Here is a 57,671-nt window from a genome sequence, read left to right as displayed (position 1 = left end):
GCTCCGCGGATACGGATATTGGCGCGGCCGCCCGGACGTCCCGAGTTGGAAGAAACATTCACGCCTGTGATCCGGCCGGAAAGCCCCTGATTCAGCGAAGAAGCGGGACGTTCCTGCAGTACATCGCCTTTAATGGTACCAACGGCTCCTGTAAGGTCCGATTTCCGTACCGAACCATAACCAACAACGACAATCTCGTCCAGTGCATTTTCGTCCTGTACAAGGCTGACCGAAATAGTGGACTCATTCCCGATTGTTATTTCCTGGGACTTATAACCTACAAAGCTGAATACAAGCGTATTCTGGCCGGTTTCAGGAATATCAATATTAAAATCCCCGTCTGCACCCGTTGAAGTTCCGCGCTGTGTTCCCTTCAATACTACGCTTACACCTGGCAATCCTGTGCCCGACTCGTCAGAAACCTTGCCTTTGATCGTTTTATCAACAATTACCGGCATGGTTTTTACCGGAGCAGTATTATTCATTGCAAGCGCCTGTTCGGTCAACAGCACAGCCGATTCTTTATTTTCTGCCTTGTTGGCTCTGCTACTTTCTTCTTTATTTTCAACAATGACGAATGTATTTTTTCTTGTCTGCTTGTATTTCAGCCCGCTTTTCAGAAGAACAAGGTTCAGATTTTTCTCGAAAGGCTTGTTCAGATCAAGCATTCCGGAAGTTACCTGAATGGATCCCACAAGACGGTCTTCAAAAATAATTTCCACACCATAATGCTTCTGCATGTCCAGCAGAACGCTTTTCAGTTTCATTTCCTGCCGCACAGACGTATGCTGACTTGCCGGCAAAGTAGCAAATGCAATAGTTTGAGAGCGGACGGGCTGACATAACGGAGTCATCAACACAATTCCGATTCCCACCCATTGCCTGGCTGATAATGTTAGATTCATAATAAAAAGATTTAGGATTACTTGTTGGTTAAAATAATAGTGGGCCCGTCCTGCTCCATTCTGATGTTGAGCACTTCTGAAACCGTTCTCAAAAGCTCATATGCATTTTTTGTCTTGAAATTTCCGGTTATGGTACGGTTTGTAATTTCTGCATCAGCCAGTTTTACTTTTTGCCCGAAATTTTCTTCAATCATTGAAACGATGTCGCTGACGGCAGTAGAATTGAAGACATACCGCTGTTCTTTCCAGGAAGCAAACGTTTTTGTATCCTGCTTTTTTGCAAGCTGGACGCCACCGGCACGATCGAGCGTTGCCATGTCGCCCGGTTCCATCATCATTTCCTTATGTTGTTCATTCTGTGAATAATCCAGCCTGATACTGCCGCATTTAAGAGCGACCTTTGTACCGCGGGGACGTGCAAAGACGGAGAATGTCGTTCCCAGTACTTCTACCTGAAAACGATCCGAAGTTTTGACAATAAACCGTTTGCTGTCCATGGTATGGCTGACCGAAAATTCTGCTTCGCCTTCCAGCGTCACTTCCCTGACATCCTGATCAAAGCCAAAGCGCGGAACTTTCAGTTTGGAATTGGAATTTAAAGCAACCCGGCTGCCGTCTTCAAGATATACGTTTGTAATCTGCCCGAAAGAAGTCTGGTAAGTTTTGTACTGAAGTGATTCCCTGAACAGCCAGCAGCAGCTCAGCAAAAATGTAACAGAAGCCGCAATCAGCCATGATCTGTTAATTTTATCTAAGAGTAATGACGAATGGCAGCCTGTCATAACCGTTCTTGGTCTGTTTGTCTCTGCATAACTGTCCGAATCCATGCGTTGAAGAAGCGATTTTACAGCAGCTTCCTGATCGGGTATAAATTGCGGGCATTGGATTTCATAATCCAGCAGCCATTCGTAAAAAGTTTCCGTGTTTTCATTGGCTGAGATCCAGTCTTCAATCAATTGTTTTTCAAGTGGATTTGCTCTGCCCGATAAATATTCAAAAAGAGTATATTTAGATATAGGTGTTTTCATTGTTGATTCAGTTCGGCGTACAATACCGCTCTCAAAGTGCGGTACTCAATCAGATTTCAATTACACTCAGGACGGAAAGCCCGAATGAAAGCATCCATTCCCCTTTCAATGCAGACCGAAGGTGTTTCAGCGCTTTGGAAATATGCACTTCCACCGTTTTGGGCGAAATGTGAAGCTCGTCGGCTATTTCATGATATTTCTTGTTTTCAAAACGGCTGAGCAGAAATACTTTCTGGCATTGCATGGGGAGTCTGGCAATTACTTCATTGACTTTGATAAAAAGATGATTGTAATGGATTTCAGCGTCAGGCTGCTGATGACAGGTAAAAAGAAAACTTTCTTCTTCAGTAATTTCCAGCGTATCTGTTTTACCAAACTCTCTACGCATATACGTATAGCATTCATTTCTTACCGACCGGAACAAATAGCTCGTGTAAGATGAATTGATATTTTCGTAAGCTTTTGTCCGGTAAAACTGAAAAAACACTTCACTGACCAGATCCTCAGCTATTTGCTTGGAATAAACAAACCGGACTGCATGGCTGCAAAGCGGGTTGTAAAAGCGCCGGAACAGCAATTCCAGTCCTTTTCCGGGATTTTGTTCAAAAGTAGTTTTCAGGAATAATGCGGAGTCAATTTCACGGGCATCTACTTTCCCTTCGTGCAAAGGTGTCACGAACGGATTGGTTCGCTTTATTTCCTGGTTCGGTAAAGGATCGTGCATTGAGTCTTTGTTTATGTAATAATTAGAAGACTTTCTTGTACTCGATTTCCCTTACTCTTGGTTAAAAAAAATAAAAACTTTTATTAATTATACTCCCAAACGTCCTTGCCGCATTATTCCTGCTTACAGGAGAAATACTTGTACATGTAGGATTATTGGCAATTGTATTGCTGAGAAGGCCATAAACAACAAAAGCCAGAGCAAACTAATGCTCCGGCTTTCACTGAATTTTATTTTCAGAAATCTGAAATGCTGCTTTTTACAAGCTCTTTGCTTTCATTTGTTTTACTGCATAATCCACTGCTCTGGCGGAAAATGCCATGTAAGTCAAAGACGGGTTCTGAGTGGAAGTAGAAGTCATGGAAGCACCGTCGGTTACAAACACGTTTTTGCAGGCATGCAGCTGATTCCATTTGTTAAGCATGGAAGTTTTGGGATCTTTACCCATACGCACGCCGCCCATTTCATGAATATCGTTGCCCGGCTTTCTGTGGCCGTCGCGTGCTTTGATGTTTTTAAACCCGGCGTTCGTGAACATTTCCGTAATCTGCTCAACGTAATCCTTGATCATTTTTTCATCGTTGTCATCATAATCCACCGAAATTTTCAGCTGAGGTATTCCGAATGGATCTTTCAGGTCTTTATCCAGCGCAACGTAGTTGCTTTCCTTTGGAATCGTTTCACCCATCATGTGCGAACCTACGCTCCAGTTACCATATTTGGTTTCATGCAGACTTGCCTTCAACGATTCTCCGATTCCATTCTGGTCCGAGTACGTTTCACGACTTGCACCAAATCCTGCAGCATATCCTCTCAGGAAATCCGTTTCCTGCTTGTACACGTTGCGGAACCTTGGAATATACCCGCCATTCGGGCGGCGGCCATCATCGGTAGAATCCAGAAACCCTTCATATTCAGCGGAAACGTGTGCACGGTAATTGTGAAAAGCTACATATTTGCCTAATACGCCACTGTCATTACCGAGTCCGTTCGGGAAACGGGATGAAATGGAATTCAGAAGGATCAGGTTTGTATTAAGCGCAGCAGCATTTACGAAGATGACATCGGCATAAAATTCCATCATTTGCTTCGTATTTGCATCAATTACGCGTACGCCTGTTGCCTTTTGCTTCTTATCGTCGTAGATTACGGAATGAACAACAGAATGCGGACGCAGCGTCATATTTCCTGTTTTCATTGCCCAGGGAATCGTAGAAGCATTGCTGCTGAAATAACCTCCGAACGGGCAGCCTCTTTCACATATGGTGCGGCTCTGGCATTTTGCACGCCCCTGATCGAGGTGTATCTGCTGCGGATCGGTAATATGTGCAGCACGCCCGATAATAAAATGACGGTCCTGATATTGCTTGGAAACCTGTTCTTTGAAATATTTCTCTACACAGTTCAGTTCGTGCGGCATCAGAAATTCTCCGTCCGGCAAGGTATCCAGGCCGTCTTTGTTTCCGGTAATGCCGGCAAATTTTTCAACATGGCTGTACCATGGAGCAATATCGTCATAGCCGATCGGCCATTCCACGGCAAACTTGTCACGTGCCGGTCCTTCAAAATCGTATTTGCTCCAGCGTTGCGTCTGGCGTGCCCAAAGCAATGATTTTCCACCAACCTGATAGCCGCGGATCCAGTCGAAAGGTTTTTCCTGAACGTACGGATGTTCATTGTCTCTTATAAAAAAGTGCGCGGACGATTCCTTGAAGTTATAACAACTGCTGGCAATCGGGTTTGCATCTGTTATTTCCTTCGGTAACTTTTCCCGATGTTCAAATTCCCACGGCATCATGTTTGTCGTAGGATAATCCTTTATATGCTGCACATCCCGTCCGCGTTCCAGAACGAGCGTTTTAAGACCTCTTTCAGTCAGCTCTTTTGCCGACCAGCCGCCGCTTATTCCCGAGCCAATTACAATGGCATCATACGTGCGGGCTTTTTTACTATCTATATTGAAATTTGCCATAGTTTGTTTGAGAAAAGGACAGGAAAAAAGAAAGTCATTTTACATTTCCTCGATCCGCTTCTTTCTTTATCCTTTTTTTACGGGTACACAGCCGTGATAACGTGCCGGGATCAATTCATAATGTGTAATATTGGTCATTACATACTCAGAAGACATATATCCCTGAATGGTAAGGTTCTTGACCATTCCGAAAAACGCCTTCAGATCAGCGTCGGAGCCGCTTTCCATTTCTTTCAGAAGCTGGGTTTGCTGAGGCCGGGCAATTTCCGTAAATGACTTGCCAAAGTTTTTTTTACTTGCAGATTCCAGCGCATCAAGGCCGTTTGACAACGTATCCTGCGCTTTTTTATCGTAACAGTCTTTAACCATTTTCTGCACAAAATTACCAACGCCAAGTTCTGCGGCTCCGGGCGTATCTGTTTTCGGAATAATTGCTTCAACCATTCCTGCCAGTATTTTCGATTGGTCTGCTGCAAGCAAGGTTCCGTTTTCCAGCGTTTTTTTGCTCCATCCCGATGCCCATGCCGGCAAATTCGCCATTGCGCCCATGGCAATCGCCATATTTTTAAGCGCTACGCGTCTTTCCATTTAATTTGTCAGTTGATAGTGAAAATATTATTAATTGTAAGTTTTGTCATATTTAATGCCATTAAGGCATCAGATAAACCAGTATGCAAATGTTGCAATCCTGAATGATCTTTTATTTAATTTAAAAAGCAAAGAAATTTACGCTGAACAAATCCAAGACTCATTTTATTCTTCCAGAAAATCCAGATCCCTGCCGTGTGTTTCCGGGATCGTTATAATGCAGAAAAGGCCAATGGCAAAACAGATTAGTCCGACCAGAGCTCCTGAGTTAATAACTGAAAATGAATCTTTAAAGGCAGCAAACAAAGTTGTCATTAATACCACTGTTCCTCTTACCATATTGGGAATCGTTGTAGCCGCCGTTGCTCTTAAATTGGTTCCGAATTGTTCTGCACCGATCGTTACGAACATGGCCCAGTAACCGATTCCAAACCCTAAAAGTCCTGCAACAGTATAAAGTTGCGAAACATTATTTATACCGGCGTACAGGAAAACGCCGCTAAATAATAACGTAAAAATCATCAGATATAGTACAGCTTTTTTGCGGGATTTTAGCCAGTGACTTAAAAAACCGCTGCATAAATCGCCAATGGAAAGTCCTACGTAGCACCACATAATGGAAAGTCCGGGTTTTACCGGTTCCGTTATGCCCAGCGCACTGCCGAATTCATTGCTGAAAGTGGAAAGAATACCGATTACAAACCAGGTAGGAAGACCGATTCCGATGCATTTAAGATACCTGCTCAGCCGGTTTTTATTGGTGAACAGCGAAAAGAAATTGCCTTTCTGAACGTGTTCCTGATTTTTCAGATCCTTGAAAATTCCGGATTCAAAAACACCGAGACGAAGCAGCAACAAGGAAATTCCCAGTCCGCCGCCAATGAAATAGGCATAGCGCCAGCTGAAATATTCCACCGTAAAGTAAGCGACGACTGCACCAAGCAATCCGATACCGGCCACAAGCGAAGTACCGATTGCACGAAGATGCTTTGGCAGAATTTCAGAGACCAGCGTTATTCCGGCGCCAAGCTCACCGGCAAGCCCTACTCCTGCAATAAAGCGCAGCACTTTGTACGTGTCGGCATCCTGCACAAACCCGCAGGCAATGTTTGCAAGGGAATAAGTAAGTATTGATCCGAACAAAACAGACAAACGGCCTTTTTTATCGCCCAAAACGCCCCATAAAATACCTCCGAGCAGCAAACCGGTCATTTGCCAGTTCAGAATACTTGCGCCGGTCAGGGAAATTTCCGTATCATTCAATCCAAGCGAAGCAAGGCTTGGCAGACGTACGATACCGAAAAGAAGCAGATCATAAATATCAACGAAATAACCGAGGGCAGCAACGATAACCGGGGCACTAAAAAGGTGAGAAGCATCTGAACGAGGTGCTGAAAGGGTTGTCATTTGTACTTAATATGGGTTTGAGCAGAATGAATGCAATATTATGCAAATAGCCGGACAAAAATCCGGCTATCTGATCGCAAATTTAAAAAATTTAATTAAGAATCTTCTGTCTGGAGCGTACTGAATTTTCCTGCGTATTATATTATGCTTTTTTGAATACAATCGTCAGTTTGTACGTAACGCCGTCCTCTACTTCCTGCGTTGTCCATTTCATCTCCGTTTTGCCTACTTCCAGGTCGTACTCACTTGTTTCTGAACCTTCTGTAATCCGGACTTTATTTCCTGCCACTTTCCAAGTTGCATTGTCTTCGATCACTCCGGAATCATCATCTGTACAGCCGACGGGCACCGTTCCGTCGATTTTACCATTGCCTTCAAATTTGAAGACTGTTTGTGAGATGCAATGATTTCCGGTCATGGATTCGATGTATTCAAGAATATCCGTGATTCCGTCCTGGGCAGGATCTATATTCATGGCGGATATTTTCCATGAACCTTGCACGGAGTTTTCCTTAACAGGCTCTTCGGGCTTCGGATCATTGGAATCCTTGTTACAGGACACAATGCCTGCCGCCATAAAGAGAAATAAAACAATGCTGCCTAAATTTTTACGATTTAAATTTTTCATGGATCTGTTTTTTTTGTAAATAATCCCGAAAGTACAAGCGTACAATTGACGTAAAAAAAATTAGCTAGCAAGCGGTCGAACTTTGATTGAACGGTAGCAGCATTTACCTTTTTACAAGCCTGTACTGAATTTCGGCTGTATTCCAATCATCTTGTCGGGATTTGACAACTTATCATTGAACCATTACTCTTACAGACTTTCTTTTCCTGTCCAAGCTTTCAAAAAACAGAAGATACATCCCGGAAGCGAGTGTTTTTGCAGGAAAAATCAGGAAATGATCAGCAGAAAGGGATTGTTTTCTGAAAGGAATTTCTTTGCCGTTCATGCTGACCAGTTTCAGGGAAGCCGAATCAATCCGGGCAGATTTCAGTCCTATCATTTTTCCGGATGACGGGTTTGGCGCAACAATTACTTCGGATGGATCCAGTTCCGAAACTGCTTCACGGATCAGTATGTCATGTATTCTGATTTTGCCGATTCCATTTCGGAACCGGATCTCAAAATTGGACAGTTTGGTTTCTGAAAAAAGTGAATTGCCCGGGTATGCTTTACTGTTGCGGTTTACGGGTTCGTTATTTACCCACAAATCGTAACTTCCCGGAATTGCCTCATATTCCGCAGCGTCTTTGGAAAACAGCTTGTATTTGAATGACTCAGCGGAATTATTGAGTACCCACGTTATAACGACCGGTGTTTTTGTCTTTACGGCTTTGCTGCTCAACTGGGTTTCAAGATCTTTTACAACAAAGGCCGAGCCGGTAAAATGGAGCGAGAATTTGCCGAACATCAATGCATTACCGGGAAATGAGTTGTTGCCCGGATTGAAATTTTCACCGGCATAAAAGTATACTGCATTGACGGCAGCGGACTGGATGCTTTCTGCACTCAGCCGGATTTGTATGAACAGTGTTTTCGGGTTTGGCTCGAAAGGACTTGCACGCATGGCCCTGATGATGCCGCCGGTTGCAGAATCCTGCAGGGTTCGGACAAGGTCCATAAATCCATGCTGGAACTTGCAATATGAAAGCGCAGGAACCGTCTGAACCACATGGCTGAACTGCCCTGTATCCGGAACCAGATTGACGTACGGTTTTACCTTTAAAAAATCCTGATGAAAATAGGTTGTCTGGGCAAAAAGGCTTTGTGAGAACAGAAACAACAGACCAATTGCCTGAACATGGAAAAACAAACGACTGTAAAGTAAGGGCATAGCAAATGACAGTTTTGGTTTAGACGTCATTTGTTTGTAGTCGTCACTTTGTATTTTCTGCTTTGGTATAAAATAAAACGGAGTTCTGCACAACTATGCAGGAACTCCGTTGTTTTACAGCCACAAATACCCGAATGAACACGAATCATAACTGCAAAAAGCAGTTTGTTGATTTACTTTGAAGCAGTCAGACTTTTGATCAGATCGGTTTCCTCCTTTTTGTAAGGCGTACCGTCTTTTCTGAAAATATCATGGAACCAAAGTTCGGGTTCGCTCGTGTACGTTTTTTTCCAGCTGTCCCACGGATAAATAGTCTGTGATTTTCCGCTTACCAAACCCCAGTTAATGGCGCCGACATTGTATTTTTTAGCAACGGGAAGCGAAGTTTTGAAGAAACTGCCGTTACCGCGCGACATATATTCAGTGCAAATAATAGGCCGGCCATATTGCTGTAACTGTTTGATTGATTTTTCAAAACTGGCGGCACCTTCATAATTGTGAAAAGAAATAATATCCGATTCATCAATCATTATTTTTTCGACCGGTTTAAGCGTTTCATGCGACGTCCAGTCACCGGCCCAGACGCCCGCAGTCAGCGGTTGTGAAGGATTCACCGATCTTGCCCATGCAAAAGCTTTGGACATCAGCGGCATTACATAATCCACTTTGTTGGGAAGTTCCACTTTTCCGTACGAGCTTGTATTCGGGTTGTCAGGTTCATTCCAGATATCCCATGCCAGTATACGAGCATCATTTGCGAAAGCAGCAATGGTTCCTTTCACGTATTTTTCAAGACGTCCGTACTGGGTACTGTCTTTCAACGCATTAAGTCCCGGACTTTGTACCCAGCCCGAGTTATGCACGCCGGGCTTTGGCGCACGCTGTTTTCCCAGTTTCGGAAACGGGTCCCAGCATGAATCGAACAATACGAGTACAGGCTTGATGCCATGCTTTTCAGAAATATCCAGAAAAACGTCGAGTCGTTTGATAAAACCTGCCGAATCCTGCTGAAACAACAGATCGTGCAAGTAAACACGCATGGTGTTCATTCCGATTTCTTCAGCCCAGCCCAGCTCCCGGTTTATGGTAGCCGTATCGAATGAATCCTGCTGAAACATTTCCAGCTGATTGATGGCGGTACTGGGCAGAAAATCAGCTCCTACCGGCCATTCCTGTTTTTTGTACCAGTCATTTGCCTGTTCTTTTGTCCAGATGTTTCGGCCGGAAGTACGTGTTGTATCACTAACTTCCTCTTTATTTTCAGTCTTTTTGGTGCAGTTCTGCAGTGAAAGACAAACTGCCAGAATACAAAGTGTCGTTTTTAGAAAATTCATTCAGCAAGATTTAAATGAGGACTGTATTTCAAAACTAAAAAAGCGCAGAATCGCTGATTCTACGCTAAAAAGACTTTCATTTTATATTTTTTTACAGATACGAAAACATCAAAAAAAGTATTTTGGCTATTCAGAGCATAAAACAATTACAGTTTCCCAAGCTCGGAAAGCAGTTTTTCAACCTGTTCGGTGGACGTTGCCGGAAAATTGGCAATCCGGAGCTGGGTTGCTTTGAAAGACCCGTAACCACTTCCGATCACCATTCCTTTTTCCTTGACTTTTTTGATAATATCCGCTGAATTAATTTCAGTATCGGTAACAATAACGGTTTGCGAACGATTTGGTTTCTCTTTTACAAAAGGAGAAAATCCGCTGGTTTTTTCAAGAAATTTGTAAATCAGAGCTGCTTTTTGCTCCGTTTCTTTCCGGATTGTTTTTACTCCGATTTTGTTAAAGTCCTCGGCAATTTTTCCTAAAAGATAAATTCCCATTACATTGGGCGTTGACGGCGTTTCATTGTTCAGCGCATTTTTCCAGAGCGTCGGCAAGTCGTTGTGTGCGCCAATGGAGTACTGATTACGGATATATTCCGCTTTGTGCAGGCATTTTTCACTCACGATCCAGACGCCCAGGCCCGCAGGCAAACCAAATGCCTTTTGCACGGAAAAAAATGCAGTATCAATCAGACTGTAATCTAGATCAGGATACGGAGCCGATGAAACGATATCCACGGCAATCAGCTTGTCCGGATTTTTCTGTTTAAGCTTGTGGATTTCGGAAACCGGCATTTGTACGCCGGAACTGGTTTCATTATGCGTTGTACAAATCAGCTCGGCATATTCCGGGACCGTAATTTCCGCTGCTGTAAAGCCGCTTCCCATCGGTTTTTCCATAGTATGCGCATACTTGTTCAATGCAGTGGTATACTCACAGAACTTCTTGGAAAAAGAGCCGTTCACCAGATGAAAGCTTTCCAGTTCCACGCAGCTGAATATAATGCGTTCCCAGGCTTCCGAAGCCGAACCCAGAAACATAATGGCGTGCGTATCAGGCACATTCAGCAAAATGCGCAGCTGATCGACTGTAAATTTATGTAAATCGCGATATTGCTGGCTCCGGTGTGAAATGGAGCCCAGCTGATTATTCACGAAAGTCTGCAGATGCGTTTCAAAAGTAGGATAAAGCTGGGCCGGACCCGGCGTAAAAAAAGTCATTGACATATAATGGATAAAGTTCAGGTTAAGAAAAAGATTTAATACAGCATTCTGAACCTGATCGTACCTTCTATTTCCTTTACTTCCTGAATAAATTCTTCCGTATAGCCTTTTGCTATATCCACGATCACATAACCGATGTGTTCGTTCGTTTTCAGGTATTGTCCTGTAATGTTGATATTGTTTTTACCAAATATCTGGTTCAGCTGAGCCAATACGCCCGGAATATTCGCATGAATATGCAGCAGACGGTGCGAACCTTTGAGTTTAGGCAGCTGAACTTCCGGAAAGTTCACACTTCCGTAAGAGCTTCCGTTGTTCATGAATTCAAGCAGCTTGGCAGGCACAAAATGTCCGATATTTTCCTGCGCTTCTTCCGTGCTTCCGCCGATATGCGGCGTCAGGATCACATTTGGCAGGCCCAGCAATTCACTTTCAAAAGGCTCGTCATTGGTTTTGGGTTCTTTCGGAAAAACGTCCACGCCGGCGCCGGCAACCTTGCCGCTTTTAACGGCTTCGGCCAGCGCGTGAATGTCCACAACATGCCCACGCGACAGGTTAAGAAAAATCACGCCGTCTTTCATCAGGTCAAATTCCCGTTTGCCGATCAGGTTTGTATTTTCCTTGCGGCCGTCCACATGCATGCTGATCACATCCGAAATGGCGAGCAGTTCTTCCAGTGAATTTACCTTTCTGGCATTTCCCAGCGATAGTTTTTCAACTGCATCATAAAAGTAAACTTCCATTCCCAACGCTTCCGCAACAACAGACAACTGCGTGCCGATGCTTCCGTAACCGACCATACCGAGTTTTTTGCCGCGTATTTCAAAACTGCCGTTTGCCGATTTGTCCCAGATTCCTTTATGCAGCTGATTGCTTTTTCCGACAATATTCCGGATCAGCAGAATCATTTCGCCTACGGCAAGTTCCACAACCGAACGCGTGTTGCTGTACGGCGCATTGAATACGGCAATACCGCGGTTTGCTGCTTCTTCCAGATCAATCTGATTGGTTCCGATGCAGAAAGCGCCGATGGCCATCAAACGGTTGGCATTTTCCAGCACGCGCTTTGTAATATTGGTTTTGGAACGGATTCCGATAATGGAAACGTCCTTGATCCTTTCGCAAAGTTCGTCTTCGTCCAGCGCGCCTTTGACAAATTCCACATTAAAACCTTCCTCTTCAAAAGCCCGCAAAGCGGCCGGATGCACATTTTCCAGCAACAAAACCTTTATACGGCTTTTCGGATAAGACTGGCTGCGACTCATTTTATTGTCGTACAGAAAGTCATCAAAAGAAGTCGCCACGTGGTCTGCAACGGCAATTACGCGTGGGCGTTCAATGTTTTCTGTAAATGCATAAAAACGACTGGCAAGCCCTGACGCTTTCAGTTCATAATCGGTATAGCCATCGCCGATTGCATACACGTCGCCTGTCAGGTTCAGCGCAGAAAGCATTTTGATTTTGCCGCCGTCCATGGAAAGGACATTTTCTTCATCAATCCCGATGATGTTTCCTTCTTCATCAAAAACAAACTCATTGGCATAAACATGATCCGGACGTATGCCCATTTCACTTGCAACCGGCACAATAAACTCTTTAAATCCGCTGGAAACGATAAATATCTGGTCGGTATTTTCGGTCAGAAACTGTTTGTTCCTCCGGAATGAATCCGAAATCTTGGTCCGTAAAAACGAAACCAGTTCTGCTATATGGGTACGATTGGCTTTCAGCAGTGCAATCCGCTGACGCAGCCCTTCGGCAAAAGACATTTCTCCGTTCATGCCCTTATTAGTCAGATCCACAATCTGGCTGACAATGAAATCACGTTCCGGATGACCTTTCAAAGCAATGGCTGCAAGCTCGTCAAGCCCTTCTACTTTGGTAAAAGTGCTGTCAAAATCAATAATAATGTACGGTGGCGGATTAAGCGTTAATGTGGACATGAAGCGGGATATAACTGAATAAAAATAGCGTAAAAGTTATTTTGTCTCTAAGGGTCCGTTTTTCTTAAACAAATGCAATTGCATTCCATCAACTCCACTGAAGCAATTTCACTGCCGCACTGGAATCAAGGCACAAAATTACAAATCTGTTTAGATATGACACTAACAAAAAATTGCGGATGTCAGTTTAATATTGATGAAGTTGATTGCCGAAATCCGGAAGCACTAGCTGAAACGAGCATACAAAGCCGGTTGTTCCTGCATGCAGATGCGTTTTCAGATTACAAATCGTCACGCATTCCGTTTTTCAGAAAAGTCAAGGCTCTGTGCTCCGACCAGTAAACGCCGTCACGCAAAACCGCAGGCCGAAAACCACAATGGCCGCCTTCACTCACAGCTTCCAGCCAGACTTTTGCATGATTACGGATGGCTTCAACCGGCAGACTTTCAAACGGAACAATCGGATCGTTCAGCGCATTGACGATCAGCGTCGGAATGGAAATCCCACCTACAAAATTCCTCGAACTGCATGCTTCGTAATAATGATCGGCATTTTCAAATCCGTGCAGCGGCGCAGTATACACATCATCAAAATCATAAAGCGTTCGTACATAACGGTTATGGCTCCTGTTGAACGCTTCCGGAAACAGCTTTGACTTTTTTGTGACCTTGGGTTTCAGCGTCTGTAAAAAGCGCTGCATATAAATGATGTTTTTCGGCAGGATCATGGCCCGGCTGCAAGCCAGCAAATCCATCGGGACGCTGAAAACAACGGCACTTTCAATTTTTATATCCAGATTGCTTCCCGATTCGCCCAGATATTTCAGGGTAAGGTTCCCGCCCAGACTAAATCCCATCATATGGATCCGGGTGTATCCTTTTGCCAATGCGTGTCTTACAATGGCGTCCAGATCTTCGGTGGCACCGCTGTGGTAAAAACGTGCCGTTTTGTTCATTTCACCGCCGCAGCCGCGGAAGTTCCAGGCCAGACAATCATATCCGTTGCGGTTCAGCAATTTCACCATTCCCAGGATATACTGTCCCGAACTGCTTCCTTCCAGCCCGTGGGAAAGAATGACAAGCGTCTCTGCCACTTTCATATTCTTCGCATAAGACCAGTCCAGATCCAGAAAATCCTGATCTTCCGTAACTATCTTTTCCCGGGAATATTGCACGCCGTACACCTTCCGGAACAATGCCGGGTAGATACTCTGTAAATGCCCATTAGGAAGCCAGTAAGGCGAAGTAAGCGAGTTATTATGAATGAAAGGCACGCAATTTTACTTGTTGGTTAAATAGAACTATTCTAAGTGATTTCAAATTTAATCTTGTTTATCCACTTATTTATATTTACATTTGGTTTTTAAAAATATAAGATCAATACTAATGGCAGAAGGTACAGTTAAGTTTTTCAATGATTCCAAAGGATTTGGATTCATCCAGCCGTCAACTGGTGAGAAGGACATTTTCGTTCACGTTTCAGGTCTTCAAGACGATATCCGTGAAAACGACAAAGTTTCTTACGACGTAGAAAATGGTAAAAAAGGTCTAAACGCAGTTAACGTAAGAGTTATCTAAGTTTATTCATAATAAGACATTTCGAAAGCATGCTGAACCGCATGCTTTTTTTGTTGCCTTTCCATTTCATTTTGCTTTATTCAGACTTTTATACGCTTTCTGCACTTCAGGACTGAAAGGTTCGGCTTTCATCGCAGCAAGACGTTTTGCCGGATCTGCAATCCATCTGTAAATCCAAGAAATCCCCGCATTGCCTTTGTAATGATCTTTCGATCTGTAAATCGGATCGCGCAACGTTTCTCTCAATTCTGTAAACTTGTAATTCTTTGCTTTCAGCTGCTGAATAATCTGCGGTAAATAATGGGTATTTAGCAAATTATCATGGCAAAGATAAATCTGCGCAACGGGCCGGCCATACAGTTCTGTAGAAAGGCTGTCAAAATAGTCAAAAATCTGTATCGTCATTTTCACATACAGCTTTCCGATGGAATCCGTAAGTTCCGGGCTGCCTTCCGACATTGCTTTTTCGTACAACTGCGTATAAAGCCAATCTTCACTCTCAACAGTAAACGGCGTATTGATATAGCCTTTACGGCTCAGAAAACCCTGCATTTTCGCATGTTCCAGACTGTCTTTTCCCATGCCGTTGAACGGAAACCGGAAATAATCCAGCTTTTTACCTGAACCTTTAAGCAGACTTTTTGTAACCACTTCGCCCTGCAATATATCTTTCGTAAATGCATCGTAGCCGGCATCGCCGTAATTGGAATGAGAAAAAGTGTGGTTTCCAACGGTAATATAATCTTTCAAAATCCAGCTTTTCAGCAATTCCTTGTTCTGAGCTGCTGCATTTGTTTGTTTCAGGTTCCCTTCATTGATAAAAATTGCAACCGGCACCCGAATGGAATCCAGCTTTTTCAACAGCCTGGATTGGTTTCCGTCCGCTTTGAACAAATGAACATTCGGCACATCGTCAATTGTAATGGAAACGTTGCGTTGCTGTGCCGGAGAAAGCCGGCTTATTAAAATAAAAACACTCAGGAACACCCATTTTTTCATTTTCCAGTCCGCTTTTATCGGGCAATTTCAATTTTGTATTTCTTGCCTTTCATCTTTTCCGCAGCCACAAGCGCCAGCATGGATTTTACGGCATTTCGTTTTACCGCCGCAAATGAAATGGTATCTTTCACTTCGATTAATCCCAGATCCTGTTTTTCAAGATTTCCTTTTTGCAGCAAAAAACCGACAATATCCATTTTATTGAGCTTGTTCTTCTTGCCTCCACTGATGTAAACGGTTACCCATTCCGAAGGAGCAGGTTTGGATAATTTCGCCGGAAGATTCAGGATTTTCGGCTCAGGCCTGATGTAATCCGGCAGTTTTTCTTCTTTTTCCGTCAGAATATAGGCTGTTCCTTCCGCGAGCATACGCGCTGTTCTTCCATTGCGGTGCGTAAATTCGTCGCCTTTCATCGGAAGTTCATAATGGATTACATGCTTCATATCCGGAATATCCAGTCCGCGCGCCGCAAGATCGGTCGCGGCAAGGTATAGCACCGAACCGTTCCGGAAGCGGATCAAAGTCCTTTCGCGATCTTCCTGTTCCAGTTTGCCATGAAAAAAAGCACAGTCAATGCCTTCTTCTTTCAGTATCGTACTGATCCGCTCGACCGAATCCCGCTGATTGCAAAAGATCATGGTAGATTCGGCACCTAAAAAGCTGATTAAACGAATTAAAGCATCCATTTTATCCTTTTTTTCGGAGATCACGCGTACAAGTGTCAGACTGCTTTTCTGATTTTTTTCCGTTATAAAATCAACGGTTATCGGCGCGCGGACGCCTGTAAATGAAGGCATTTTCGTGTTCGTTGCCGACACGAGTACTTTCTTTTTCAAGTTTCGCAGGTTCCGGATAATTTCGGTCATTTCTTCCTGAAACCCCATTTCAAGCGACTTGTCAAACTCGTCCAGAACCAGCGTTTCCACCTGTTTTCCGGAAAAGGAATTTCTATGCAAATGATCCAGAATACGGCCCGGAGTTCCTATCACAATGGCCGGTGCTTCCACAAGACTGCGAATTTCCGTCTGCATGTCGTGACCGCCGTAACAGCAAGTTACCTTGAAGCCGGTTGCCATTTTTCTCCAGACCTGTTCAATCTGCAGCGCCAGCTCTCTTGTCGGCACAATCACAAGGCATTGTACAAGATCAGCGTCCGGTTTCAGAACGGCAGCAACGGGCAGCAGAAAAGCAAGTGTCTTGCCCGAACCAGTTGGTGCCAGCAAAACAGTTTCATTATTCCGCAGAATAGCTTCATTTGCTTCCTCCTGCATTTCATTCAAAGCCGTAATGCCAAGTCCCTGAATAATGGCAGCAATATTTTCCTGATTTATCATGCTCAAAGATACGCTACATTAACAGACCGGGACAGAAGACCGGATAAAAAGAATGCACTACGCTGAAATAGTGCATTCTGATCAAATTGATTAGGAAACTTTACTCCGGGACCCGGTCTCTTCCCTGGCGTTCAAACATCCATTGCGGATATTCGGTTTTCAATGCGCTGCTTTCGTTCAATTTTGCAAGATCGTCTTCGGTCAGCACAACGGAAGTTGCCGCAATGTTTTCTTTAAGCTGATCCGGTTTTTTTGCTCCGATAATCACGCTTGTAACACTTTTCTGATGCAAAAGCCACGATAAGGCAATTTGTGCAACAGAAACAGAATGCGCTTCTGCAATCGGGCGGATTACATCAATAATATCGTATGCTTTTTCTTTATCAATCGGTGGAAAATCAAAGTTATCGCGGCGGTTTTCGCCAGAAGATTCCGTGTCACGGCTGTATTTTCCGGAAAGAAACCCGCCAGCAAGCGGGCTCCACGGCATCAGTGCAAGGTTCTGATCCTGCATCATTGGAACCAGTTCGCGTTCCAGGTCACGGCCGGCAATCGTGTAATAATGCTGACATGCCACAAAGCGCGTCCAGCCATTTTTGTCCGCAATGCCGTTGGCTTTCATAATCTGCCACGCAGCATGGTTACTGACGCCGAGGTACCTTACTTTTCCGGAACGAACTACATCTTCCAGTCCGCGCATGGTTTCTTCCAGTGCCGTTTCCGCATCCACGCCATGAACATAAAACAGATCAATATGATCCGTACCCAGACGGGAAAGGCTTTCGTGGACAGAATCCATGATATGCAGCCGCGACAAACCGATATTATTCGGACCGGGTGCCATGCGTCCTCTTGCTTTTGTTGCAATGACGACATCGCTCCGTTTTATGCCCAGATCTTTTAATGCCTGCCCAAGAATGGTTTCCGATTTTCCGTAAGAATAGACATTGGCCGTATCGAAAAAATTGATTCCGCTGTCCAGAGCCGTTTTCACGAGTGCACTTGATTCTTCCTGCTGCAATCTGCCGATGGCTTCCCAGTATCCTTCTCCTCCGAAGGTCATGGTTCCAAAACAAAGCTCGGAAACGAGTACGCCGGTGTTACTCAAAAATTTGTATTTCATGAAAGTGCAAGTTTACAGGTTAGAATTTTTAATGATTTCCGGTATTTATATATTCAGGAAAATCAATCCGCTTTTTAACTCACAAAATTCATGCTCAGTCAAACAGATCTTCCGAACGTTCCAGCATCAGAATCGAGGATTGCGGCACGATCACATATTTCTGACCGTCGTATTCCAGATCGATTGCATTGCGCTGCAGGTAAATCGCCACGTCGCCTTCCTTGGACTGCAAAGGCATGTATTTAACTTTTTCTTCGGTTTCTTTCCAGGGCTCGTCTTCGGCAGCCACGGGAATCGGATAGCCCGGCCCGACTTTAATAACGTACCCGCTTTGAACCTGTTCTCGTTCGGTAACGGTCGCAGGCAGATATAATCCGCTGTTCGTGCGTTCACTCGGGCTTTTCGGCCTGATCAAAACCCTGTCGCCGACGACGATAAGACTTTTTAACCGGTTGTCAGATGTTACTTCGTACATTTTATTGAATACTTTTCTTGAATTAAACAGCAAAAATTATCCTTTGTAAAAGGGGAAACAAATATTAGGCGGCAAATGTTTACACCTTCTTCAACCTTTTCAGAATTGAAAATAGATAAACTGGTTTTCCGTAACTACGCCCAGAAAATAGGTCAGAAAAGCAATCAAGGGAAACAGAAAGAAGAAAATTGCTGTGTTGGAAGTCGGGATTTTTTCATAATAATGTTCCTTGACGAGCAGAAAAATAATCAGGAACACACAGAATCCCATTTCCGTCTGGTTAAACGGCGTATGCAGCGGTTCCGTCCACGACAGATTGGCTATTTTGCCCAGGATTGTAAATGATCTTTTTACCGGCGCTTCCTTATTTCGGAAAAAAACCCAGGCAAGTGTTACCAGAATGAAAGTAAAAAAGATTCCCAGTATTCGGGTAAAACCATTTTCCGGAATTTGTATTCCTGCTTTTTTCAGCCATTTGTCCCGCAGCGAAGCAGAAACCTGATATGTGCCGTGCAAGCCGCCCCAGATTACATAATTCCAGCTAGCACCGTGCCATAATCCGCTCACCAGAAATACAATAAACTGATTCATATATTTCCGGTATTCGCCTTTGCGGTTCCCGCCAAGCGGAATGTAGAGGTAATCCCGAAACCACGAGGACAGCGAAATATGCCATCTTCCCCAAAATTCGGAAATGGATTTTGACTCGTAAGGCGTTCGGAAATTATCCATTAACGTAAATCCCATTACCCGTGCCGCGCCAATGGCAATATCCGAATAACCCGAAAAGTCGCAGTAAATCTGAAATGCGAAAAAAACGGTTGCAACCAGCAAAGTGAGGCCGTTATGCGCATGGACGTCGTTATAGGCATAATCCACGACTTCGGCCAGCCGGTCGGCAATAACGATTTTCTTGAACATGCCGAACGCCATCTGCATCAGACCTTGCTTGACCTGTTCAAAATCATATTTGAAATACGAATGATATTGAAACAGCATATTCTGCGGCCTTTCAATGGGCCCGGCCACAAGCTGCGGATAAAACATGACGTACAATGCATAAATCCCGAAGTGCTTTTCAGCCGGCTGGTTGCCCCGGTATACTTCAATCGTATAGCTCATGGCCTGAAAAGTATGAAATGACAAACCAATCGGCAGCAAAATACGGCCGTTCCCGCTCACCATCCATTCCGAAACAGTTCCGGGTATCAGCCTTGTAAGCGGCGGAACAAGCGGGCGAACATGAACGGTATTGAGAAGCTGATTAACGGAATCCTGTAAAAAATCGTAGTATTTGAAAAAAGCCAGAATACCGATGTTGGAAATCAGACTAATGACGAGCAGGAGTTTCTTCTGTTTCTGATCCGGCGACTTTTCAATCCAGATGCCCGCGTAATAATCAATAACAATGGTTCCAAACAGGATAAGGATAAATACCGGCTTGAAAACCATGTAGAAATAGCAGCTGGTTGCCAGTAAAAGCATCCAACGCCCGCGCCACGACAAACTGAAATAAGCCAGCGTAATGACTATAAAAAATATAATGAACTGAACAGAGTTAAACAGCATGTGATCAGATATACTCGCGGTTAACTATCTCTTCTTTTATGATGAACAAAGGACGGTTTTTGGATTGAAAAAATATCCGCAGGACATATTCACCAATGATGCCGAGTGCCAGCAACTGCACGCCGCTGAACAGAATGATCACAAAAAGCAGGGAAGTAAAACCTTCAATTACGTGTGTGAAAAACATTTTTTTAATGACAACGGTCAGAAAATAGACGAGCGAAATCAGTATGGCCATAATACCCATCCGGCTCATGAATTTGATTGGAAACTCGCTGAAATTGAAAATACCGTTGTAAGCAAGCCCGAAAAGCTGTTTGAACGAGTATTTGGACTCGCCGGCAACTCTGGCATCTCTTTCATATTCAAAGCCGATCTGCCTGAACCCGATCCACGAACGCATGCCGCGCAGGTAACGGCTTTCTTCCGGCATTTTGTTGAGCACATCCACAACGCGCCGGCTTATAAGGGCAAAGTCGCCGCTGTCCAATGGAATCTCGACATACGAAATAGAACGCAACAATCTGTAAAACAAATGATAACCTGTACGTTTCACAAATCCTTCCTTACGCTTTTTCCGGACTGCATACACCACGTCGTTCCCTTCTTTCAGGAGCTTGTAAAATTCCGGCAGCAGTTCCGGCGGGTCCTGCAAATCCCCGTCAATGACAAACAATGCTTCTGTTCCGCGTGCCGCAGAAATCCCGGCAGTCAGCGCAAGCTGGTGGCCATGGTTTCTGGATAAGAATACGCCGTGATACCGCTCGTCGGTAAGCGCAAGCTGACGTATGCGCAATGCAGTGTCATCCTTGCTCCCATCATCGATCAAGACCACTTCTATTGCCAGCGGACTTGAGTCCATCAATGCGTTTATACGCTGAACGAGCAGCGGAAATGATTCGGACTCATTATAAAGCGGCGCGACAATAGATATCTGAGGGTTTTTCAATATTCCTGACTTTTTGAAGTTTTACCAACGGCAAAAATACACCATTCGGTACATTAAAGGGTATTCATTTATTCAAGGGATTGTAATTTTTCTAAGAAGCCCTCTTTCGGTCTTTTCACCACGGACACGGATAATGCCCAGATCATAAGTGCCTTGTTCAACAGAACTGAACGGGATTGTTGTATTTGAGCCTGCATCATACTGACGAAATAAATTACGCCCGGCATACAGATGCGCATTTGATTTGAAGAAATAAAGGTGCTTTTCATTCTTCATGTATACAAATTGTCCGTCATTCCGGGCAAGCGAAATTCTGTAGTCCGGCTCGTCCACATACAGGACTTTGTCCCGGACAAAGACTGAAATATTCCTCGGGCCCATTTTATTCTGCAGTAGTAAAACCTGTTCTGCAATCCGTTCAGGCTCTTCAGGGTAAGTATAAATATGGGATGCCGTCATTCTTTTCATCAGTGAATCCACGTATGCCGCGCTTTGCGAAAACGGAATATGGCCCAATCCAAATGCATTGTGCTTCTGATTGTAGCCGTTGATCGTCAGATACTTCTGTCGTTCGGCAATGCCCGGCAAATACGTGTAAACGGAAATTCCCCAGATCAGAATACTGATGGCAAATGCCAGCTGAAACCCGCGTTTCCGAACGTTTCCGGCCAAACTGGATGTAATAAAGGAAAGGTACGCAACGATCAGAAACAAAGCGGGATACATTTTGTAATTGCTGACGATCATTACAAAAAAGCCGAATCGCGGCCTTAAAAGCCCGATAACCAGCGCATTCACCAGTAAGAAAATTAAAATGCCAAGTAAGAAACGGTTCAGATCAGCCGTTTTCCCGTATGTCTCCAATGTATTTCCTTCTGATTGCCTGAATGTCTTTTTTAAAAACGGAGTAATCTGCCGTAAAAGCCAGATTACAATCCAGATCATGGTTACAAACCCGGCCAAAACAGGCAAAACAGAACGCGTAACAATGCTTTTCTCCGGAAAAAAATCAAAAAGCCCACCCAGAAAAGCAAAAAAACCGAGTACGGATAAATGCGGATTTTTAATAAAAAACTCAATGCTGGACTCATTTCCCTGCGCCGACAATCCGTAAAAATAAAATCCAATTGCGAATGCGCCTGCCGCCAGCCAGGTTGCCAGTCTCCGGTAATCCGATCGTAACATTAAAATTCCCGCTCCTGAAACCCACACGAAAATGCCGTTACTCATGGCGTAAGTAGCACATAATGCAGCCAGAACTGCCCATGCAAACTGCCTTTTTGCCAGCAAAAACATGGACAAACAAACAAAGAAAATCACAGGCTGATGCTGTAAACTGCATATGGCCCACAAAAAAACAAGATGATACTGAAGCTGAAAAAGCAAAAAAGGAACCGGCAGGAAAAACCACCATTTCAGCCTGCTTTTTCGGAATGCCTTCCAGAATACAGCAAACGTACCTAATGTAAAACAAGCGCCGGCAATATGCAGGAATGTAAAATCAAGGTGCCCGGTCAACTGATAATAAACAAGCGTAATCATCTTGCCGATAACCATCCGGTGCTCATTATTGGGCTGGAACAAGAGCTTTAACTGCTCGGAAAAAGAACCGCCGGAAATCCATTTATCAAGAAAATCCGGGAAAGGATCATAATCGTCAAACCACGGGACGTTAACAGAATAGTACAGCAGCACAGTAACCCATAGCAAAACAGGTAACGTCATTAAAATGCCCGGAAGCAGCCTGTTTTCTTTATTCACTTTCAACTTCTTTCAGATAAATGGCCTTTTTACCGAAGTAACCCGCCATGCATTTGTTCCACCAGTGATCCTTATCGGTTTTTACATCATCATCATAGAAAATGGATAACGGTTTGGCTTTTAGCGGTGTAATGTAAACAACATCTTCTTCTGCATTCTTCAGGGCTGCATACCGCTGAAACATTTCCTTGTCAAAAGCAGAAGCCGTTCCATTCAGCAGATCGCTGTAAAGCTGACGGACGTTTGTACTGCGAAAGAAAGCCAATGCAACGGATGTGACCAGAATCGCAATCAGGATTCCGTACCTTAATACTGAAAATTGAATCTCCGGAAAATTGGCTGTTTTGAAATAATGGAAAATGACGCCGGTAACATAAAACCAGCCGATAAGAAAGAAAAAGTAAACACAGTTGATCACACGCGGTGTAGGCTCGATCCCGACGCCGTAATAGGAAGGAAAAAGCTGCGCGGAAAGTACGCCGATAAACAGCAGCACGGTATACCAGACCGGAACCGAAAAATAGTTTCTGGCTCCTGCCGAAAGCCGGGAAAGCACAATGAGCCAGGCTATGGAAAAGAAAATGAGCGGCGTACGGAACAGCCAGTCAAAACTTAATGAAGCCAGCTTTTTGAATGAAGAAATGATCGAAAACGGAACATTTCCGCCTAATGGATTGCCGCCGATACGAGCCTGATTTCCCGGTGAACTGAAATAAAAGTAACACGATACGGCCGTAACCAATAGCATAGCCACCATAAAACCATCCACTTTCCGATAAAAAAGCAAGCGATAGAACCACCAGCCGCCAATCAGCAAAACCATAATGAGCAGGTTGGTTTCGCTGCTGCCGATCACCGCGAAAATCAGGAATCCGGCTACTATACCCACAATCGTTCGGGCGGGCTGCGTATCCTGCCGGTACCAGCGCAAGGCGAGTACGGTCCAGAGCAAGGTAAAAATATTCGGAATGGTGTAAGTCACAAACGCTGCCATCCAGTAAAATGCTTCCGAAATACTGCCCATTTTCAGAATATAAAGAAAGAAAACAACGCCGGCAAAGCCCAGATGCGCCAGGCGTGACAAGGTAGGCGTCAGGTGCCGGAACAGGCTGTACAAAGCATAGATCAATCCGACGAGCAAGATGACGGGTAGAATTTTAAAGCCATTGATCCAGTGAAAAAGCAGCGGATTGGAATGATTCAGAAAAATACCGAAGTAACGACCTGTCCAGCCCGAATAATAGTAGTTCATGGCTTCCAGCCAGCCGAACTTGAAAACCGTATCAATGTAGCAGTAATCGTCTGCCGGAGAAGGATGGTTGTAAAAGGAAAGCGCTAGCAAAGGAATCAGCACACTCAGCATCAGCATAATGTTTAGCCAGTTGCCGACAATCCTGTATTTTTTATAAAATCTGTTCATTGACTGTTTTTTCAATAATATAACGGGGACGGCCCTTTACCTCTTCGTAAATTTTACCGATGTATTCCCCAATCAGCCCGAGTGCCATCATATTGGACCCGCTGAAAAATGTAAGCGGCAGCATCGTTGAAGTCCAGCCCGGAACGGTGTACCCGAACAAAAAGGAAAACAGGATGTAAGCCACGATACCCATGGCAATCAAAAAGTTAAAGAAACCGAAATAAAGCACCAGCCGCATGGGAAACGTAGAAAAGGAAGTAATCCCGTTCCATGCAAAAAGCAGCATTTTGCTGATCGGGTATTTCGTCTCTCCGGCCTGCCGTTCCAGACGGTTGTAAAATACCTTTTCATTCCTGAACCCGATGAGCGGAACAACTCCGCGCAGGAACAGATTGATCTCTTTGAAATTTCCCAGTTCCTGAAGCACACGCCTGTCCATCAGCCTGAAATCGGCATGGTTGAAAATAACCGGAACGCCCATTTTCTGCATCAGCACGTAAAATCCTTCTGCCGTGGAACGTTTAAACCACGTATCCGAGCTTCTGTCGCTTCTTACGCCATACACGACCATTGCGCCTTCGCGATGCTTTTCGATCATACCCGTAATGGCATTGAGGTCGTCCTGCAAGTCTGCGTCAATTGTAATAAAGCAGTCAAAATGATCCATATGCTGCTCCAGACCCGCCATAATCGCACTCTGATGTCCGAAATTTCTGGATAAAGCAACGCCTATGACATCCGGGTCGCGGCTGCAAAGTTCCTCGATGATGTTCCAGGTTTTGTCCCTGCTTCCGTCGTTCACAAAACAAATCCTGCTGTCTCCTGCTATCAATCCCTGCTGTTTTATGGCATTGTAGTAAGTGTTTAATTTAGCATAGGTCGTATACAATATCGCTTCCTCATTGTAACAGGGTATGACTAAAAGTAAACGCGCTGGATTCATAGAACACCCGATTGATTGAATCGACAAAAATAGCAGTAATAAATTAATATGCTCGTCCCTTACCGTTCGCTCACTGGATTATGATCTTACGGGCGGTTTCAGGAGACCAAGTTCCTTTTTTTCTTTCCAGAGGCAACGGTGCTGAGCAGTAACGGGTAAAGTAAAACGGCAAGCAGGATCAGCAGCGTGCCCAGATAAAACTCTTTTGTCATGCGTTCTTTCTCGCCAAAAAAGAAAAAGGCAAGCGCAATGCCGTAAACGGGTTCGAGGTTAATCGTAAGATTGATGAGGTACGCGGAAAACTGTTTCATGAGCTGCGTAGCCATTGTACTCGCATAAACCGTACAGATCAGCGCCAGGAACAAGATCCAGATCCAGTCTTTTCCCGCCGGCATATAAGATGCATTTCCGGTCCAGCCCAGCCATTCGGAAATACCCAGAAACACAAAGGAAAAAAAAGTGGCCCCGATCATTTCGTAAAAAGTGATGATGTAGGCATCGATCCGCTGAACCAGTCTGCTGTTGGCAACGGTAAACATCGCTGCAAGCAAAGCGGAAGCCAGCGCAAGCATTAATCCCAGTGCATGATCAAACTCAAAACTGAAAACGACATACAGTCCTGCAAAGGCCAGAATGCCGAGCCCAACTTCCAGCGGCCGTATGCTACTTTTATTGACAAGCGGCTCGATCAGGCTCGTCCATAACGAAGTAGTCGCCATGCCGGCAAGACAAACCGAAGCCGTGGACACGCGCGCGGAAGCAAAAAACAGCATCCAGTGAGCAGACAAAATAAAGCCTACGGCGAGCATCCGGAACAAATCACTTTTCGGCGCTTTAAATGATTTTTGCCTAAAAAAAATGATTGCACCCAGACCTGCAGCCGCAAACAGCGTCCGGTAAAAAACAAGTGCAACCGGAGAAATAGAAACCATTAACCCGACAATGGCCGTAAATCCCCAGATCAGTACCAGAAAATGAAGATGCAGATAAGACCGCAATGCTGTGGCAGGAAACATATTATCGCGGCAGGGTTTTGTAAAGGATCACGCCGATGACAGAAAAAACAATATTGGGCAGCCAGACGGCAAACAACGTATTGATCGTTCCCGCTTCTGCAACGCCTTTGGACAACAGAAAAAACAATATGTAAATAAATGCAAGCATAAACCCGAGCGCAATTTGCCAGCCAACGCCTCTCCTGCTCTTCCGGGCAGACACGATCACACCGATCGCCGTCAGGATGAGAATGGCGAAAGGCTGCGTAAAGCGGATGTATTTTTCAATCAGGTATACTTCCAGCCCGTCAGCACCGCGGCTTTTAAGCAGGTCAATATAGGCGTTCAGTTCCGGCAGCGTGAATGTTTCAAAAAGATTGTAATCACTTTCAAAATCCTTTGGGGCCAGATTAATCGTCGTGTCGATTTCCACTCCGCTGCTCAGCTTTTCACCGAGACTGTCCAGCGTCCGTACCTGATAATTCAGCAAAGTCCATTTTTTCTTTTTAGGCTGCCAAACGATTTTATCCGCATAAAACTTTTGCAGAAGCTTGTTGCCCTTGATGGTTTCCATCGTGAATTTATTTCCGGTCTGCGTGGAAGTATTGTAACTTTCCAGGTAAGCGTACACGTCCGGCGCAATCGTGATATGCACATTATGTCCGCTGAAATAGAATTCCTGCTTTACGTACGTTTTCTCAAAGCTGTTACGGATTTTATTGGCTTTCGGCAAAACCCAGCCGACCTGAATAAAAGTCACAATTCCCAGCACCGCTGCACCGATCATGTAAGGCAAAAGCATGCGGCCAAAACTGATCCCGCTGCTCAGGATTGCAATCACTTCCGTCCGCGCTGCAATGCGCGATGTAAAAAATACCGTCGCGATAAAAACCATCAGCGGGCTGATGTAATTGATCCAGTACGGAATAAGATTGAGATAATAATCAATGATGATTTCTTTGAGCGGCGCTTTTTTGTCCAGAAAATCGTCCACCTTTTCCGTATAGTCGATCATGCAGATGATCAGTACGATCACAAATGCAACAAAAACGTACGTTATCAGGAAATTTTTAATAAGGTAACGATCCAGTATTTTCAATCTCATGGCTGATTAAGTCTCATAAGCGCTGTACCAGTAAATTTTTGGATACTTCGAGACTGATGAACAACGTATGAGCGTCGTTAATCTGTACAAAAGCAGACTTGTCGTAGTCGTTTATTTCCTTTACTTCAATAATACAGCCCAATGTAATGTTTGACCGGTCAAGATACTGAAGAAAAGCCGGAGCATGATCCAGAACGCCCATCATTAACACTTTTTCACTTATGTGCACGTCGGTCAGGATCAGATAATCCGGTTCGGTCAGGTTTCCTTTTGAGTCCGGAATGGGATCGCCGTGCGGATCAAAACGAGGATGGCCCAGAAATGCATCCAGTTTTTCCACAAGCACTTCGGACGGAATATGTTCCAGTTCTTCGGCAATGTCATGCACTTCATCCCATCCGAAGCCCAGCTTTTCAACCAGAAAAACTTCCCAAAGCCGGTGCTTCCTGATTACTTTGATCGCTACTTTCTCGCCCAGATCGGTCAGCCGTACGCCCTGATATTTTTTATAATGGATCAATCCCTTTTCGGCCAGTTTACGCAGCATATCGGTAACCGAAGCTGCACGCGTTGCGGTACTTTCTGCCAATGCATTGGTACTGACTTCCAGCCCTTCGCGCCCTGAAAGTGAATGGATTATCTTTAAATAATTTTCTTCTGTGAAAGAATTCTGCATGTCGGTTGACACCATTTTGCCAGTTGCTTTTCGCAAAAGTACAATTTACTAGCCGGAATATAAAAAATTTAGATTACCCTAAAAATATATTTATAAAATTCTATATCTTTGTTTTTAGTAAACTAAATCTATATTGCACTTCATAAAATGATAGACAGTTTAAGATCAAAAGGCACTTTGCGGAAAAAAATATTCGACGATACCAATGAGACGGCCTCGCTGTCAGAAGTGCACGCTTCAATAACTATTCCAGAAGGTGCGGGATTCTGGAAAAAACTGATGGCTTTTACCGGACCGGGGCTGATGGTCGCCGTGGGTTACATAGATCCCGGAAACTGGGCTACGGATATTGAAGGCGGTTCGCGCTTTGGATATGCACTGCTTTCCGTCATTCTGATCTCCAATCTTTTTGCCATGCTGCTGCAGCATCTTTCGCTGAAACTCGGCATTGCTTCCGGCCGTGACCTTGCGCAGGCATGCCGGGATTACTACTCCAGACCGGTTTCTTTCATTTTGTGGGTGCTTTCCGAAATTGCGATTGCCGCTACGGATCTGGCCGAAGTCATCGGATCGGCCATTGCACTGAATCTTTTATTCGGCCTGCCGCTTCCGCTGGGCGTACTGTTTACCGCTTTTGACGTTCTGCTTGTGTTGTATTTTCAGCAAAAAGGTTTCCGGATTATCGAAAGCATTGTAGCCGGATTGATGGGTATCATTCTGCTGAGCTTTATGTACGAAATGCTTGTTTCCCAGCCATCTGTTGCAGGAATTGTGGACGGGTTGTTTCCTAAAACGGAAATCGTCACTAATTCCGGAATGCTTTACATTGCCATCGGGATTCTGGGGGCGACCGTGATGCCGCACAATTTATACCTGCATTCCAGCATTGTACAGACGCGCGCATTTAACCGGGACGAGGAAGGCAAAAAAACGGCGATCAAGTTTGCAACCATTGATTCGACTGTCTCGCTGGCGCTTGCATTTTTTATCAACGCTTCCATTCTGATCCTTGCCGCTACGGCTTTTCATGCGAACGGCCACTTTGAAATCGCAGACATTACGGATGCCTATCATTTGCTCGATCCGGTTCTGGGCGTCAGCATGGCGGGAATTTTCTTTGCACTGGCTTTGCTGGCTTCCGGACAAAGCTCGACACTGACCGGAACGCTCGCCGGCCAGATCGTGATGGAAGGATTTCTTAACATCCGCCTCAAACCGTGGCTCCGCCGCATGATCACAAGAAGCATTGCCATCATTCCGGCACTAATCGTTTCTTACTATTACGGGGAAAAAGGCACGGCGCAGCTGCTTGTGCTTAGCCAGGTTATTTTGTCGTTGCAGCTTAGTTTTGCAGTTGTACCGCTCGTACTATTTACTTCCAAAAGCGAAATTATGGGCCGTTTTGCCAACTCAAAAATCCTTACTGCAATCAGCTGGGCCATTACGCTGACTATAATATGTCTAAATGCATACTTGCTTATTAATACTTTTACCGCATAATTCGTTTTCCTCAAGATAAAATTGACGTTTGCGTTACCTTCTTTGCATACGGTTTCCTAACTTTCGTTGTTTTTCATAAAAAAGTGAATGGAATCAAAGCACAAAATCGATAAGGTATCAGCTGCGGGAGTACTGGTTGCGTTTGGTATCATTTACGGAGATATCGGCACCTCTCCGCTTTATGTAATGCAGGCGATCATTCTGAACGAAATCATTACTGAAGAAATCATTTTCGGATCCATATCCTGTATTTTCTGGACACTGACGCTGCAGACTACAGTCAAGTACGTAATTCTGATCCTGCGGGCTGACAACAGAGGCGAGGGCGGGATTTTTGCATTGTATGCACTCGTCCGGAAACATGCCAAATGGCTTACGGTCCCGGCCATCATCGGCGGCAGTACGCTGCTTGCCGACGGCATTATTACGCCGCCCATTTCCGTTTCTTCCGCCGTGGAAGGTTTGCAGCTTTTATATCCCAATATTCAGACCATTCCGATTGTCATCAGCATTCTGACGCTGATTTTTATCATTCAGGCATTCGGGACAAAAGTGGTCGGGCGTGCTTTCGGTCCGCTGATGATCACATGGTTTGTCATGCTGGGCACACTCGGTCTTTTTCAGATTCTGGAACATCCTGAAATCCTGAAAGCAGTCAATCCTTTGTACGGCTACGAACTGATTACCAAACATCCCGGCGGTTTCTGGATGCTCGGCGCCGTGTTTCTGTGTACAACCGGCGCAGAAGCATTGTATTCCGATCTTGGCCATTGCGGACGAGAAAACATCCGTGTAAGCTGGATTTTTGTAAAGATCTGTTTGCTGCTCAATTACTTCGGGCAAGGCGCGTGGCTGATTTCTGAATTGGGAAATCTGTTGAATGCCCGAAAGCCGTTTTACGAAATCATGCCGGAATGGTGGCTGCTTCCGGGCGTTGTTATCGCTACACTTGCTGCTATCATTGCAAGTCAGGCCGTTATAACGGGTTCTTTTACACTCATTTCCGAAGCGATACGCCTTAATTTCTGGCCGAAAGTACGCCTGAATTACCCAAGTGATCAGAAAGGTCAATTGTATGTTCCGAGCATCAACTGGCTTTTATGGCTTGGCTGCATGGGTGTTGTTCTGTATTTCCGCCAGTCGTCCAACATGGAAGCGGCTTATGGTCTGGCCATTACGCTGACCATGATCATGACAACGATTTTATTCTCTTATTACCTTTATATAAAGCGGGTCAATCTCTGGATCGTGATTGTTTTCATGCTTTTGTACCTCTTTATTGAAGGGCTTTTCCTCGGCGCCAATCTCCTGAAATTTACGCACGGCGGCTGGTTTACAATCATGGTCGGAGCACTTGTAGCGGGCTTGATGACAGTCTGGCTTAAAGCATTTTACATCAAACTGCGTCTGACGGAATATACCAAACTGGAAAAATATCTGCCGGCGCTGCATGAACTCAGCCGTGACATCAGTATTCCGAAATACACGACGCACCTTGTTTTTATGACCAATGCTTCGCGTGCTTCCGAAATTGAGACAAAGGTTATTTATTCCATCTTTCAAAAACGGCCAAAACGCGCTGATGTTTACTGGTTTATTCACGTGGATACGACCGATGATCCGTACACCATGGAATACAAGGTGCTTTCCGATGAAGACAATAACGACAACGTAATCAAAATCAATTTCCGGCTCGGCTTCCGGGTTGATCAGCGGATCAATATGTTTTTCAGGAAAGTGGTGGAAGATATGGTGATGAACAAGGAAGTGGATATTACAAGCCGCTATGAATCATTGAGCAGACAGAATATTACCGGCGATTTCCGGTTTGTTGTCCTCGAACGCTTCCTGTCTTTTGAAAACGACCTTCCGATCATTGAACAGCTTGTAATGAAAACCTACTTTTTTGTCAAGGACTTTACGACGCCGGAAGACAAATGGTTCGGGCTGGACAGCAGCTCGGTGAAAACAGAGAAAGTCCCGCTGATTATCCGTCCGGTGGAAAATGTAAAATTGAGACGTGTTTATACCTGATATTTCCCGATCCTTAATTCATTGTACCATGCGCGCTTTATTTTTATTTCTGCCATGCTGACTATGATGAATGGACTTTCTGGACAAGCTTTTTACAGAAAACCCGGAACAGCATCTATCAAACGGAATTGCAATGCCGTTACTTTTAACGCGCACTCGGCACACCTTGAAAAAAGCAAGCAATAGCAGTCGCAGCTTTATGTCGATTATGTAAAAGGTTTGTATAAAGTGCTGGAAAAGCAGTGCGCCAAATCCGGAAGTCCCGATAGTGCTTTGTTCCGGCAGCGGTTCAACAGGCTGTCTTAAAGTGCTTTATTGATTATATTGAAGTAAAAAAACTAATTCTGCCATAACTTGAAAAGCGTTAAGGATGCATATAAATCTGCATCCTTAACGCTTTTCAACTATATAATCTGAAATTTTACTATTTCAGATAAACGCCTTCTTCTTCGGAATTACTCAAAACCACTTCCACATGTTCGGTAAGCGTTGTACTTAATGAATACCCGACGTAATCGGCATGTACGGGAAACATATGATGGCTTCTGTCGACGATAACGGCAACCTGTACTTTTTTCATTCTTACTTTCAGAAAAGGTTCCAGTGCGAATGCCAGCGTCCTTCCGGTATTCAGTACATCGTCCGCTACAATCACCACCTGATTTTCAATATTGACTTCTTTATCAAACAAAATAGGGCTTTGATGATGAATATTTTTATCAAAAAGCAACTCGACCAATTGCACATGAAGTGGCGAAATATCGGTCAATTCTGCTGCAAGGCGCTTTGCAAAGGCAAAACCTTCGCCTGCAATGCCGGCAATGATGATTCCGGTTTCCTCAAAATTATGTTCATATATTTCAAAGGCAATTCTTCGGATTTTCTGGCCTGTCTGATGGGAACTGAGTATCTGACGCCGGGAAATAGTGCTGTTATCTGTCATTTGGGCTGTAATTCCGTTTAAAATCAGGTAAAGATAAAATTAAGAAACATATCTCTGATTTATACTTTCGCAAAATTCCTGATCCATTCCGCGGCTATGGTTTCGTGCGTGGGCCATTCCAGGCTCGCAATGCCCGAATCCACTTTGGCCTGTCCGATTCTTTCCGTTCGAAGTTCCATTAATGCTTTGTCGTAAATTTTGGGAAATTCCGGATGCGCCTGAATGCCGAGCATACGTTCACCGACGCGGAACATGGCATTCGGGCAATTTTCAGACTGGGCAAGCAAAATGCTCTCAGGCGGCAATTTTACAACCTGATCCTGACACATCATCAAAAGGTTCAGAGAATCCTGCTCCGGCTGCATCCAGTTTTCCTTTTTAATGATCTGAAAAGAATGAACGCCTACGCACCAGCCGGAATCCGACTTTTGAACCTTTCCGCCAAGTGCTTCCCCGAGCATCTGATGTCCGAAGCAAACGCCGATGTACTTTTTTTCAGACTGATAAATGTCTTTTACAAACTGCTTTAACTGCAGAATCCATTCCTCCTGATCGTAAACAGAACTTTTGGAACCGGAACAGATATAAACATCGCATTCTTCCGCACTGGCCGGAAAGTGACCGTTACAGACATCGTAAAAAACAAATTCCCAGCCGGGAGCCACCTTTGAAAACAAAGCCGGAAACATCTGTCGATAGTCGCCGGCAATATGCAGCAAATCTTCCCTAACATGATCACATTCCAGCAATCCGACTTTCATGATCAAAATTATGCGTTAATTTTCAGATGAAAAGATTTTGGTCTGGTCAGTGCTTCGTAACCGATTGTTGACAAGGTACAGCCGCGCCCTGATTTTTTTACGCCGGTCCAGGCCAAAGCCGGATCCAGATAATCGCAGCGGTTCATAAACCAGGTTCCGGTTTCCACCTGTTCCCCGATTTGCAGTGCGGCATCCATATCCGCTGTCCATATCGAAGCAGTAAGTCCGTACTGACTGTCGTTCATCAGCCGGATCGCCTCTTCGTCATTTTCCACAGGCATGATGCCGACGACCGGCGCGAAGGTTTCTTCGGTCATGATCTGCATGGAATGATTTACATTGACCAAAACCTGCGGTGCCATATAAGGCGTTCCCGATTGGTGCGGAGGAAAAAGGCTGGTATCAATCAGTGCCGTTGCGCCTTGCGAGATTGCTTCATCAATCTGTTTCTGTGCAAACTCGGCAGCCGCCGTTCTTACCATCGGGCCCAATGTGGTTTCTCCGCTTGTAGGATCGCCCAGCGTATACGTTTTGGTAAGCTCAGCAAATGCACCGACAAACTGTTCATAAACATTCCTGTGCACATAAATACGCTCGATTCCGCAGCAGGACTGGCCGGAATTAAAGAAAGAGCCATCCACCAGATTTTCAACAGCATCCTCCAGATTGGCATCCGCCCGCACATATGCAGGATCTTTACCGCCAAGTTCCAGTCCGCCAACGATAAATCGTTCGTTGATTGCTTTCTGAACAGCATGCCCGCCTTCTACGGAACCGGTAAATGCAACATAGTCGATACGATTGTCACCAATAATTTGAGCAACCTGTTCATGACTGACATGCAAATACTGAAAAACACCTTCAGGCAAACCGGCATATTCAAATGCTCTTGCGTACCGTTCAGCGCAAAGCGGCGTTTGCTGCGCATGTTTCAGTATGACTGAATTACCCGCCATAATAGCTGGTATGACAGAGTTGACAGAAGTAAGATACGGGTAATTCCACGGCGCAACCACGAACACAACACCAAGCGGATCACGGCGGATAAATCTTTTGAATCCGGAAATTTCTTCAACCTCAACGTCTGCCAGTGCTTTTCCTGCTATGGAAATCATATAATTGGCTCGTTCCTGAAATCCCTTCCTGATTTCATTGGCTGTGTAGCGGATCGGACGGCCCATTTGCCATGTAAGTTCCAATCCGATTTCATCCGCATTGTTCAGAAAATATTCAACTGCTTTGCGGCAAATGGCTTCCCTTTCAGAAAGCGTGGTTTTACGCCATTCCTTCTGAGCAACAACCGCCGAATCCAATGCCAACTCAACGGCATCAGCATCAGCCAGCGTGCGCTCAACATAAACGGAACCATCAACAGGACTTATCGTTTTTTGTACAGGCATTTTTTCAAACAGAATATGGAAAATGGGGAATGAGGAACGAAAATAAGGGAAGGAGGAAGGAAAATGGAGAAAGGATAATGAAGGAAGAAAGATTTTTCTTAATCCCTTTTCCCCATTTCTCCTTTTTTTCCTTTCTTCCTTCTCTCTTTTCCTGCTTTATCAAACAGGTGTTACGTAAGCTGAGGTTATTCCTCCGTCTACAAGAAAATCTGTTCCGGTTACAAAAGATGATTCGTCGGATGCCAGAAACAATGCTGCGTAAGCCATTTCCTTAGCTTCCCCGAATCTTCCCATCGGAATGTGTACAAGGCGGCGCTGCTTTTTTTCTTCTGTATTTAAAAACTTCATTAACAATTCCGTTCTGAGCGGGCCGGGGCAAAGCGCGTTTACACGAATATTTTCCCGTGCATGAATAATGGCAAGCTCGCGTGTCAGAGCCAGAACAGCTCCTTTGCTGGCCGTATAAGCAACCTGCGGAGTAGCCGCGCCAAGAATGGCCACGAATGATGCGGTATTGATAATAGATCCTCCGCCTGCTCTCTGAAGTGCCGGTATGCCGTATTTGCAACCAAGGAAAACACCTTTGGCATTGATGTTCATGGTAAGATCCCAAACAGATTCTTCGGTTGTCATCGCATTGTCATCATCGCTGTGCATGATGCCGGCATTGTTGAAAATAATGTTCAGTTTTCCGAATTTCTCTTCTGCAAAAGCAACTGCGGCTTCGCAATCGGCAGCTTTGGACACATCCGAATGAATGAAGAATGCTTCTCCGCCGTTACTGATAATTTCATCAGCAGTTTCCTGTCCGGCTTGATCATTTACATCAGTTACCACAATTTTGGTTCCTTCTTTGGCAAATAAGAGAGCAGTTTCCCTGCCAATTCCGCCGCTTCCTCCGGTTATGAGGGCTACTTTGTTTTCTAAGCGCATCGGGCTTTTTGTTAATGTTTGAATTTAGTAATTGAGTATTTTTTTGTAATTGTGTTGCATTGCTGCTCGTCAGGAGTCTCCTCCGGAGACGTGTCATGAATGTTATTTATCCTTTTGCTAGAAACAGGGAGCCATTCCATGGCTTTCCGTTCTGCTCCGGAGGAGCATCCTGTTTATAGAAAACGAATTTTTAAATATATAATATCCTAGCTCCGGAGGAGCTCCTACAAGCAGGAAGCCATTCCATGGCTTTCCGTTCTGCTCCGGAGAAGCATCCTGTTTATAGAAAACGAATTTTTAAATATATAATGTCCTAGCTCCCGAGGAGCTTCCTACAAGCAGGAAGCCATTTCCATAGCTTTCCGTTTCGCTCCGGAGGAGCATCCTGTTTATAGAAAACGAATTTTCAAATATATAATGTCCTAGCTCCCGAGGAGCTTCCTACAAGCAGGAAGCCATTTCCATAGCTTTCCGTTTCGCTCCGGAGGAGCATCCTGTTTATAGAAAACGAATTTTCAAATATATAATGTCCTGGCTCCGGAGGAGCTCCCTACAAGCAGGAAGCCATTCCATGACTTTTTGTTTCGCTTCTGATACTCTTTGGTCTTTACTCAAAAAATTCAAATAAATGTTTGTCTTCAAACGGGACTTCAAACTTCTTTAAAAAATCATGATACTCTTCTCTGAATGTACGTTTTCGATGATGTTCTTCCTGATTCAAAATATACTGAATTACTGAATTAATATGTGAATGGGAGTAAGAGAAAACGCCGTAACCTTCCTGCCATGCAAATTTTTGTTTTGTCCATTTCTGCGCATTTACAAACTCGTTGCTTTCTACTTTAAGTTCTTTAATAAAATCAGAAATTGAAAGTACCGGACGAAAACCGACAAAAAGATGAACATGGTCCGGCATACAATGGATTGCCAGCATTTTAGCCTTTCTGTTCCGGACCAGGCCGCTGATGTATTTATGCAGTTCTTCTTTGTTCTCTCTTGGTATCAGGCTTTCACGGTTTTTCACTGTGAAAACAAATTGCAGGTAAATTTGTGAATAGGTATCTGCCATTAAAAAGGTGTGTGTGTTTGTACATTGTAAAATAAAGTATTTTTTTCTTGAAATACGGCAGGGGGCTCCTCCGGAGCCAAACAATTTTGATTGGTATTGTACTACAAACAGGGGATTGCTCCTGCGGCCCGAAATGTAGTGCTAAATCTGCTCAAAATACCGTTTCCTTTCCCAATCCGTTACCGATGTATCATAAGCACGCTGTTCCGTTTTAAAAAAATGCGTGTAGTGCTCTACAACCTCTTTGCCAAATGTATTTTTGGCAAATTCACTGTTTTCGAACATGGCTGTTGCTTCTGCAAGCGTGTAGGGAACTCTGGGCAGATGCGCCGCGGCGTATATGTCACCGACGAAACATTCCGGCGGTTCGGTTCTGTTTTTGATTCCATCCAGTCCTGAGGCGAGTGAAGCTGCAAAGGCAAGATAAGGATTGCAGTCTGCACCCGGAATCCGGCATTCGATTCTCAGACTGGCGCCGCTGCCTACAACCCGGAAACCCGCAGTCCGGTTATCATAGCTCCATGCAAGCCGGGTAGGCGCCCAGGAGCCGTCTACAAATCGCTTATATGAATTGATTGTTGGCGCATAAAAAGGCATAACATCCGGAACATGTTTTATCCAGCCACCCAGAAACCAGCGAAACAGATCCGAACCTTTTACAGGACCAAATTCCTGATCGCCGGCAAATGCATTTTCACCATCTTTCCAGAGGCTCATATGGATATGACTGCTGGAACCCGCCTGATCAGAAGCGAATTTTGCCATAAAAGTGACCGAACAACCCATGGCATCGGCTACTTCTTTCATGCATTGCTTGTAAACGATATGATTGTCAGCCATCGGAAGTACTTCCGAATATTTTACATTCAGTTCATGCTGTCCAAGCCCCCATTCGCCTTTGGAAGTTTCAATTTCAATACCCGAATTTTTCAAATGACGCCTTACAGCGGAAGTATATTTTTCATTCCGCGTACCCTGCATGATATGATAATCTTCCAGATAATATCCGGCAGGCGTCAGGTTTTGAAAATTTTGCTGAAAAGCCTGTTTGTAGCTGTTTTCCAGCAGATAATATTCAAGCTCGGAAGCGGCAAAGCATTTTGAACCGTCAGCTTCGAGCTTTTCAAGCTGTTTTTTCAGAATGGATCTTGGCGCAATGGTTTCCAGTTCGTGCGTTTTTTCATTATGCAGATCACAAAGGATCAGTGCCGTTTTTTCCAGCCAGTCGGCAATACGCAGTGTTTGCAGATCCGGCACAAGATGAAAATCGCCGTAGCCCAGTTCCCAGTTTGCATATCTGTAGCCGGGCACCGGATCCATGGCCATATCGGTTGTCAGCAGATAATTGCAGCCATGCGTTCCGGATTGCAGTACGGAATCCATGAAATAATCCGCATCAACACGTTTGCCCATTAACCGGCCGTAATGATCCGTAAAAGCTACAACAATGGTTTCAATCAGCCCCTCTCCTATTTTACTTGCCAGTTCATCTGGTGTCAGAAATCCTTTTTTATTCATCAGAAGAGTCAGTTAACAGGTTTATATCAGCGTAACTTATCAATTTCAGCATTCAATGGAAATTTCAGGACTACTTTTTTGCCGGAAGCTTTTTCCAGAACGGGTGTCAGGATCTTTCTTGCATTTTGCCTTGTCTGGTCCAGAATTCCCATATCCAGCGCTGATTTCTGAATTTGCTTTTCAGCCTGCTTATATGCATCCTGAACCAGTTTTGCTTCTTCCGTAAAGGCGTATTCTGTGTTGTAAACTTTCGATTTGCTGTGATCTATTTTAAAAACACAAAGCTCGGGTTCGGGCATATTGACGACCAGAACGGAATCGTCGGAAGTAATATCCGCCATTTCGAGTTGCGTAAGATCCACGCAGCCGATTGCTTCACCCTGCACGATCAGGACGGCCTTTGCATTGGGCAGGAAAGTTTTGACAATTTCCTGTTCCACAACGTCTTTGAAATTATATTTCACCAGCTCGAGTTTTCCCATCGCGCTGATTTCCTGCAGTACCAATGTATGCACCGTCTCGGTCTGATCCTTGCCGCTCATCCAGTCGGGAACCCATTTTCCGGTACGAAAACTGGTCCATAAGGATTGGATTCCAGCAAGTAACAATAATAAAACCAGTATTTTGAATAACCAGGAAAACAGACGCATAACTTACTTTTTATTGAGAACGTGTTCATTTACCGTTTCATCTTTTACTTCTGCGGCCATGCGCTGCGCAATGATACTGGCGGCGATCAGCTGCAATGCGTGATAAATCATAATGGGCAGCAGCATCAGTCCGGCCTGCGCTCCGGAAAACAGAACTTTGGACATCACCGCGCCTTGCACAAGCGATTTTTTCGAGCCGCAAAATACAGCCGTAACCTTGTCTCCGCGATTAAATTTCAGCAAGTCGCTTATGAAAGTCAGCAGATAATAAATCCCGAAAAACAGCGCAAGCATTCCTATTGCCAACAATACGATTTCTTCCCATCCCAGCGAACTGAACAGATGCTCGCCAAAAGATTCGCAAAAGGATGTGTACACGATCAGCAAAATGGAAGACTGATCAAAATAGCGGATGTATTTTTTCTTGCTTTCGGCAAAATGACCATATTTCTTGTTCAAAAGTATTCCTGCAAATACCGGCAGTAAAACCTGAAGTGACAGTTTGATAACAACCGACAACATATCAAAATCGGTATTGCCCGATTCCATTACCAGTCCCATCCAGAAAGGTGTTATAAAAACGCCTAAAAGGCTGGAAATGCTTGCGTTGAATATAGCCGCAGGAATATTTCCCTTTGCAAGTGAAACCATGACGACGGAAGAAGAAACCGTTGAAGGCAAAGCAGTTAAAAAGAATATAGCAAGCCAGAGCGACTGGCTTTCTTCGGTTTTGAACAAAGAGCGGCAGGCAAGAGCAAGCAGCGGAAATAAAACAAAAGTGGAAAAATGTACTGTCACATGCAGTTTCCAGTTCACCAGACCCGCGCGCAGCTTTTCGGCGCTGAGACGCAGTCCGTAAAAAAAGAAAATGATAGAAACGGCATACGTGGAAATTTCGGAAAGCGGCACCGGACTTTCTTTCATCCCGGGGTACGGCCATAGCCAGGCCAAAAAAATCATGCTGATCAATCCAAGCATAAATCCGTCCAATCCTGCTTTTCTGGCTGTTTCTACTATTCTGTTCATTCTGAAAATTTAACTGCGTAATAATGCTTTTCAGCTTAAAAAACGATCTTACCGGCTGTATTTACAAACAAAAGGGAAAGTATTTTAAATAAAACAAGCTTTTGAAATGTACTCTGACTTCCTTGTCCCGGAATGATCCGTCTGATTAGAAAAATCCTGCTATGTACTTTCTATTTTAGCCAAACAATCATTCCGGCGGAAAACAGCTGATATTTGAAATATGCATTTCATACTGAAAAACTTCCTTCTCATTTTAACAATGGCATTAACGACTGCGGTTGCCGAGGCACAATGGACACTGGTTTGGTCCGATGAATTTGAACAGAACGGCCCGCCCAACCCGGAGATATGGCAGCCGGAAACGGGATTTGCAAGAAACAATGAAGCGCAATGGTTTCAGGGCAAAAATGCATATTGCAAAGACGGATTCCTGATTCTCGAGGCAAAGAAAGAACGGGTCAAAAATCCGGATTACAATGCGAACAGCAAAAGCTGGAAACAGAACCGGGAATATGCCGAGTATACTTCTGCAAGCATTGTGACGCGCGGCAGAAAAAGCTTTCAGTATGGCCGTTTTGAAATAAAAGCCCGAATTGACACCCGATCCGGATTATGGCCTGCGTTCTGGACACTGGGCGAAAAAGGCGAATGGCCGGATAACGGAGAGATCGACATCATGGAATTTTACAGAAACATGCTGCTCGCCAATATGGCCTGGGGCTCAGCGGAACGATACAAGCCCGTCTGGAATGCTGTAAAAAAACCAGTCAGTGAATTCAATGATCCTGAATGGTCTTCAAAGTTTCATACCTGGCGAATGGACTGGGACGAAAAAAGCATTCGTTTATACGTTGATGATCAGCTGATCAATTCGCAGGATCTTGAAAAAGCACGTAATGCAAAAAATACAGATATCAGGCCATTTGCGCAGCCGCATTATTTATTACTGACCCTTGCAATCGGCGGTGATAACGGCGGCGATCCTTCAGGAACTCAATTCCCGGCCCGATTTGAAATCGATTATGTAAGAGTTTATCAGAAAACAGGAAACTAACGGCTGACCAGATCCGGTTTCAGTTTCTGCACGTTTTTCTTTACTTTTTTCTGGCTCTTATTTCTTCTTCCCCACCAGATTATAAACCCGGTAACAGGCAAAGTTGCGCAGATCAGGCTGGCGAAAAAGGCCAGGATTTTCCCCGGAAGCCCCAGAATGGCACCTGTATGAATGTCGTAGTTCATTCTGCGCAGCTTTTTCCCGAAATTGGCTTCGCTGTATTTTCCGGTATATGGCCCTTCCGCTTTTATTTTCTTCAATGTATGCTGATCAAAATAATTGTAATCCACATGATAATAAGTGCCATGTCGGAAATTCACATATGAATAAATGGATTCGGATTTCAGATGCGGAAAGGAAATGTTCATTCCCTGATGCTGCGGATATTCCCGCTGTAAAGTATGCCATGCACGATCCACAGCGGTCATCGGCTTGAATTCCGCAGCTATGGCCGTGGTATCTGAAACCGGATTGTAATACTGGTCGGACCCGATGCCGCCTGTTGCTGTGTACAAGGATTGTGAAAACCACTGAAATCCCCAAACAAGCCCTGTAATCGCAAGAATTACTCCGACAGACATGACGTAAAACCCGAAAACATTATGCAGGTCGTAGTTTTTTCGTCTCCATGCCGCATTCCATTTAATGGAAAACCGCTGTTTTCTCGCCGATTTGTTTTTTGGCCACCAAAGCACAAGTCCGCTGATGAGCATCACAAGGAAAATAAGCGTAGCCGACGCCACAACGGGCTGGCCGATGTTGGCAGGAAGCCATAGATAATAATGTCCGTGCAGTATAAAATGGAAGAAATCCTCGTCTTCATTCCAGATCTTGACAACCTTGGCCGTATAAGGATTGATATAAACTACATAATAGTATTCAGGATCGATATTGTAAAAACCAACCTGCGCATTCCGGTCTGAAAGGCCGTAAAGAACGCCGTTTGCTTTTTTTCCCGGAAGCGCCTTTTCTGCACTTTCCTGCAAAACGGATGGCGGTAGAACTTTTGCACCTGTAACCGGTTGTGTAAACATGTAGGGCTGCGTAAAACTTTTTATTTCCTGCTCAAATGCAAGAATACAGCCTGTTATGGAAATTACGAAAACGATAAGCCCCGACGCAAGGCCAAGATAAAGATGCAGTTTACCAATCAGTTTTTTCATCGACTGTGCTGTTCGCAATTGCTTATTTAGACTTATTTAAAATACTAAGGTAATGCGAACATTTATAAAAACAAGAAATCCTGCCGCTTTATATCGGAACTTATGCAAAGTTGAAAACCGTACGGACCTGTAAATTGTGACGCGCTGCCGCTGAAACCGCACATCGTCTTTTATATGCATGAAGTATGCAGCATCCTTTTGGCAGAAAAAAAATGCGTAATTTTGCACTCTTGAAATCCAAAACGGGTTTTATCTGTACATTGAAATTACATTACCGGGCTAAAAGCCAGAAGCTGAAGGCCAAAAGCAATATGAAATACAACGAATATAAAAATCTGAGTTATCCTAAAATCGGAGACGAAGTACTGCAATTCTGGAAAGATAAAAAGATATTCGAAGCGTCGGTCGAGACACGCGAAGGTGCTCCGACATTTACCTTTTATGAAGGCCCGCCCTCGGCCAACGGAACGCCCGGCATTCACCATGTGATGGCACGTGCGATCAAGGATATTTTCTGCCGCTATAAAACTTTACAGGGATTTCAGGTAAAACGCAAAGGCGGCTGGGACACGCACGGACTGCCGGTGGAACTGCAGGTTGAAAAAGAACTGGGCATTACCAAAGACGATATCGGCAAGACAATCTCAGTGGCCGAATACAATGAAAAATGCCGCCAGACAGTCATGAAATTCACAGATCAATGGAATGACCTGACTGAAAAAATGGGTTACTGGGTAGATCTCGACGATCCGTATATAACCTATAAAAGCGAGTACATAGAAAGTTTATGGAACCTGCTTAAAAAGCTGTATGACAAAGGCTTGCTTTACAAAGGATATACAATCCAGCCTTATTCGCCGGCCGCCGGGACAGGACTTTCGTCTCACGAGCTGAACATGCCGGGAACTTACAAGGATGTAAAGGATACCACAATCGTGGCCATGTTCAAGGTGCAATCTGCCGGAACTTACACGATTTTTGAAAAACATTCCGAGCTGGATATCCGCATTCTTGCATGGACGACAACGCCGTGGACGCTTCCAGCGAACTCCGCGCTGACAGTAGGCGGAAACATCACATATGTACTGGTGAAAACCTTCAATCCGTACACGTACGAACCGGTGGCAGTAGTTCTTGCGAAGGATCTGATCGGAAAATACTTTTCGGACAAAGGCAAGGACAACGGTTTTGAAGGATATGAAGCGAGCGACAAAAAACTGCTTCCATGGACTATTCTGGAGGAATTCAAAGGAAAAGAACTGGAAGGCATTCAATACGAGCAATTAATGCCTTACATCCAGCCTGAAAAACCTGCTTTCCGGGTTATTCTGGGTGATTTCGTAACGACGGAAGACGGAACGGGTGTTGTGCATACGTCGCCTACTTTCGGCGCGGACGACTTCCGGGTAGCGCAGGCCAACGGAATTCCTGCCATTATGGTAAAGGACGAATCCGGCAAGGAAGTGCCTGTTGTGGATCGCCGCGGACGTTTTGTAAAAGAAATAACAGATTACGCCGGCCGTTTTGTAAAACCGGAATATTACTCCGAAGAAGAGCAGAACGATCCCGAATTCAGAGCAACGGACGTCATGATCGCCATTAAGCTGAAAGAAGAAGGAAAAGCTTTCAAGGTGGAAAAATACGAGCACCCTTATCCGCATTGCTGGCGTACGGACAAGCCGGTCCTTTATTATCCGCTGGACAGCTGGTTTATAAAAACAACTGCGGTTAAAGACAAGCTTGTAGAACTGAACAAAACCATTAACTGGAAACCGGAAAGTACCGGAACAGGCCGTTTTGGAAACTGGCTGGAAAATCTGGTGGACTGGAACTTGTCCCGCTCGCGTTACTGGGGCACGCCTCTGCCGATCTGGCGAAGTGAACACGGCGATGAAGTTTGCGTCGGTTCCATCGAAGAATTGAAAGATTTGCTGGAAGAAGCACTGCTTTCAGGCCATCTGAACAGAGAACAATCGGCCAAAAACTCCGATTACCTGCTGAAACTGGAAAACGGTGATTTTGATTTGCACCGTCCGTATGTGGACGATATTGTACTGGTTTCCAAGAAAGGCAACGTCATGCACCGCGAACCGGATCTGATCGACGTATGGTTTGACTCGGGCGCCATGCCGTATGCGCAATGGCATTATCCGTTTGAAAGTCAGGATACGTTCAATCAGAGTTTTCCGGCAGACTTCATTTCGGAAGGTGTGGATCAGACCCGCGGCTGGTTTTTTACCCTGCATGCTATTGCCGGTATGCTGTTTGATTCCGTGGCATTTAAAAATGTGGTTTCTACCGGTCTTGTTCTTGACAAGAATGGCAACAAAATGTCCAAACGTCTGGGCAATGCAGTGGATCCGTTTTCTACGCTTTCCCAATATGGTCCGGATGCAACAAGATGGTACATGATTACCAATGCGGAACCCTGGGATAATCTTAAATTCAACATTGACGGAATTGGTGAAGTCCAGCGGAAATTTTTCGGAACGCTGGTAAATACTTACAATTTCTTTGCTTTATACGCCAATCTGGACGGATATGAATTCGGATCCGGCAATAAAACTGCTGTTCCTGGAAAACGCACGGAACTGGACCGCTGGATTTTATCCAAACTGAATACGCTGGTTAAAGAAGTTGGCGAACAGTTTGATGATTATAATCCGACAAAAGCCGGGCGCCTTGTGCAGGATTTTGTTACCGATCAGCTTTCAAACTGGTATATCCGCCTGAACCGCCGCCGTTTCTGGAACCCATCACAAGGACAAGGCAGCGGATTGACAGAAGACAAACAGGCGGCATATGAAACACTGGAACATTGCCTTGTAACCGTAGCACAGCTGATGTCGCCGATTGCACCGTTTTTTGGCGAATGGCTGTATAAAAACCTGACAGACGGAGATCGTCAGGCGGCAGTTGAAACTGATTCGGCTTATAAATTTGACTCGGTACACCTTACTTACTGGCCGAAAATCGAGGAAGAAGCAGTGGATCTGGATCTGGAAACATCCATGGAACTGGCGCAAACGATCAGTTCACTGGTTCACTCCATTCGTAAAGGGCACAAAATCAAAGTACGTCAGCCTTTATCCAAAATCCTGATCCCGGTTTTAAATGACCATACAAAACGTCAGATTGAACAGGTTACTTCCATCATTTTAACAGAAGTCAATGTCAAGAACATCGAGTTTGTTCATGATGACAGCGGAATCCTGAAAAAGAAAATAAAGCCTAATTTCAAAACGCTCGGGCCCAAGTTCGGACCTAAGATGAAAGAAGTTGCCGCTGCCATTTCGGGCATGACCGAAGCGGAAATCAAAGAGATTGAACGTAACGGATCAATCAGTCTGAACACTGCTTCTGCACCGGTTGACATTGCAGTTTCTGATGTTGAAATCATTGCGGAAGACGTTCCGGGATGGCTGGTGGCCAGCGAAGGCGGGCTTACCGTTGCGCTGGATATTACGGTAACAGATGAACTTCGTCTGGAAGGCATCGCACGCGATTTTGTTAACCGCGTTCAGAACCTTCGTAAAGACAGCGGCTTTGAAGTAACGGATAAAATAAAAATTACTTTGCAGAATAACGACGGCCTGCTTGCCAGCGCTGTAAACGCCAACAAGGATTACATTTGCCAGGAAGTACAGGCACTGGACCTGAATCTGACAAGCGACCTGAACGGCGAAGCGACCGAAATTGAGATGGACGAATTCCTTCTGAAAGTAAAGATCGAAGTGGTTTCGTAATGCATTACGAGGCTTATGCATTAAATGCAAATAAAGAAAATACCCGCTTCCAGTTTAAAAGTACTGGAAAGCGGGGAATTTTTGAAAAGGTAATTCTGATAACCCAGATTAACGATTATTTATTTAACCTTTCGTTGCTGGATTATGATTTGATTACACAAGAGTATAGTGATAAAGCAATTACTGACAATGGCGACATGCCCGAAGTATTAGCAACTGTTTTTGAAGCTATCAATATTTTCCTGAATGAGTATTCTGATAAATCAGTCTATTTTGAAGGAAGTACAATGGCAAGAACAAGACTTTATCAGATTGTAATTAATAAAACTTATGATCTTTAACATCAGAATTTCAAATATTTGGCTTGAAGAACAATGTATGGATGCAATTTGAGGCCAATGTTAGTTACGATGTTTTTTAATTGAAAAAAGATGATAATTTTATTAAGTTAAAATTCAAAACATGAAAGTTTCAGAACCCAAAAAAAATAAAATCAATAACGGTATCAAAGCGGCTTATGATCCGTCATTAGATAATCTGCCAATTCCCCGTGCAGCCTTGGAGAAAACCGAAAAAGCACGTGCATTTTTTGAAAAACATCCGCTTCCCGAACATCTTCTGAGGAAATAACACTTTCCTGCATGCAACTTCAGAACGCCACAGCCCTGATTACCGGCGGCGCTTCCGGTTTGGGAGAAGCCACTACTAGATTATTTATTCAGGAAGGTGCCAGCGTTGCCATTCTGGATGTTAATCAGGAAGCAGGTGAAAAGCTGGAAGCGGAATTTCCAGGCCAGTTAAAATTCATTAAAACAGATGTATCTTCCGGGCAGGATGTTCAGCAGGCTGTTGAAAAAACAATTGAAATCTTTGGTGCGCTTCATATAACGGTTAATTGCGCCGGCATTGCTCCTGCCCGCAAAATCATCGGAAAAACAGACGGCGTTTACAGCCCGCATGCGCTTGAAATTTTCGAAAAAACAATCTGCGTAAATCTGACCGGAACATTCAACGTCATGCGCCTGGCTGCATTTGCTATGGAAAAGAATGAACCCAATGAAAACGGCGAACGCGGCATCATCATCAACACGGCGTCAGTAGCCGCATACGACGGCCAGATGGGACAAGTTGCCTACGCAGCCAGCAAAGGAGGAATTGTCAGCATGACTTTGCCTGCAGCACGCGATCTTGCAAAATCCGGCATCCGCGTAATGGCCATTGCGCCGGGATTATTTGAAACTCCATTATTGCTTGGATTGCCGGAAGAAGCCCGCATGTCACTCGGACAACAAATTCCATTTCCTTCGCGTCTGGGCCGGCCGTCTGAATATGCCATGCTTGTAAAATCCATCGTTGAAAATCCCATGCTCAATGGAGAAGTAATCCGGCTCGACGGTGCAATACGGATGAGCGCTAAATAACAAAATTTCTTCTAATTACTTTATTTCAAGATAATTGATTTATATTCAAGGATGAAGTCAATGCAACATATAGCTGGCCAAAAAACCGTTTTACAATGGTTATTTATGGCTTTGTTACTTACCGGAACCGTACTGCTCCGGGAAAATAACGGCTTGCGCTATACTAATCGAATTGAAGAAGTTCATACAGTCACCGATTCCTCTAAGCACTTAAAGTACAAACCGCAACTTTCCAAGTATTCCTCAAAGGCGGCAGCAATCATTTCGTTTTATTGCAAAAACACGCAGTTACTTACATTAAAGCAATTTTCATTAAGGCTTCACAACTACTTCCCTCCGAAAAGCAGTATTTATCCCAACTTCATTATTTCTTTAAAATCGGTCTGTAATCAGCATTTCCGCAGCAGATCTCTTTCTCAGAAAGACACTTCTATTTTCCTTGTTTAATATAAAATCCGTTTGGTAATCAACAATTTATTTTCCGCAATCCTGCCGGAAAACAGATTACTCTGTGCGCTTCACAATCCTGTTTACATGATCTGAAGTTGGATTTTATAACATAAATCAAGGAAAATGAACTACCTAAAAATAGTGCACTACACAAAAAAGTGGCTGCTAAGACTGGTCATCGCTTTTATGCTTGGCTTTGCAAATGCCATCCATATGAATGTAAAATCAGTGGATGAAAGTTTGTTTAAGATTGAAGAAACAGACAAAAAGCTTTAAGCCATTTTTATCCCCAATTCAGTATATACCTTAAACGATTCATCCTCAGCCGGCTGGTCGGTTATAATCACCGATAACCGATCAGTCGGACAAACATAATAGGCTTCTGCTGTTTCCAGCTTTTCAACGGTAGCCAGCGCAATGATTTCCTTTGAAGATTCGATCATCACTCTTTTCACTTCGCTTTCCTCGAAATCCGGGCCGGTTACGCCCAACTCGGCATGTATGCTGCAAATACCCAGCAGACAGATATCCGCCCTGAACTTCTTCAGAAACTGGATGGTATCATTCCCGATCGTAACAAAGGAATTTTTCAACAAGCGTCCGCCTGCAAACAAAACTTCCACATGTTCATGTTCTTCCAGCAACGTAGCAACGGGAAAGCTGTTTGTAACAACTGTAAGGTGCATGTCTTTTGGCAGTAACTGAGCAACCAGCACCGCAGAAGTACCACCGTCAAAAATAACAACCTGACCGTCTTTCAGGAAATCAAGTGCTTTTTTTGCGATGATCTGCTTTTGTTCGGTATCATGTAATATCCTGTCTTTAAAATGATGAGGGCCGGGCGAGTGCGGAACGGCTCCTCCTCGTACGGATTTCAAAAGTCCCTGTTCCGCCAGCTCCTTTATATCACGGCGAACTGTATCCTCCGAAACATTCAATAAGGTGCTTAATCCTGCCAGATATACTTTTTGATCGTGTACGAGCCTGTCCAGAATAAACCGGAAGCGTTCTTCTTTCAACATACTAATTCTGTTTTATGCAAAATTAATAATTCATACTAAATTAACATTGCACAATATTGCAAATTATATTTACATTTGTTGCAAAATAAAGCATCTTAAAATTTATAAACTCATGCGAAAGTCGATTGCCATTGATATGGACAATGTCATTGCTGATATTGAAAGCAACTGGATTAACTTGTATTACAAGGAGTACGGAGTAAAGGTTACCAGGCAGGATTTGCATGGAAAGCCGGAAGATGAAGCTTTTCCAGATCCGGTTGCAGCGCGGAGACTGATATATCAGCCGGGATTTTTCCGGTATGCGCCTATTGTTCCCGGTGCGCAGGAAGCACTCATCAAACTGCAGGAACACTTTGACGTTTACATTGTGTCTGCTGCAATGGAATTCCCCAATTCACTTCCGGAAAAATACGACTGGCTTCATGAACATTTTCCGTCTATTTCCTGGAAAAATATCGTTTTCTGCGGTGACAAAAGAATTATTGATACGGATTACCTTATAGACGATCATTTGAAGAATCTGGATTTTTGCAAAGGAACACCCATACTATTCACCGCAAGCCATAATGTTAATGTCGAAAGGCATAAACGAGTGAATAACTGGCAAGAAGCACTGCAACTCCTGAATTCTGAATTAATATAATAATCACTTTCCCTGTTCTTTTTCATTATATTAGCTCTGCAAACAAGCAGTTAGCAAACTATCTAATATAATATGGCATCTTTAAACATCTCGATTAATCAACTTCTTGAAGTAATCAAAGGGTTGAATGAAATTGAAAAAATACAGGTAAAGAATGCTTTGGAAGAAGATTTTTTTATTTCTGAAGAAAAAGTTAATGAATTGCTTAAACGTAAAACGGACTTTATAAGCGGAAGCAGCAGTTCACGATCTTGGGAAAATATAAAGTCTGAAAATGAGTCTTTATAAAATCGAAGTATTAAAAATTGCCGAAGTAGAATTGTCAGAAGCTTACAACTGGTATGAGAAACAACAAAAAGGTTTAGGCAACAGATTGATAAATGAAGTATCAAAGTACATGAATTCCATGGCAGAGAATCCGTTTAAATATCCATCCAGATATAATAATGAACTTTACTTTGCTCCTTTAAAAATATTTCCTTTTTTGATTGCTTATTGGGTAGACAATCAAAAATCAACTGTTTTTGTTGTTTCTATATTTCATACAAGCAGAAATCCGGCAAAATTTACAGGAGAAGAAGAATGATTACACCTTCTCCTTCACACGGTCTTTAAGCTGCAGCAATTCATCCCTGAGCCTTGCTGCTTCCAGAAAGTCGAGTTCTCTTGCAGCCGCTTCCATTTTTCGTTGTGTTTCCGAAATTAGTTTCTGCAGGTCATTTTTTCCCATATACTGGACTACAGGATCTGCGGCAATCCTTACTTCTTCAGGCTCCACATACACTTTGCGGACTTTGGAATCTGCAACCGAAGTCTGCTCCATGATCGCTTCGCGGGATTTCAGGATCGTTTTCGGCGTAATGCCATTCTCTGCGTTATACTCCATTTGAATTCTCCGGCGGCGATTGGTTTCCTCTATGGCCTGCTGCATGGAACCTGTAATGACATCGGCATACATGATTACTTTTCCGCGGTCATTGCGGGCAGCACGGCCGATGGTCTGGATCATGGATCTTGTATCTCTCAGAAAACCTTCTTTGTCTGCATCCATAATGGCTACAAGCGAAACTTCCGGCAAATCGAGCCCTTCACGAAGCAAATTCACGCCGACAAGTACATCAAAAACGCCTAAACGAAGTTCACGAAGGATCTCGACACGATCCAGCGCTTTCACTTCCGAATGGATGTAACGGCATTTGATACCTACTTTATCCAGATATTTACTTAATTCCTCGGCCATTCTTTTGGTCAAAGTCGTAATCAGCACCCGGTCTCCTTGTTTGATCCGCTGATTGGTTTCATCCAGCAGATCATCGATCTGGTTCAGACTGGGCCGTACTTCAATTTCGGGATCAAGCAAGCCGGTCGGCCGGATAATCTGTTCTACAACTACACCTTCGGACTTTCTCAACTCGTAATCAGCCGGCGTTGCGCTTACAAAAATGGTCTGCGGCGTCATATCCTCAAATTCCTGGAAAGTAAGCGGGCGATTGTCCAAGGCGGAAGGCAAACGGAACCCGTATTCAACAAGCGATTCTTTTCTTGATCTGTCACCGCCCCACATCGCCCGGATCTGCGGCATGGTTACGTGGCTTTCGTCAACAACCATCAGAAAATCATCCGGAAAGTAGTCAAGTAAACAAAAAGGACGCTGTCCCGGCAAACGGCGGTCAAAGTAACGCGAGTAATTTTCAATTCCGGAGCAGTAACCCAGTTCCCGCATCATTTCCATGTCAAATTCCGTACGCTCTTTAACACGTTCGGCTTCGGCAAGCCTTCCTTCTTTTATAAAGTATTCGATCTGCAATGCAAGATCATCCTGAATTTCCTTGATTGACTGCGTCAGAACATCTCTTCCGGTTACAAAAAGGTTTGCAGGAAAAATGGCAACTGCACGTTCGGAAGAAATTTTTTTGCCTGTTTCGGGTTCTATGCGCTGTATTTCCTCGATCTCGTCTCCAAAAAAGACAATCCGGTAAGCAAAATCCGCATAACCCGGATAAATATCAACGGTATCTCCTTTTACGCGGAAAGTTCCGCGGTTAAATTCCACTTCGGTACGACTGTAAAGAATCTCAACCAGCCTGAACAAAAACTGGTTTCTGCTTACCACATCGCCGACTTTGGTGCTAACAATGCTCTTTTTGTACTCATTCGGATTTCCTGCACCGTATATACATGAAACAGAAGCGACTACAAGTACATCGCGCCTGCCGCTCATTAAAGAAGAAACGGTGTGCAAACGTAATTTGTCAATTTCCTGATTAATCAGCAGGTCTTTTTCGATGTACGTATTTGTAGTCGAAATAAATGCTTCCGGCTGATAATAGTCGTAGTAACTGATAAAATATTCTACGGCATTCTTTGGAAAAAACTGCTTGAACTCGCCGTAAAGCTGAGCAGCCAATGTTTTGTTATGACTTAAAACCAAGGTCGGCCTTTTGACCTGCGCAACTACATTGGCAACCGTAAATGTCTTTCCGGAACCCGTTACACCCAGCAAAGTCTGTGCAGGCTCCCCGGATTCAATTCCCAGTACAAGCTGGCTGATCGCCTCCGGCTGATCTCCGGTCGGTTTATATTCAGAAGTAAGTTCGAAATCCATAGTAATTATAAAGCATTCAATATATAACGCATTGCAGGCTGCAATTCTTTTTCAAAGCAGAAATCGGACCGTTCTTTTTTACAAACAGGCTTTTTGCTCATTTTACAGACAATATTTCCCTGATCTTTCATAGTTTGGAAACTTCAATTTGAACGAATCATCTAGCTAAAAACACTGGCCTGTGCAACAGGCACTTTGGTATCTATGATTAACAACAGTTCCTCCAAAACAAGTTCGTATAAAACCGGCAGGAAAGTAAATATAAAACCCTTGCCAACATCAATCCGAAAGCCGTATTTGCAAATGGCTGCAACGGCAAGCAGCGACTTTCATTTTCAGGATCAACAAAAAAGAATTTACCAGAAAAACTGTTCATACAATAGCAAAATAGCCTCATACGCAATGTACAAGGCTATTTTAATGTATAAATTAAATACGCTTTATGCCTGTTCCGTCAGAACTTCTTTTGCATTTTCAACTGCTTTTCTTTCTTTCCAGTGCTGCCAGTCCAGACCAAGAAGTTTGGTCATGCTTTTATCCACAAAAGTATGGCGGACAAGGTTCATTCCGCCGCGTACAGCCGTGAATATGGAATTATTCGCCCGCAAGGCAAGACTGAAACCGCCGTCTATATACCGGATATAATGCCACCACAATGAAGGAATGAAAATGGTTTCTCCATGGAGAAGCGTTGTCTCATGGCCGACTGCTCCTTTCAGTGCAGGAAAACGTTCGTAATCCGGATTGATCGGGTCCACTTTGCTCATGACCGTGAACGGGTGATGATACAAACGACGGCTTTCTTCGGGCGAAAACAAAATAACCTGCTTGCGCGTCTGAAACTGCGTCAGGAACACGTTGGAGCAATCCATGTCATAATGCAGGCTTGTAATGGAACCCTGGCCGCCGAAAAAGACAAACTTGTACGATTTCAGAAAGCCGTCCATGATGGTCGGAAAACGGATGTCATTGACAAGCTCCGGCGCTTTTTTAAAAATATCAAAAAGAAAAATGCGCAGATCAGTCGGGCCGCCCTGAATAAGGTTTAGATAATCCCCGAATTTCATCGTCTTGGCAATCTGGAAATATTTGTCTGCATCATGCATATGATTATCCACCAAAGGGACGTCAATATTTCCATGGTTTTCGCGAAGCCACTCAAAAGTCCATTTCTGAACCGCCGGCCAGTCTTTTGCCAGATCAGTAAAAACAACGGGACGACTTGGCTTCAGGTAATTCTCAATAAACTCTTCGCGGGTCAGTCCGCTGCGTTTCTCTATGGGTACTAATTTCATGTCCGAAACTAAGTAAAAGTAAGCGACTATAATGGATTCCTGAATTCAACGCTGATAACGCTTGTTCCAATACATCTGAACAAATGCTGTCTTTTTACAATGCGCCGCTGCAACGCTGAACACAGCCGGTATTCTGAATTTTCAATGATATTATATTAACTCAAATGTATTAAAGAGAATTCAAAAATATAAATTTCATAAAATATTACCTTGAACTTTACTTTTGCGTTGCACATGGCAACGATTTATTCAGGCAAAAAAAGCGATCAGGAAAATGTACTTGTACAGAACTAACTTACTCGCTTAAATTTACGACACTTCAATCAAAAAACGCATGAGGACTATAAAAATGCCAATAGCTTTTAGCTGCTGGCTTTTAGCTGTCAGGATGTCGGATTAAAAGCAAAATATACCTCAAACCAACTTTAAACAATTACGGATGATCAATTACAACAACAGGATTTTCAGACCGCTTTCCAACTCCGAGAACGGAGAAGTGGATCTTGAAATGCATTTTGTTTATGAGCAAAACGGCAATGTCGTTACTTCAACTTACTCGGGCGGAAGAATAAAAACCGGGCATCTGATTGCCATTGCGGACGAAAACGGAAATCTGGACATGCGTTATCATCAGGTAAACGACAAAGGTGAAATTACAACCGGCATTTGCCGATCGACTCCGGAGCAGCTAGCGAACGGGAAACTGCGCATGCATGAAAAGTGGCAGTGGACATCCGGTGATTTTTCCGAAGGGGAATCGCTTCTGGAAGAACAGTAAAATGGTTTTTCAGTATTCTTTTCCGGCAATCAGGCTCATCGGAAAAAACCGGAAAGAGCGCCTGCTATTTTCCTCAGCAACTTGGCAATAGCAGGCAAATAAACAAATTTGTATTTCACTTTGTCCAGATCTTCAATCGTTTCCACATTAACCATTCCGGCCTTTTCCAGGACGCGGATGGAAGCAGAATTGTTTACGTTGACAAATGCAATGACCTTGCTGGGATCCAGCTTTTTTCTTGCAAAACGGATCAGTCCGTCTGCTATTTCCGTTGCAATTCCTTTTCCCCACTGCTCTTCCACCACCCTGTAACCGATTTCGATTTCCGAACCGATCCTGTCGAGCTTTGCCGCACCGATCAGTTCACCATTTTCCAGGCTTTCGATCAGATATCTTCCCAGATAAGTATCGCTTCCATATTCTGCGAGAAAACCTTTCAGCATCTCGTCGGATTCGGTGCGGCTGAGCGAGTAGCCTGTCACATATTTCATTACATTGGCATTGTTGCTGATCCTGAAATACTTGTCGCCATCCGCTGCTGTCATTTTAGTCAGGACAAACCTTTTTGTTTTTATCGGTTCAATACCCATGCATTTGTTGTTTTTTCAAAAACCGGATGATGCCGGAAATGTAAAAGTGCTTTATAAAAACGTGCAATAAAAGACTTGTGAGATTTAGTACAAACCCGTACAGAATGAAAATGGTTAACAGTTATTAACAAGTAACGGAATTTGGATTTTACATTTGAATTGTTACATTTGGATTATTACGGTTTAATATCACAATTTCGTTCCAATAATTCCATTCATTCTTGAATTCATTATAAAAGTATGAATTTTTAATGACCTGATTTTATTCAGTATCATGATAAAAAGAACTTTTGTATTGTTTTTCTGCCTGGTACAAATCCTGGCCGTTTCGCTGTTTTCGCAACAGTCGAAAGGTGCATGTATGCGGAATTCGGAATTAAACGGATTTTTCCCCTTTACTGTTGAAACAGCGGAGTCTCCGGATTGCGATATTATTATTGACAATACGATCTGCAAAAAAAATGCAATTGTCAGGGCCGATGAATTTGAGTGGAAAGAAAGCTTGTCGGATCTGCTTCGTCACCGGCATTCCACGTACAGGTTCCAGACCATTGTTTCCCATTATTGTCTGAACTACAATTTTGCCCGCATTCCGAAAATTGTCCGGGAATCTGTAAAACTGATTGTTGTAAATAAAGGACTGCTGACGCTTCCGGATTATTACAGCTTTCTTCATCGCCTCTGCCCCTTTTAATCTAATTCCTTTTTCTTACTTCTGAATTCCGTTTTCCTGAAAGACAACGGCAAAGATTTTCATGGCTTTCCAGCATGACAGTCTTTAGAATTTTCCTATGCAATCGATTCATTTGGCCGGATCGAAACAAATAGCATATAGCCAATTGCCAATAACCACCCTGTTATCTACTTATTTATGAAAAATCTTCCTTGGTCGCTGTTAACTGCGATCAGCATGCTGGCTTATGGCTGCGCATCAAAGAATGAAAGTACATCTGCAAAACAAGACAGTGTTCTGACTATTCCGGTTACCGAGCTGAAACCTCAGAAAACGGAACTGCACAGAGAATATGTCGGCGATATTCATGCCATCAAGAACGTCGAAATATATGCCCGGGTAAAAGGTTATCTGGAAGAAGTATACGTGGACGAAGGCAAGGAAGTTAAAAAAGGACAAACATTGTTCCGGATCAACAATGAAGAATATGAGGCGCAGCTGGCAAAGGCGAAAGCAAATCTCCAGAGCGCTATTGCAGAAGCCAAAGGTGCAGAACTCGAACTGAAAAGGGTCAAATTGCTCGCGGAAAAAAATGTAATTTCCAAAACCGAAGTGGAAGTGGCGGAGGCCAAGCTGGCAGCCGTAAATGCAAGGATTGAAGAAGCCCGTTCTGAAAAATCCAAAGCTTCTATTCATCTTGCCCAAACCCAGATCAAAGCACCATTTGATGGCATTATCGACCGCATTCCGTACAAAGTAGGAAGCCTTATCAACGAAGGAACGCTACTTACGACACTTTCCGATACCAAAAATGTATTTGCCTACTTCAATGTTTCCGAAAACGAATACCTTGAATATGTAAAGGCCAGAGGAAAAGCCAGCAATGGCCATACGGTTGTTGAGCTGGAACTTGCAGACGGCTCTTTTTTCAAGCACAAAGGTACAATTGAAACAATGGAAGGCGCTTTTGACGAAGGAACGGGTTCCATTGCATTCCGCGCACGCTTTTCCAACCCTGAAAAACTGCTCAAACACGGCTCCACCGGTACCATTCGCCTGACGAACACCGTTGACAACGCCATTCTGATCCCGCAGAAAGCAACGTTTGAAATTCAGGATAAAAGCTTTGTTTATGTCATGGACAAAAACAACAAAGTCAAAACCAGGAGCTTTGTCCCGCGATCCCGATTTGACAATTTTTATATCGTAAAGTCAGGACTGAAATCCGGTGAAACCATTGTCTGTGAAGGCGTTCAGGGGCTTAAAGACGGCGCTACCATTTCACCAAAAGCCATTTCCATGGACAGCCTTGGCGCTGTAAATGAAAAAGTAGCGCTCAGCGCTCGGTAAAAGCCTTTATCTCAGTGTTCACCTGAAATTAAAATCATGTTCAAGACTTTCATTGAAAGGCCGGTGCTGTCGCTGGTCATATCTCTTTTTATAACACTTTTAGGGATTTTCGCGCTTGTCGGACTACCCGTTTCGCAGTTTCCCGATATCGTTCCGCCGTCTGTTGTCGTAACGGCCCGTTATACCGGTGCAAACGCCGAAGTATGTGCCAAAGCCGTTGCCATTCCGCTGGAAAGAGCCATCAACGGGGTTCCCGGCATGACGTATATGTCTTCTGTTTCAAGCAATGACGGCGTTACGCTGATCAATATTTCATTTGAAGTAGGAACCGATCCGGATCTTGCAGCGGTAAACGTACAAAACCGTGTCCAGACGGTCATTGACGAACTTCCGGAAGAAGTAATCAAAGCCGGCGTCACGACGGAAAAGGAAGTAAACAGCATGCTGATGTATCTGGACATTATGAGTTCGGATACGACCGTCGGCGAAGATTTCGTATACAACTTTGCCGATATCAACATTCTTGCAGAACTGAAAAGGATTGATGGCGTAGGCCGCGCCGAAATCATGGGCAGCAAGGATTACTCCATGCGCGTTTGGCTGAAACCCGAAAGAATGATCAGTTACAACGTATCTGCGGATGAAGTTGTGCAGGCAATCCGCGATCAGAATGTGGAAGCAGCGCCGGGCAAAACGGGCGTGAGTTCAGGGAAAAGCACGCAGATGCTGCAATACGTACTGAAATATACCGGAAAGCTTTTTGAACCGGCACAGTATGAAAATATTGTCATCCGCGCCAATGCGGACGGTTCCATGCTCAAACTCAAAGATGTGGCCGATGTCGAATTCGGAACGCTGAATTATAACATGAGCTCCAAGTCGGACGGGCGGCCTTCGGCATCCATCATGATGAAACAGCGGCCGGGCTCCAACGCACAGGATGTCATCGCCAATGTCAAAAAAAGAGTAGCTGAGCTGAAAGAATCGGCTTTTCCGCCCGGAATGGATTACACGATTTCCTACGACGTTTCCCGCTTTCTGGATGCTTCCATTCATGAAGTGGTCAGAACGCTGATTGAAGCATTTATCCTTGTCATTCTTATTGTATACCTGTTTTTACAGGATTTCCGCTCCACGCTGATCCCGGCGCTTGCCGTTCCC

52 protein-coding genes (2 of these 52 only partly in view) are annotated in these 57,671 nt (G+C 44.2%); 15 read left to right on the top strand and 37 right to left on the bottom strand.

Going from position 1 to position 57,671, the window contains the following annotated elements:
• From FEM55_RS19415 to FEM55_RS19360, 12 genes are all read right to left on the bottom strand, one after another.
• Positions 1-905, bottom strand: the 5' portion of a protein-coding gene (locus tag FEM55_RS19415; protein WP_138283038.1) for a SusC/RagA family TonB-linked outer membrane protein. The gene continues 2,563 nt to the left of window position 1, outside the view; 905 of the gene's 3,468 nt are visible here — the first part of the coding sequence; the start codon lies at positions 903-905; the stop codon falls past the left edge of the window.
• A gap of 17 nt (positions 906-922) precedes the next feature.
• Positions 923-1,933, bottom strand: coding sequence for a FecR family protein (locus FEM55_RS19410; RefSeq protein ID WP_138283037.1), 1,011 nt, complete (start codon positions 1,931-1,933; stop codon positions 923-925).
• A gap of 49 nt (positions 1,934-1,982) precedes the next feature.
• Complete coding sequence (locus FEM55_RS19405; protein ID WP_138283036.1) at positions 1,983-2,657, bottom strand: RNA polymerase sigma-70 factor; 675 nt, start codon at positions 2,655-2,657, stop codon at positions 1,983-1,985.
• A 259-nt stretch (positions 2,658-2,916) separates the two neighbouring features.
• Positions 2,917-4,629, bottom strand: coding sequence for a GMC oxidoreductase (locus tag FEM55_RS19400; RefSeq protein ID WP_138283035.1), 1,713 nt, complete (start codon positions 4,627-4,629; stop codon positions 2,917-2,919).
• A 66-nt stretch (positions 4,630-4,695) separates the two neighbouring features.
• Entirely contained in the window at positions 4,696-5,217 is a 522-nt protein-coding gene (locus FEM55_RS19395) for a gluconate 2-dehydrogenase subunit 3 family protein (protein ID WP_229209340.1), read from the bottom strand.
• Between the two features lie 165 nt (positions 5,218-5,382).
• The gene (locus tag FEM55_RS19390) at positions 5,383-6,624 is read right to left on the bottom strand and encodes an MFS transporter (protein WP_138283034.1); all 1,242 of its coding nucleotides are present in this window, start codon (positions 6,622-6,624) and stop codon (positions 5,383-5,385) included.
• A gap of 142 nt (positions 6,625-6,766) precedes the next feature.
• The gene (locus FEM55_RS19385) at positions 6,767-7,252 is read right to left on the bottom strand and encodes a lipocalin family protein (RefSeq protein WP_138283033.1); all 486 of its coding nucleotides are present in this window, start codon (positions 7,250-7,252) and stop codon (positions 6,767-6,769) included.
• 172 nt (positions 7,253-7,424) lie between these two features.
• Complete coding sequence (locus FEM55_RS19380; RefSeq protein WP_138283032.1) at positions 7,425-8,462, bottom strand: T9SS type A sorting domain-containing protein; 1,038 nt, start codon at positions 8,460-8,462, stop codon at positions 7,425-7,427.
• A 173-nt stretch (positions 8,463-8,635) separates the two neighbouring features.
• Positions 8,636-9,796 carry a cellulase family glycosylhydrolase gene (locus tag FEM55_RS19375; protein WP_138283031.1) on the bottom strand — a complete coding sequence of 387 codons (1,161 nt, stop codon included), beginning with the start codon at positions 9,794-9,796 and terminating at the stop codon, positions 8,636-8,638.
• A 146-nt stretch (positions 9,797-9,942) separates the two neighbouring features.
• On the bottom strand, positions 9,943-11,016 hold the full coding sequence (locus FEM55_RS19370) for an aminotransferase class V-fold PLP-dependent enzyme (RefSeq protein WP_138283030.1): 1,074 nt from the start codon (positions 11,014-11,016) through the stop codon (positions 9,943-9,945).
• Between the two features lie 32 nt (positions 11,017-11,048).
• On the bottom strand, positions 11,049-12,956 hold the full coding sequence (serA, locus tag FEM55_RS19365) for a phosphoglycerate dehydrogenase (protein WP_138283029.1): 1,908 nt from the start codon (positions 12,954-12,956) through the stop codon (positions 11,049-11,051).
• Between the two features lie 281 nt (positions 12,957-13,237).
• On the bottom strand, positions 13,238-14,230 hold the full coding sequence (locus tag FEM55_RS19360) for a YheT family hydrolase (protein ID WP_229209339.1): 993 nt from the start codon (positions 14,228-14,230) through the stop codon (positions 13,238-13,240).
• A 112-nt stretch (positions 14,231-14,342) separates the two neighbouring features.
• Here FEM55_RS19360 and FEM55_RS19355 point away from each other — a divergent pair, with 112 nt between their 5' ends.
• On the top strand, positions 14,343-14,534 hold the full coding sequence (locus FEM55_RS19355; protein ID WP_026630672.1) for a cold-shock protein: 192 nt from the start codon (positions 14,343-14,345) through the stop codon (positions 14,532-14,534).
• 66 nt (positions 14,535-14,600) lie between these two features.
• On the opposite strand, the gene FEM55_RS19350 is transcribed toward FEM55_RS19355, so the two are convergent.
• From FEM55_RS19350 to FEM55_RS19295, 12 genes are all read right to left on the bottom strand, one after another.
• A complete protein-coding gene (locus tag FEM55_RS19350) occupies positions 14,601-15,533 on the bottom strand; it encodes a polysaccharide deacetylase family protein (protein WP_138283028.1) in 933 nt (310 codons plus the stop codon).
• A gap of 14 nt (positions 15,534-15,547) precedes the next feature.
• Positions 15,548-16,867: a DEAD/DEAH box helicase gene (locus FEM55_RS19345; protein WP_138283027.1), complete on the bottom strand. Its 1,320-nt coding sequence runs from the start codon at positions 16,865-16,867 to the stop codon at positions 15,548-15,550.
• Positions 16,868-16,967: 100 nt separating this feature from the next.
• On the bottom strand, positions 16,968-17,990 hold the full coding sequence (locus FEM55_RS19340) for an aldo/keto reductase (protein ID WP_138283026.1): 1,023 nt from the start codon (positions 17,988-17,990) through the stop codon (positions 16,968-16,970).
• A 94-nt stretch (positions 17,991-18,084) separates the two neighbouring features.
• A complete protein-coding gene (locus FEM55_RS19335) occupies positions 18,085-18,465 on the bottom strand; it encodes a co-chaperone GroES (RefSeq protein ID WP_138283025.1) in 381 nt (126 codons plus the stop codon).
• 99 nt (positions 18,466-18,564) lie between these two features.
• Positions 18,565-20,034 carry an MBOAT family O-acyltransferase gene (locus FEM55_RS19330; protein WP_138283024.1) on the bottom strand — a complete coding sequence of 490 codons (1,470 nt, stop codon included), beginning with the start codon at positions 20,032-20,034 and terminating at the stop codon, positions 18,565-18,567.
• 4 nt (positions 20,035-20,038) lie between these two features.
• A complete protein-coding gene (locus FEM55_RS19325) occupies positions 20,039-20,983 on the bottom strand; it encodes a glycosyltransferase family 2 protein (protein WP_138283023.1) in 945 nt (314 codons plus the stop codon).
• 72 nt (positions 20,984-21,055) lie between these two features.
• Positions 21,056-22,744, bottom strand: a complete 1,689-nt coding sequence (locus FEM55_RS19320; protein WP_229209344.1) for a hypothetical protein — start codon at positions 22,742-22,744, stop codon at positions 21,056-21,058.
• Complete coding sequence (locus FEM55_RS19315; RefSeq protein ID WP_138283022.1) at positions 22,737-24,164, bottom strand: DUF6056 family protein; 1,428 nt, start codon at positions 24,162-24,164, stop codon at positions 22,737-22,739. Before FEM55_RS19315 ends, FEM55_RS19320 begins: the two co-directional genes overlap by 8 nt.
• Positions 24,148-25,107: a glycosyltransferase family 2 protein gene (locus FEM55_RS19310; protein WP_138283021.1), complete on the bottom strand. Its 960-nt coding sequence runs from the start codon at positions 25,105-25,107 to the stop codon at positions 24,148-24,150. The genes FEM55_RS19315 and FEM55_RS19310 overlap by 17 nt, the downstream gene beginning before the upstream one ends.
• A gap of 98 nt (positions 25,108-25,205) precedes the next feature.
• Positions 25,206-26,123, bottom strand: coding sequence for a DMT family transporter (locus FEM55_RS19305; protein WP_138283020.1), 918 nt, complete (start codon positions 26,121-26,123; stop codon positions 25,206-25,208).
• 1 nt (position 26,124) lies between these two features.
• Complete coding sequence (locus tag FEM55_RS19300) at positions 26,125-27,207, bottom strand: LptF/LptG family permease (protein ID WP_229209338.1); 1,083 nt, start codon at positions 27,205-27,207, stop codon at positions 26,125-26,127.
• Positions 27,208-27,220: 13 nt separating this feature from the next.
• The gene (locus FEM55_RS19295; protein WP_229209337.1) at positions 27,221-27,898 is read right to left on the bottom strand and encodes a metal-dependent transcriptional regulator; all 678 of its coding nucleotides are present in this window, start codon (positions 27,896-27,898) and stop codon (positions 27,221-27,223) included.
• Between the two features lie 132 nt (positions 27,899-28,030).
• Between FEM55_RS19295 and FEM55_RS19290 the strand changes: the two genes are divergently transcribed.
• The gene (locus FEM55_RS19290; protein ID WP_138283019.1) at positions 28,031-29,383 is read left to right on the top strand and encodes an Nramp family divalent metal transporter; all 1,353 of its coding nucleotides are present in this window, start codon (positions 28,031-28,033) and stop codon (positions 29,381-29,383) included.
• An 87-nt stretch (positions 29,384-29,470) separates the two neighbouring features.
• Complete coding sequence (locus FEM55_RS19285) at positions 29,471-31,417, top strand: KUP/HAK/KT family potassium transporter (RefSeq protein ID WP_138283018.1); 1,947 nt, start codon at positions 29,471-29,473, stop codon at positions 31,415-31,417.
• 424 nt (positions 31,418-31,841) lie between these two features.
• On the opposite strand, the gene FEM55_RS19275 is transcribed toward FEM55_RS19285, so the two are convergent.
• The 8 genes from FEM55_RS19275 to FEM55_RS19240 all read right to left on the bottom strand — a co-directional run bounded on the left by FEM55_RS19275 (position 31,842) and on the right by FEM55_RS19240 (position 39,717).
• Positions 31,842-32,360: a phosphoribosyltransferase family protein gene (locus tag FEM55_RS19275; RefSeq protein WP_138283017.1), complete on the bottom strand. Its 519-nt coding sequence runs from the start codon at positions 32,358-32,360 to the stop codon at positions 31,842-31,844.
• 59 nt (positions 32,361-32,419) lie between these two features.
• Positions 32,420-33,121 carry a glutamine amidotransferase-related protein gene (locus FEM55_RS19270; protein WP_229209336.1) on the bottom strand — a complete coding sequence of 234 codons (702 nt, stop codon included), beginning with the start codon at positions 33,119-33,121 and terminating at the stop codon, positions 32,420-32,422.
• Between the two features lie 8 nt (positions 33,122-33,129).
• Entirely contained in the window at positions 33,130-34,521 is a 1,392-nt protein-coding gene (locus FEM55_RS19265) for an aldehyde dehydrogenase family protein (protein ID WP_138283016.1), read from the bottom strand.
• 159 nt (positions 34,522-34,680) lie between these two features.
• Positions 34,681-35,454, bottom strand: a complete 774-nt coding sequence (locus tag FEM55_RS19260; protein ID WP_138283015.1) for a glucose 1-dehydrogenase — start codon at positions 35,452-35,454, stop codon at positions 34,681-34,683.
• 607 nt (positions 35,455-36,061) lie between these two features.
• A complete protein-coding gene (tnpA, locus tag FEM55_RS19255) occupies positions 36,062-36,523 on the bottom strand; it encodes an IS200/IS605 family transposase (protein WP_138283014.1) in 462 nt (153 codons plus the stop codon).
• Between the two features lie 141 nt (positions 36,524-36,664).
• Positions 36,665-38,041 (bottom strand): glutamine synthetase family protein, encoded by a 1,377-nt coding sequence (locus FEM55_RS19250; RefSeq protein ID WP_138283013.1) that lies wholly within the window; start codon positions 38,039-38,041, stop codon positions 36,665-36,667.
• Positions 38,042-38,067: 26 nt separating this feature from the next.
• Complete coding sequence (locus FEM55_RS19245; protein WP_138283012.1) at positions 38,068-38,691, bottom strand: DUF4230 domain-containing protein; 624 nt, start codon at positions 38,689-38,691, stop codon at positions 38,068-38,070.
• Between the two features lie 3 nt (positions 38,692-38,694).
• Complete coding sequence (locus FEM55_RS19240) at positions 38,695-39,717, bottom strand: bile acid:sodium symporter family protein (protein WP_138283011.1); 1,023 nt, start codon at positions 39,715-39,717, stop codon at positions 38,695-38,697.
• A gap of 259 nt (positions 39,718-39,976) precedes the next feature.
• Between FEM55_RS19240 and FEM55_RS19235 the strand changes: the two genes are divergently transcribed.
• Positions 39,977-40,771, top strand: a complete 795-nt coding sequence (locus FEM55_RS19235) for a glycoside hydrolase family 16 protein (protein WP_229209335.1) — start codon at positions 39,977-39,979, stop codon at positions 40,769-40,771.
• Here the strand turns inward: FEM55_RS19235 and FEM55_RS19230 are convergent.
• The gene (locus FEM55_RS19230) at positions 40,768-41,934 is read right to left on the bottom strand and encodes a PepSY-associated TM helix domain-containing protein (RefSeq protein ID WP_138283009.1); all 1,167 of its coding nucleotides are present in this window, start codon (positions 41,932-41,934) and stop codon (positions 40,768-40,770) included. The genes FEM55_RS19235 and FEM55_RS19230 overlap by 4 nt on opposite strands.
• A gap of 311 nt (positions 41,935-42,245) precedes the next feature.
• Here FEM55_RS19230 and ileS point away from each other — a divergent pair, with 311 nt between their 5' ends.
• The 4 genes from ileS (at position 42,246) to FEM55_RS19215 (ending at position 47,101) form a co-directional block, all read left to right on the top strand.
• Positions 42,246-45,680, top strand: a complete 3,435-nt coding sequence (gene ileS, locus FEM55_RS19225; RefSeq protein ID WP_138283071.1) for an isoleucine--tRNA ligase — start codon at positions 42,246-42,248, stop codon at positions 45,678-45,680.
• A complete protein-coding gene (locus FEM55_RS19220; RefSeq protein ID WP_138283008.1) occupies positions 45,680-46,021 on the top strand; it encodes a DUF6934 family protein in 342 nt (113 codons plus the stop codon). Before ileS ends, FEM55_RS19220 begins: the two co-directional genes overlap by 1 nt.
• 121 nt (positions 46,022-46,142) lie before the next feature.
• Positions 46,143-46,310 carry a hypothetical protein gene (locus FEM55_RS25025; RefSeq protein ID WP_171036609.1) on the top strand — a complete coding sequence of 56 codons (168 nt, stop codon included), beginning with the start codon at positions 46,143-46,145 and terminating at the stop codon, positions 46,308-46,310.
• Positions 46,311-46,321: 11 nt separating this feature from the next.
• Positions 46,322-47,101 (top strand): 3-hydroxyacyl-CoA dehydrogenase, encoded by a 780-nt coding sequence (locus FEM55_RS19215; protein ID WP_138283007.1) that lies wholly within the window; start codon positions 46,322-46,324, stop codon positions 47,099-47,101.
• Positions 47,102-47,823: 722 nt separating this feature from the next.
• Here FEM55_RS19215 and FEM55_RS19210 read toward each other — a convergent pair.
• On the bottom strand, positions 47,824-48,573 hold the full coding sequence (locus tag FEM55_RS19210) for a DeoR/GlpR family DNA-binding transcription regulator (protein ID WP_138283006.1): 750 nt from the start codon (positions 48,571-48,573) through the stop codon (positions 47,824-47,826).
• Positions 48,574-48,685: 112 nt separating this feature from the next.
• Between FEM55_RS19210 and FEM55_RS19205 the strand changes: the two genes are divergently transcribed.
• From FEM55_RS19205 to FEM55_RS19195, 3 genes are all read left to right on the top strand, one after another.
• Positions 48,686-49,219 (top strand): 5' nucleotidase, NT5C type, encoded by a 534-nt coding sequence (locus tag FEM55_RS19205; RefSeq protein ID WP_138283005.1) that lies wholly within the window; start codon positions 48,686-48,688, stop codon positions 49,217-49,219.
• Between the two features lie 72 nt (positions 49,220-49,291).
• Positions 49,292-49,507, top strand: coding sequence for a hypothetical protein (locus FEM55_RS19200; RefSeq protein ID WP_138283004.1), 216 nt, complete (start codon positions 49,292-49,294; stop codon positions 49,505-49,507).
• Positions 49,494-49,805 carry a type II toxin-antitoxin system RelE/ParE family toxin gene (locus FEM55_RS19195; protein WP_138283003.1) on the top strand — a complete coding sequence of 104 codons (312 nt, stop codon included), beginning with the start codon at positions 49,494-49,496 and terminating at the stop codon, positions 49,803-49,805. The genes FEM55_RS19200 and FEM55_RS19195 overlap by 14 nt, the downstream gene beginning before the upstream one ends.
• Here FEM55_RS19195 and uvrB read toward each other — a convergent pair whose 3' ends face one another.
• Both uvrB and FEM55_RS19185 read right to left on the bottom strand, forming a co-directional pair.
• Positions 49,806-51,824: an excinuclease ABC subunit UvrB gene (gene uvrB / locus FEM55_RS19190; protein WP_138283002.1), complete on the bottom strand. Its 2,019-nt coding sequence runs from the start codon at positions 51,822-51,824 to the stop codon at positions 49,806-49,808.
• Between the two features lie 440 nt (positions 51,825-52,264).
• Positions 52,265-53,119 carry a cupin-like domain-containing protein gene (locus tag FEM55_RS19185; RefSeq protein WP_138283001.1) on the bottom strand — a complete coding sequence of 285 codons (855 nt, stop codon included), beginning with the start codon at positions 53,117-53,119 and terminating at the stop codon, positions 52,265-52,267.
• Positions 53,120-53,558: 439 nt separating this feature from the next.
• Between FEM55_RS19185 and FEM55_RS19180 the strand changes: the two genes are divergently transcribed.
• Positions 53,559-53,897 carry an avidin-fold protein gene (locus FEM55_RS19180; protein WP_138283000.1) on the top strand — a complete coding sequence of 113 codons (339 nt, stop codon included), beginning with the start codon at positions 53,559-53,561 and terminating at the stop codon, positions 53,895-53,897.
• Between the two features lie 35 nt (positions 53,898-53,932).
• On the opposite strand, the gene FEM55_RS19175 is transcribed toward FEM55_RS19180, so the two are convergent.
• Complete coding sequence (locus FEM55_RS19175) at positions 53,933-54,487, bottom strand: GNAT family N-acetyltransferase (RefSeq protein ID WP_138282999.1); 555 nt, start codon at positions 54,485-54,487, stop codon at positions 53,933-53,935.
• A 274-nt stretch (positions 54,488-54,761) separates the two neighbouring features.
• Between FEM55_RS19175 and FEM55_RS19170 the strand changes: the two genes are divergently transcribed.
• The 3 genes from FEM55_RS19170 to FEM55_RS19160 all read left to right on the top strand — a co-directional run.
• Complete coding sequence (locus tag FEM55_RS19170; protein ID WP_138282998.1) at positions 54,762-55,181, top strand: hypothetical protein; 420 nt, start codon at positions 54,762-54,764, stop codon at positions 55,179-55,181.
• A 177-nt stretch (positions 55,182-55,358) separates the two neighbouring features.
• Positions 55,359-56,510 (top strand): efflux RND transporter periplasmic adaptor subunit, encoded by a 1,152-nt coding sequence (locus FEM55_RS19165; protein WP_138282997.1) that lies wholly within the window; start codon positions 55,359-55,361, stop codon positions 56,508-56,510.
• 36 nt (positions 56,511-56,546) lie between these two features.
• On the top strand, positions 56,547-57,671 hold the beginning of the coding sequence (locus FEM55_RS19160; RefSeq protein WP_138282996.1) for an efflux RND transporter permease subunit. Its footprint extends 2,031 nt past the window's final position; only the first 1,125 of its 3,156 coding nucleotides appear in the window; its start codon is at positions 56,547-56,549; its stop codon lies off the right edge, out of view.

This window comes from Dyadobacter sediminis (genome assembly GCF_005860765.1).
Taxonomy (GTDB): domain Bacteria; phylum Bacteroidota; class Bacteroidia; order Cytophagales; family Spirosomataceae; genus Dyadobacter; species Dyadobacter sediminis.
This window is presented reverse-complemented; position numbering and strand designations above follow the sequence as displayed.

What these genes read in the sequence shown, in the direction of transcription:
- FEM55_RS19410 (WP_138283037.1), bottom strand. Translation starts at nt 1,933, where the DNA reads ATGAAAACACCTATATCTAAATATACTCTTTTTGAATATTTATCGGGC.
- FEM55_RS19405 (WP_138283036.1), bottom strand. Translation starts at nt 2,657, where the DNA reads ATGCACGATCCTTTACCGAACCAGGAAATAAAGCGAACCAATCCGTTC.
- FEM55_RS19400 (WP_138283035.1), bottom strand. Translation starts at nt 4,629, where the DNA reads ATGGCAAATTTCAATATAGATAGTAAAAAAGCCCGCACGTATGATGCC.
- FEM55_RS19395 (WP_229209340.1), bottom strand. Translation starts at nt 5,217, where the DNA reads ATGGAAAGACGCGTAGCGCTTAAAAATATGGCGATTGCCATGGGCGCA.
- FEM55_RS19390 (WP_138283034.1), bottom strand. Translation starts at nt 6,624, where the DNA reads ATGACAACCCTTTCAGCACCTCGTTCAGATGCTTCTCACCTTTTTAGT.
- FEM55_RS19385 (WP_138283033.1), bottom strand. Translation starts at nt 7,252, where the DNA reads ATGAAAAATTTAAATCGTAAAAATTTAGGCAGCATTGTTTTATTTCTC.
- FEM55_RS19380 (WP_138283032.1), bottom strand. Translation starts at nt 8,462, where the DNA reads ATGCCCTTACTTTACAGTCGTTTGTTTTTCCATGTTCAGGCAATTGGT.
- FEM55_RS19375 (WP_138283031.1), bottom strand. Translation starts at nt 9,796, where the DNA reads ATGAATTTTCTAAAAACGACACTTTGTATTCTGGCAGTTTGTCTTTCA.
- FEM55_RS19370 (WP_138283030.1), bottom strand. Translation starts at nt 11,016, where the DNA reads ATGTCAATGACTTTTTTTACGCCGGGTCCGGCCCAGCTTTATCCTACT.
- serA (WP_138283029.1), bottom strand. Translation starts at nt 12,956, where the DNA reads ATGTCCACATTAACGCTTAATCCGCCACCGTACATTATTATTGATTTT.
- FEM55_RS19355 (WP_026630672.1), top strand. Translation starts at nt 14,343, where the DNA reads ATGGCAGAAGGTACAGTTAAGTTTTTCAATGATTCCAAAGGATTTGGA.
- FEM55_RS19350 (WP_138283028.1), bottom strand. Translation starts at nt 15,533, where the DNA reads ATGAAAAAATGGGTGTTCCTGAGTGTTTTTATTTTAATAAGCCGGCTT.
- FEM55_RS19345 (WP_138283027.1), bottom strand. Translation starts at nt 16,867, where the DNA reads ATGATAAATCAGGAAAATATTGCTGCCATTATTCAGGGACTTGGCATT.
- FEM55_RS19340 (WP_138283026.1), bottom strand. Translation starts at nt 17,990, where the DNA reads ATGAAATACAAATTTTTGAGTAACACCGGCGTACTCGTTTCCGAGCTT.
- FEM55_RS19335 (WP_138283025.1), bottom strand. Translation starts at nt 18,465, where the DNA reads ATGTACGAAGTAACATCTGACAACCGGTTAAAAAGTCTTATCGTCGTC.
- FEM55_RS19330 (WP_138283024.1), bottom strand. Translation starts at nt 20,034, where the DNA reads ATGCTGTTTAACTCTGTTCAGTTCATTATATTTTTTATAGTCATTACG.
- FEM55_RS19315 (WP_138283022.1), bottom strand. Translation starts at nt 24,164, where the DNA reads ATGAACAGATTTTATAAAAAATACAGGATTGTCGGCAACTGGCTAAAC.
- FEM55_RS19310 (WP_138283021.1), bottom strand. Translation starts at nt 25,107, where the DNA reads ATGAATCCAGCGCGTTTACTTTTAGTCATACCCTGTTACAATGAGGAA.
- FEM55_RS19305 (WP_138283020.1), bottom strand. Translation starts at nt 26,123, where the DNA reads ATGTTTCCTGCCACAGCATTGCGGTCTTATCTGCATCTTCATTTTCTG.
- FEM55_RS19300 (WP_229209338.1), bottom strand. Translation starts at nt 27,207, where the DNA reads ATGAGATTGAAAATACTGGATCGTTACCTTATTAAAAATTTCCTGATA.
- FEM55_RS19295 (WP_229209337.1), bottom strand. Translation starts at nt 27,898, where the DNA reads ATGGTGTCAACCGACATGCAGAATTCTTTCACAGAAGAAAATTATTTA.
- FEM55_RS19290 (WP_138283019.1), top strand. Translation starts at nt 28,031, where the DNA reads ATGATAGACAGTTTAAGATCAAAAGGCACTTTGCGGAAAAAAATATTC.
- FEM55_RS19285 (WP_138283018.1), top strand. Translation starts at nt 29,471, where the DNA reads ATGGAATCAAAGCACAAAATCGATAAGGTATCAGCTGCGGGAGTACTG.
- FEM55_RS19275 (WP_138283017.1), bottom strand. Translation starts at nt 32,360, where the DNA reads ATGACAGATAACAGCACTATTTCCCGGCGTCAGATACTCAGTTCCCAT.
- FEM55_RS19270 (WP_229209336.1), bottom strand. Translation starts at nt 33,121, where the DNA reads ATGAAAGTCGGATTGCTGGAATGTGATCATGTTAGGGAAGATTTGCTG.
- FEM55_RS19265 (WP_138283016.1), bottom strand. Translation starts at nt 34,521, where the DNA reads ATGCCTGTACAAAAAACGATAAGTCCTGTTGATGGTTCCGTTTATGTT.
- FEM55_RS19260 (WP_138283015.1), bottom strand. Translation starts at nt 35,454, where the DNA reads ATGCGCTTAGAAAACAAAGTAGCCCTCATAACCGGAGGAAGCGGCGGA.
- tnpA (WP_138283014.1), bottom strand. Translation starts at nt 36,523, where the DNA reads ATGGCAGATACCTATTCACAAATTTACCTGCAATTTGTTTTCACAGTG.
- FEM55_RS19250 (WP_138283013.1), bottom strand. Translation starts at nt 38,041, where the DNA reads ATGAATAAAAAAGGATTTCTGACACCAGATGAACTGGCAAGTAAAATA.
- FEM55_RS19245 (WP_138283012.1), bottom strand. Translation starts at nt 38,691, where the DNA reads ATGCGTCTGTTTTCCTGGTTATTCAAAATACTGGTTTTATTATTGTTA.
- FEM55_RS19240 (WP_138283011.1), bottom strand. Translation starts at nt 39,717, where the DNA reads ATGAACAGAATAGTAGAAACAGCCAGAAAAGCAGGATTGGACGGATTT.
- FEM55_RS19235 (WP_229209335.1), top strand. Translation starts at nt 39,977, where the DNA reads ATGGCATTAACGACTGCGGTTGCCGAGGCACAATGGACACTGGTTTGG.
- FEM55_RS19230 (WP_138283009.1), bottom strand. Translation starts at nt 41,934, where the DNA reads ATGAAAAAACTGATTGGTAAACTGCATCTTTATCTTGGCCTTGCGTCG.
- ileS (WP_138283071.1), top strand. Translation starts at nt 42,246, where the DNA reads ATGAAATACAACGAATATAAAAATCTGAGTTATCCTAAAATCGGAGAC.
- FEM55_RS19220 (WP_138283008.1), top strand. Translation starts at nt 45,680, where the DNA reads ATGCATTACGAGGCTTATGCATTAAATGCAAATAAAGAAAATACCCGC.
- FEM55_RS25025 (WP_171036609.1), top strand. Translation starts at nt 46,143, where the DNA reads ATGAAAGTTTCAGAACCCAAAAAAAATAAAATCAATAACGGTATCAAA.
- FEM55_RS19215 (WP_138283007.1), top strand. Translation starts at nt 46,322, where the DNA reads ATGCAACTTCAGAACGCCACAGCCCTGATTACCGGCGGCGCTTCCGGT.
- FEM55_RS19210 (WP_138283006.1), bottom strand. Translation starts at nt 48,573, where the DNA reads ATGTTGAAAGAAGAACGCTTCCGGTTTATTCTGGACAGGCTCGTACAC.
- FEM55_RS19205 (WP_138283005.1), top strand. Translation starts at nt 48,686, where the DNA reads ATGCGAAAGTCGATTGCCATTGATATGGACAATGTCATTGCTGATATT.
- FEM55_RS19200 (WP_138283004.1), top strand. Translation starts at nt 49,292, where the DNA reads ATGGCATCTTTAAACATCTCGATTAATCAACTTCTTGAAGTAATCAAA.
- FEM55_RS19195 (WP_138283003.1), top strand. Translation starts at nt 49,494, where the DNA reads ATGAGTCTTTATAAAATCGAAGTATTAAAAATTGCCGAAGTAGAATTG.
- uvrB (WP_138283002.1), bottom strand. Translation starts at nt 51,824, where the DNA reads ATGGATTTCGAACTTACTTCTGAATATAAACCGACCGGAGATCAGCCG.
- FEM55_RS19185 (WP_138283001.1), bottom strand. Translation starts at nt 53,119, where the DNA reads ATGAAATTAGTACCCATAGAGAAACGCAGCGGACTGACCCGCGAAGAG.
- FEM55_RS19180 (WP_138283000.1), top strand. Translation starts at nt 53,559, where the DNA reads ATGATCAATTACAACAACAGGATTTTCAGACCGCTTTCCAACTCCGAG.
- FEM55_RS19175 (WP_138282999.1), bottom strand. Translation starts at nt 54,487, where the DNA reads ATGGGTATTGAACCGATAAAAACAAAAAGGTTTGTCCTGACTAAAATG.
- FEM55_RS19170 (WP_138282998.1), top strand. Translation starts at nt 54,762, where the DNA reads ATGATAAAAAGAACTTTTGTATTGTTTTTCTGCCTGGTACAAATCCTG.
- FEM55_RS19165 (WP_138282997.1), top strand. Translation starts at nt 55,359, where the DNA reads ATGAAAAATCTTCCTTGGTCGCTGTTAACTGCGATCAGCATGCTGGCT.